The organism is Streptomyces sp. SD15 (assembly GCF_054462255.1).
Map to the genome: position 1 here is coordinate 284,678 of NZ_JBTLMO010000001.1, position 57,671 is coordinate 342,348.

47 protein-coding genes (1 of these 47 cut by a window edge) are annotated in these 57,671 nt (G+C 69.9%); 22 read left to right on the plus strand and 25 right to left on the minus strand.

Annotated features, from left to right (window positions below; all coding sequences use genetic code 11):
* Positions 1–85 precede the first annotated feature (85 nt).
* Together sucD and sucC are read right to left on the minus strand one after the other, a co-directional pair.
* Positions 86–985, minus strand: a complete 900-nt coding sequence (gene sucD / locus ACX28W_RS01255; protein ID WP_458996867.1) for a succinate--CoA ligase subunit alpha — start codon at positions 983–985, stop codon at positions 86–88.
* 11 nt (positions 986–996) lie between these two features.
* Positions 997–2,130 (minus strand): ADP-forming succinate--CoA ligase subunit beta, encoded by a 1,134-nt coding sequence (sucC, locus tag ACX28W_RS01260; protein WP_458996868.1) that lies wholly within the window; start codon positions 2,128–2,130, stop codon positions 997–999.
* A 144-nt stretch (positions 2,131–2,274) separates the two neighbouring features.
* On the opposite strand from sucC, the gene ACX28W_RS01265 reads away from it, so the two are divergent.
* The 5 genes from ACX28W_RS01265 (at position 2,275) to ACX28W_RS01285 (ending at position 10,402) form a co-directional block, all read left to right on the plus strand.
* Positions 2,275–3,975 carry a thiamine pyrophosphate-binding protein gene (locus ACX28W_RS01265; protein WP_458996869.1) on the plus strand — a complete coding sequence of 567 codons (1,701 nt, stop codon included), beginning with the start codon at positions 2,275–2,277 and terminating at the stop codon, positions 3,973–3,975.
* 10 nt (positions 3,976–3,985) lie between these two features.
* Positions 3,986–5,245, plus strand: coding sequence for a formyl-CoA transferase (gene frc / locus ACX28W_RS01270; protein WP_458996870.1), 1,260 nt, complete (start codon positions 3,986–3,988; stop codon positions 5,243–5,245).
* A 3-nt stretch (positions 5,246–5,248) separates the two neighbouring features.
* Positions 5,249–7,450 (plus strand): acetate--CoA ligase family protein, encoded by a 2,202-nt coding sequence (locus ACX28W_RS01275; protein WP_458996871.1) that lies wholly within the window; start codon positions 5,249–5,251, stop codon positions 7,448–7,450.
* 119 nt (positions 7,451–7,569) lie between these two features.
* Positions 7,570–8,958, plus strand: a complete 1,389-nt coding sequence (locus ACX28W_RS01280; protein WP_458996872.1) for an OFA family MFS transporter — start codon at positions 7,570–7,572, stop codon at positions 8,956–8,958.
* 1 nt (position 8,959) lies between these two features.
* Positions 8,960–10,402: an OFA family MFS transporter gene (locus ACX28W_RS01285; RefSeq protein ID WP_458996873.1), complete on the plus strand. Its 1,443-nt coding sequence runs from the start codon at positions 8,960–8,962 to the stop codon at positions 10,400–10,402.
* A gap of 99 nt (positions 10,403–10,501) precedes the next feature.
* Here the strand turns inward: ACX28W_RS01285 and ACX28W_RS01290 are convergent, their stop codons facing one another.
* The 15 genes from ACX28W_RS01290 to ACX28W_RS01360 all read right to left on the minus strand — a co-directional run bounded on the left by ACX28W_RS01290 (position 10,502) and on the right by ACX28W_RS01360 (position 29,680).
* The gene (locus ACX28W_RS01290; protein WP_458996874.1) at positions 10,502–11,662 is read right to left on the minus strand and encodes a sugar phosphate isomerase/epimerase family protein; all 1,161 of its coding nucleotides are present in this window, start codon (positions 11,660–11,662) and stop codon (positions 10,502–10,504) included.
* Positions 11,663–11,842: 180 nt separating this feature from the next.
* Positions 11,843–13,243, minus strand: a complete 1,401-nt coding sequence (locus tag ACX28W_RS01295) for an alkaline phosphatase family protein (protein WP_458996875.1) — start codon at positions 13,241–13,243, stop codon at positions 11,843–11,845.
* On the minus strand, positions 13,240–14,409 hold the full coding sequence (eboE, locus tag ACX28W_RS01300) for a metabolite traffic protein EboE (RefSeq protein WP_458996876.1): 1,170 nt from the start codon (positions 14,407–14,409) through the stop codon (positions 13,240–13,242). The genes ACX28W_RS01295 and eboE overlap by 4 nt, the downstream gene beginning before the upstream one ends.
* 3 nt (positions 14,410–14,412) lie before the next feature.
* A complete protein-coding gene (locus tag ACX28W_RS01305; protein ID WP_458996877.1) occupies positions 14,413–15,276 on the minus strand; it encodes a TatD family hydrolase in 864 nt (287 codons plus the stop codon).
* The gene (locus tag ACX28W_RS01310; protein ID WP_458996878.1) at positions 15,276–15,998 is read right to left on the minus strand and encodes an EboA domain-containing protein; all 723 of its coding nucleotides are present in this window, start codon (positions 15,996–15,998) and stop codon (positions 15,276–15,278) included. The genes ACX28W_RS01305 and ACX28W_RS01310 overlap by 1 nt, the downstream gene beginning before the upstream one ends.
* Entirely contained in the window at positions 15,995–16,918 is a 924-nt protein-coding gene (locus ACX28W_RS01315; protein WP_458996879.1) for a sugar phosphate isomerase/epimerase family protein, read from the minus strand. Before ACX28W_RS01315 ends, ACX28W_RS01310 begins: the two co-directional genes overlap by 4 nt.
* Positions 16,915–17,787 (minus strand): SCO3242 family prenyltransferase, encoded by an 873-nt coding sequence (locus ACX28W_RS01320; protein ID WP_458996880.1) that lies wholly within the window; start codon positions 17,785–17,787, stop codon positions 16,915–16,917. The genes ACX28W_RS01315 and ACX28W_RS01320 overlap by 4 nt, the downstream gene beginning before the upstream one ends.
* A gap of 386 nt (positions 17,788–18,173) precedes the next feature.
* Positions 18,174–19,307, minus strand: coding sequence for an inositol-3-phosphate synthase (locus ACX28W_RS01325; RefSeq protein WP_458996881.1), 1,134 nt, complete (start codon positions 19,305–19,307; stop codon positions 18,174–18,176).
* Positions 19,308–19,486: 179 nt separating this feature from the next.
* Complete coding sequence (locus tag ACX28W_RS01330) at positions 19,487–21,982, minus strand: PQQ-dependent sugar dehydrogenase (protein WP_458996987.1); 2,496 nt, start codon at positions 21,980–21,982, stop codon at positions 19,487–19,489.
* Positions 21,983–22,483: 501 nt separating this feature from the next.
* Positions 22,484–23,488 carry a sugar phosphate isomerase/epimerase family protein gene (locus tag ACX28W_RS01335; RefSeq protein WP_362071118.1) on the minus strand — a complete coding sequence of 335 codons (1,005 nt, stop codon included), beginning with the start codon at positions 23,486–23,488 and terminating at the stop codon, positions 22,484–22,486.
* Position 23,489: 1 nt separating this feature from the next.
* Complete coding sequence (locus tag ACX28W_RS01340) at positions 23,490–24,743, minus strand: Gfo/Idh/MocA family protein (protein ID WP_458996882.1); 1,254 nt, start codon at positions 24,741–24,743, stop codon at positions 23,490–23,492.
* Between the two features lie 53 nt (positions 24,744–24,796).
* Positions 24,797–25,837: a substrate-binding domain-containing protein gene (locus ACX28W_RS01345; protein ID WP_458996883.1), complete on the minus strand. Its 1,041-nt coding sequence runs from the start codon at positions 25,835–25,837 to the stop codon at positions 24,797–24,799.
* A 19-nt stretch (positions 25,838–25,856) separates the two neighbouring features.
* A complete protein-coding gene (locus ACX28W_RS01350; RefSeq protein WP_458996884.1) occupies positions 25,857–26,876 on the minus strand; it encodes an ABC transporter permease in 1,020 nt (339 codons plus the stop codon).
* Positions 26,873–28,390, minus strand: coding sequence for a sugar ABC transporter ATP-binding protein (locus ACX28W_RS01355; protein ID WP_458996885.1), 1,518 nt, complete (start codon positions 28,388–28,390; stop codon positions 26,873–26,875). Before ACX28W_RS01355 ends, ACX28W_RS01350 begins: the two co-directional genes overlap by 4 nt.
* Positions 28,391–28,498: 108 nt before the next feature.
* A complete protein-coding gene (locus ACX28W_RS01360) occupies positions 28,499–29,680 on the minus strand; it encodes an ROK family transcriptional regulator (RefSeq protein WP_458996886.1) in 1,182 nt (393 codons plus the stop codon).
* A gap of 264 nt (positions 29,681–29,944) precedes the next feature.
* Here ACX28W_RS01360 and ACX28W_RS01365 point away from each other — a divergent pair, with 264 nt between their 5' ends.
* The 3 genes from ACX28W_RS01365 to ACX28W_RS01375 are packed head-to-tail and all read left to right on the plus strand — an operon-like array spanning position 29,945 to position 32,056.
* Entirely contained in the window at positions 29,945–30,400 is a 456-nt protein-coding gene (locus ACX28W_RS01365; protein WP_458996887.1) for a DUF4231 domain-containing protein, read from the plus strand.
* 9 nt (positions 30,401–30,409) lie between these two features.
* Positions 30,410–31,756: a toll/interleukin-1 receptor domain-containing protein gene (locus tag ACX28W_RS01370; protein ID WP_458996888.1), complete on the plus strand. Its 1,347-nt coding sequence runs from the start codon at positions 30,410–30,412 to the stop codon at positions 31,754–31,756.
* A gap of 3 nt (positions 31,757–31,759) precedes the next feature.
* The gene (locus ACX28W_RS01375; protein ID WP_458996889.1) at positions 31,760–32,056 is read left to right on the plus strand and encodes a RyR domain-containing protein; all 297 of its coding nucleotides are present in this window, start codon (positions 31,760–31,762) and stop codon (positions 32,054–32,056) included.
* Between the two features lie 56 nt (positions 32,057–32,112).
* Here ACX28W_RS01375 and ACX28W_RS01380 read toward each other — a convergent pair whose 3' ends face one another.
* The 4 genes from ACX28W_RS01380 to ACX28W_RS01395 form a co-directional block, all read right to left on the minus strand.
* Positions 32,113–32,790 carry a GntR family transcriptional regulator gene (locus ACX28W_RS01380; RefSeq protein ID WP_458996890.1) on the minus strand — a complete coding sequence of 226 codons (678 nt, stop codon included), beginning with the start codon at positions 32,788–32,790 and terminating at the stop codon, positions 32,113–32,115.
* 161 nt (positions 32,791–32,951) lie between these two features.
* On the minus strand, positions 32,952–33,890 hold the full coding sequence (locus tag ACX28W_RS01385) for a beta-ketoacyl-ACP synthase III (protein ID WP_458996891.1): 939 nt from the start codon (positions 33,888–33,890) through the stop codon (positions 32,952–32,954).
* A 268-nt stretch (positions 33,891–34,158) separates the two neighbouring features.
* Positions 34,159–34,299, minus strand: a complete 141-nt coding sequence (locus ACX28W_RS01390) for an MFS transporter small subunit (protein WP_362071096.1) — start codon at positions 34,297–34,299, stop codon at positions 34,159–34,161.
* Positions 34,265–35,599, minus strand: coding sequence for an OFA family MFS transporter (locus ACX28W_RS01395; protein ID WP_458996892.1), 1,335 nt, complete (start codon positions 35,597–35,599; stop codon positions 34,265–34,267). Before ACX28W_RS01395 ends, ACX28W_RS01390 begins: the two co-directional genes overlap by 35 nt.
* Before the next feature lie 246 nt (positions 35,600–35,845).
* Here ACX28W_RS01395 and ACX28W_RS01400 point away from each other — a divergent pair, with 246 nt between their 5' ends.
* From ACX28W_RS01400 to fdhD, 5 genes are read left to right on the plus strand one after another with little or no spacing between them, the layout of a single operon-like run.
* Positions 35,846–36,817 carry a 2-dehydropantoate 2-reductase gene (locus tag ACX28W_RS01400; RefSeq protein ID WP_458996893.1) on the plus strand — a complete coding sequence of 324 codons (972 nt, stop codon included), beginning with the start codon at positions 35,846–35,848 and terminating at the stop codon, positions 36,815–36,817.
* The gene (locus ACX28W_RS01405) at positions 36,814–38,733 is read left to right on the plus strand and encodes a molybdopterin oxidoreductase family protein (protein ID WP_458996894.1); all 1,920 of its coding nucleotides are present in this window, start codon (positions 36,814–36,816) and stop codon (positions 38,731–38,733) included. The genes ACX28W_RS01400 and ACX28W_RS01405 overlap by 4 nt, the downstream gene beginning before the upstream one ends.
* 4 nt (positions 38,734–38,737) lie before the next feature.
* Entirely contained in the window at positions 38,738–40,672 is a 1,935-nt protein-coding gene (locus ACX28W_RS01410; protein WP_458996895.1) for an NADH-ubiquinone oxidoreductase-F iron-sulfur binding region domain-containing protein, read from the plus strand.
* A gap of 28 nt (positions 40,673–40,700) precedes the next feature.
* Entirely contained in the window at positions 40,701–41,561 is an 861-nt protein-coding gene (locus ACX28W_RS01415) for a 2Fe-2S iron-sulfur cluster-binding protein (protein ID WP_458996896.1), read from the plus strand.
* Between the two features lie 7 nt (positions 41,562–41,568).
* A complete protein-coding gene (gene fdhD, locus ACX28W_RS01420) occupies positions 41,569–42,417 on the plus strand; it encodes a formate dehydrogenase accessory sulfurtransferase FdhD (protein ID WP_458996897.1) in 849 nt (282 codons plus the stop codon).
* A gap of 216 nt (positions 42,418–42,633) precedes the next feature.
* Here the strand turns inward: fdhD and ACX28W_RS01425 are convergent, their stop codons facing one another.
* Positions 42,634–43,176, minus strand: a complete 543-nt coding sequence (locus ACX28W_RS01425) for an isochorismatase family protein (RefSeq protein ID WP_458996898.1) — start codon at positions 43,174–43,176, stop codon at positions 42,634–42,636.
* A 299-nt stretch (positions 43,177–43,475) separates the two neighbouring features.
* Between ACX28W_RS01425 and ACX28W_RS01430 the strand changes: the two genes are divergently transcribed.
* The 3 genes from ACX28W_RS01430 (at position 43,476) to ACX28W_RS01440 (ending at position 46,032) form a co-directional block, all read left to right on the plus strand.
* Positions 43,476–43,748, plus strand: a complete 273-nt coding sequence (locus tag ACX28W_RS01430) for a hypothetical protein (protein ID WP_362071080.1) — start codon at positions 43,476–43,478, stop codon at positions 43,746–43,748.
* A complete protein-coding gene (locus ACX28W_RS01435) occupies positions 43,745–44,521 on the plus strand; it encodes a collagen-like protein (RefSeq protein WP_458996899.1) in 777 nt (258 codons plus the stop codon). Before ACX28W_RS01430 ends, ACX28W_RS01435 begins: the two co-directional genes overlap by 4 nt.
* Positions 44,522–44,796: 275 nt before the next feature.
* Positions 44,797–46,032 (plus strand): DUF4185 domain-containing protein, encoded by a 1,236-nt coding sequence (locus ACX28W_RS01440; protein ID WP_458996900.1) that lies wholly within the window; start codon positions 44,797–44,799, stop codon positions 46,030–46,032.
* Here ACX28W_RS01440 and ACX28W_RS01445 read toward each other — a convergent pair.
* Entirely contained in the window at positions 45,968–47,005 is a 1,038-nt protein-coding gene (locus tag ACX28W_RS01445) for a bile acid:sodium symporter family protein (RefSeq protein WP_458996901.1), read from the minus strand. The two genes, ACX28W_RS01440 and ACX28W_RS01445, sit on opposite strands and share 65 nt — an antisense overlap.
* A 176-nt stretch (positions 47,006–47,181) precedes the next feature.
* Here ACX28W_RS01445 and ACX28W_RS01450 point away from each other — a divergent pair, with 176 nt between their 5' ends.
* The 6 genes from ACX28W_RS01450 (at position 47,182) to ACX28W_RS01475 (ending at position 56,100) form a co-directional block, all read left to right on the plus strand.
* Positions 47,182–48,075: a LysR substrate-binding domain-containing protein gene (locus ACX28W_RS01450; RefSeq protein ID WP_458996902.1), complete on the plus strand. Its 894-nt coding sequence runs from the start codon at positions 47,182–47,184 to the stop codon at positions 48,073–48,075.
* A 355-nt stretch (positions 48,076–48,430) separates the two neighbouring features.
* Positions 48,431–50,257: an AMP-dependent synthetase/ligase gene (locus ACX28W_RS01455; protein WP_458996903.1), complete on the plus strand. Its 1,827-nt coding sequence runs from the start codon at positions 48,431–48,433 to the stop codon at positions 50,255–50,257.
* 140 nt (positions 50,258–50,397) lie between these two features.
* Positions 50,398–51,654, plus strand: coding sequence for an ABC transporter substrate-binding protein (locus tag ACX28W_RS01460; RefSeq protein WP_458996904.1), 1,257 nt, complete (start codon positions 50,398–50,400; stop codon positions 51,652–51,654).
* 22 nt (positions 51,655–51,676) lie between these two features.
* Entirely contained in the window at positions 51,677–54,373 is a 2,697-nt protein-coding gene (locus ACX28W_RS01465; protein WP_458996905.1) for an ABC transporter permease subunit, read from the plus strand.
* Positions 54,370–55,209 carry an ABC transporter ATP-binding protein gene (locus ACX28W_RS01470; protein ID WP_458996906.1) on the plus strand — a complete coding sequence of 280 codons (840 nt, stop codon included), beginning with the start codon at positions 54,370–54,372 and terminating at the stop codon, positions 55,207–55,209. Before ACX28W_RS01465 ends, ACX28W_RS01470 begins: the two co-directional genes overlap by 4 nt.
* A gap of 99 nt (positions 55,210–55,308) precedes the next feature.
* Positions 55,309–56,100 (plus strand): aldo/keto reductase, encoded by a 792-nt coding sequence (locus ACX28W_RS01475; RefSeq protein ID WP_458996988.1) that lies wholly within the window; start codon positions 55,309–55,311, stop codon positions 56,098–56,100.
* An 82-nt stretch (positions 56,101–56,182) separates the two neighbouring features.
* Here the strand turns inward: ACX28W_RS01475 and ACX28W_RS01480 are convergent, their stop codons facing one another.
* Complete coding sequence (locus ACX28W_RS01480; RefSeq protein WP_458996907.1) at positions 56,183–56,899, minus strand: SDR family oxidoreductase; 717 nt, start codon at positions 56,897–56,899, stop codon at positions 56,183–56,185.
* A gap of 90 nt (positions 56,900–56,989) precedes the next feature.
* Positions 56,990–57,671, minus strand: the 3' portion of a protein-coding gene (locus tag ACX28W_RS01485) for a class I SAM-dependent methyltransferase (protein WP_458996908.1). Its footprint extends 221 nt past the window's final position; the window shows 682 of its 903 coding nt (coding positions 222–903); its start codon lies beyond the right edge, outside the window; the stop codon is at positions 56,990–56,992.

Below are 57,671 nucleotides of genomic sequence, written 5' to 3' on the forward strand. Positions count from 1 at the left end.
CGACGTCGCGTCCCCAGGGGAGAAGGTAGTGAGGTGGCTGTGCAGGTGTCAGTCACCTCACGTCAACTATGAGTGACGTCCTGTCTCACCCACGGCTGATCTCATGCTCCCCTTCCAGCCGGGCCAGCACCAACCGAGCCGTCTCCGTCGGTGTGCCGCCCACCCGCACCCCGGCCGCCTCCAGGGCCTCCTTCTTCGCCTGCGCGGTGCCCGACGAGCCGGAGACGATCGCGCCCGCGTGCCCCATCGTCTTGCCCTCGGGCGCCGTGAACCCGGCGATGTACCCGACGACGGGCTTGGTGACGTGCTCACGGATGTACGCGGCCGCCCGTTCCTCCGCGTCCCCGCCGATCTCCCCGATGAGGACGATGAGCTCGGTGTCGGGGTCGTCCTGGAAGGCGGCCAGGCAGTCGATGTGCGTGGTGCCGACGACGGGGTCGCCGCCGATTCCCACACACGTCGAGAAGCCGATGTCGCGGAGTTCGTACATGAGCTGGTAGGTCAGCGTGCCCGACTTGGACACCAGGCCGATGCGTCCTGGTTTGGTGATGTCGGCGGGGATGATGCCCGCGTTCGACTGGCCCGGGGTGATCAGGCCGGGGCAGTTGGGGCCGATGATGCGGGTGCCCTGGGTGGCGGCGTACGCGTGGAAGGCGATGGAGTCGTGAACGGGGATGCCCTCGGTGATCACCACGGCGAGGCCGATTCCCGCGTCGGCGGCCTCGATCACGGCGGCCTTGGCGAACGCGGGCGGCACGAAGACGACGGACACGTCGGCGCCGGTCGCCTCCATCCCCGCGCGCACCGAGCCGAAGACGGGTACGGCCCGGTCGTCGAAGTCGACGGTCTGCCCCGCCTTGCGCGGGTTGACCCCGCCGACGACGTCCGTGCCGGCCGCGAGCATCCGCCGCGTGTGCTTCATACCCTCGGCACCGGTCATGCCCTGGACGAGGATCTTGCTCTCCTTGCTGAGAAAGATGGCCATGTCCCGCTCCTTCAGCCGACGTTGGCGAGTTCGGCGGCGCGGCGCGCGGCGCCGTCCATGGTGGTGGCCTGCTGGACCAGGGGGTGCGCGCGGCCGTCGAGGATGGCGCGTCCGCGGACGGCGTTGTTGCCGTCGAGGCGGACCACGAGCGGCTTGGTCACCTGGACGGTGTCCAGGGCTTGCACGATGCCGTCGGCGACCGCGTCGCAGGCCGTGATGCCGCCGAAGACGTTCACGAAGACCGATTTCACGGCCGGGTCGGAGAGGATCACCGACAGCCCGTCGGCCATGATCCGGGCGGAGGCTCCACCGCCGATGTCGAGGAAGTTGGCGGGGCGGGCGCCGCAGCCGGCGACCACGTCGAGCGTCGACATGACCAGGCCCGCGCCGTTGCCGATGATGCCGACCTCTCCGTCCAGTTTGACGTAGTTGAGGCCCTTCGCGGCGGCCGCCGCCTCCAGCGGGTGGTCGTCGTGCGGGGAGTCCTGTTCGCCCCATCGGGCCTGCCTGAAGCGGGCGTTGTCGTCGAGGGTGACTTTGCCGTCGAGGGCGAGAATCTGCCCCCGGCCGGTGCGCACGAGTGGGTTCACCTCGACGAGCACCGCGTCCTCGCGGGTCAGCACCTCCCAGAGGCGTACCAGGACGTCGACGGTCTGCGGGGGCAGTCCGGCGGCCTCGGCGATCTTCGTCGCCTTGGCCGAGGTGACGCCCTCGGCGGGGTCTATGGGGATGCGCGCCACGGCTTCCGGCCTGGTCGCGGCCACCTCCTCGATCTCCATGCCCCCTTCGGCGGATGCGATCGCGAGGAAGCGGCCCGCAGCACGGTCGAGGACGTAACCGACGTAGAACTCGCTTTCGATGTCGACCGGTTGGGCCAGCATCACCTTGCGGACCGTGTGGCCCTTGATGTCCATGCCGAGGATCTGGCGTGCCGTGAGTTCGGTGGCGGCGGGGTCGGCGGCGAGCTTCACACCGCCTGCCTTGCCGCGCCCACCGGTCTTCACCTGTGCCTTGACGACGACGCGGCCGCCGAGCCTGCGGGCGATGTCGCGCGCCTCCTTGGGCGAGTCCGTGACCTCTGCCCTCGGCACCAAGATGCCGTATTCCTCGAAGAGTTCCCTTGCCTGGTGCTCGTACAGGTCCATCACTGGCTCCTGACTGAAAGTGCCGCACGCCCCCTGGACACCACCCACCGGATGCGGGATAACAAGCTTCATACAGTATTCGTCGACTGTATGCAATGTACCGCGAGAGCGTTCCAAACCCCTACGAAGGGACAGGACTTCGCCATGCCCGACGACAACAGCCAGGACTTCATCTCCGGTGGGCATCTGGTCGCCAAGGCACTCAAAGCGGAAGGTGTGGAGGTCATCTACACCTTGTGCGGCGGCCACATCATCGATATCTACGACGGCTGCGTCGACGAAGGCATAGAGGTCGTCGACGTCCGTCACGAGCAGGTCGCCGCCCACGCCGCCGACGGCTACGCACGCATCACCGGCAAACCCGGCTGCGCCGTCGTGACGGCGGGTCCCGGTACGACCGACGCCGTGACCGGCGTCGCGAACGCCTTCCGCGCCGAGTCCCCGATGCTGCTCATCGGCGGCCAAGGAGCACACACCCAGCACAAGATGGGGTCCCTCCAGGACCTCCCGCACGTCGACATGATGACGCCGATCACCAAGTTCGCGGCGACCGTGCCGGACACGGCGCGCGCCGCCGACATGGTGTCCATGGCCTTCCGGGAGTGCTACCACGGCGCGCCCGGCCCCTCCTTCCTGGAGATCCCGCGCGATGTCCTGGACGCCAAGGTCCCGGTCGACAAGGCCCGGATCCCGGCCGCCGGCCAGTACCGGGCCTCGACCCGCTCGGCCGGTGACCCCGAGGCGATCGAGAAGCTCGCGGACCTTCTCGTGCATGCCGAGAAGCCCGCGATCCTGCTGGGCAGCCAGGTCTGGACGACCCGGGGCACCGAGTCCGCGATCGATCTCGTACGCACCCTCAACATCCCCGCCTACATGAACGGCGCGGGGCGCGGCACACTGCCGCCCGGGGACCCGCACCACTTCCAGCTCTCCCGCCGGTACGCCTTCTCCCACGCCGACGTCATCGTCATCGTCGGTACGCCCTTCGACTTCCGCATGGGCTACGGCAAGCGGCTCTCGCCGGACGCGACCGTCGTGCAGATCGACCTCGACTACCGGACCGTCGGCAAGAACCGGGACATCGACCTGGGAATCGTCGGCGACGCCGGACTGATCCTCAAGTCGGTGACCGAGGCGGCCTCCGGGCACGCTTTTAATGGATACAGCAATGGAGGCGCGTCGAAGCGCAAGGAGTGGCTCGACGAGCTGCGGGCCGCCGAGCAGACCGCCCTCGAGAAGCGGCTGCCCAGCCTGAAGTCGGACGCCTCGCCGATCCACCCGTACCGCCTGGTGAGCGAGATCAACGACTTCCTCACCGAGGACTCCATCTACATCGGCGACGGCGGCGACATCGTCACCTTCTCCGGGCAGGTCGTGCAGCCCAAGTCACCCGGGCACTGGATGGACCCGGGCCCGCTCGGCACGCTCGGCGTCGGCGTCCCCTTCGTCCTCGCCGCCAAGCAGGCGCGGCCCGACAAGGAGGTCGTCGCCCTCTTCGGAGACGGCGCCTTCTCCCTCACCGGCTGGGACTTCGAGACCCTCGTCCGCTACAACCTCCCCTTCGTCGGCATCGTCGGCAACAACTCCTCCATGAACCAGATCCGTTACGGCCAGGCCCAGAAGTACGGCCTGGAGCGCGAGCGGGTCGGCAACACCCTCGGCGACGTCCACTACGACAAGTTCGCGCAGATGCTGGGCGGTTACGGCGAGGAGGTCCGCGACCCCGCCGACATCGGTCCTGCCCTGCAACGCGCCCGTGAGTCGGGCAAGCCGTCGCTGATCAACGTCTGGGTCGACCCGGACGCGTACGCCCCCGGAACCATGAACCAGACGATGTACAAGTGAGGTGACCCCGATGACAGCGACGACAGCGACGACAGGAACGTCGACCAAGGCTCTCGAAGGCATCCGCGTCCTCGACATGACGCACGTCCAGTCCGGCCCTTCGGCCACCCAACTGCTCGCCTGGCTCGGCGCGGACGTCGTCAAGCTGGAGGCGCCGACCGGTGACATCACGCGGGGGCAGCTGCGCGACCTCCCGGACGTCGACTCCCTCTACTTCACGATGCTCAACTGCAACAAGCGGAGCATCACCCTCAACACGAAGACCGAGCGCGGCAAGGAGATCCTCACCGAGCTGATCCGGCGCTCGGACGTCATGGTCGAGAACTTCGGACCGGGCGCGGTCGACCGCATGGGGTTCACCTGGGACCGCATCCAGGAGATCAATCCACGAATCGTCTATGCCTCCATCAAGGGGTTCGGGGACGGCCCGTACACCAACTTCAAGGCGTACGAGGTCGTCGCTCAGGCCATGGGCGGGTCGATGTCGACCACCGGCTTCGAGGACGGGCCGCCGCTCGCGACGGGCGCGCAGATCGGCGACTCGGGCACGGGCATTCACGCGGTGGCGGCGATCCTCGCCGCCCTGTTCCAGCGGGAGAACACGGGGCGCGGACAGCGCGTGAACGTGGCGATGCAGCACGCGGTGCTGAATCTGTGCCGGGTGAAGCTTCGGGACCAGCAGCGCCTGGAGCATGGGCCGCTGGCTGAATATCCCAACGACGACTTCGGCGACGAAGTTCCCCGCTCCGGCAACGCTTCCGGCGGCGGCCAGCCGGGCTGGGCGGTCAAGTGCGCGCCGGGCGGCCCCAACGACTACGTGTACGTCATCGTGCAGCCCGTCGGCTGGAAGCCGCTCACCGAGCTCATCGGTCGGCCGGAACTCGCGGACGACCCCGACTGGGCCACCCCCGCGGCACGGCTGCCCCAGCTCACCAAGATGTTCCAGCTCATCGAGGAGTGGTCGGCCACCCTCCCCAAGTGGAAGGTGCTGGAGAAGCTCAACGCCCACAACATCCCGTGCGGCCCGATCCTGTCCACCAGGGAGATCATCGAGGACGAGTCGCTGGTCGCCAACGAGATGGTCGTGAAGGTGCCGCACCCCGAACGCGGCGAGTTCGTGACGGTCGGCAGTCCGCTGAAGCTGTCCGACTCCCCCGTGGACGTGACCAGTTCACCGCTGCTCGGCGAGCACAACGAAGAGGTCTACATCGGCGAGCTCGGCCTCGGCGACGAGGAGCTGCGCCTGCTCAAGTCGAACGGAGTGATCTGATTGATGGCCGAAGACCGGGTGCTGAGGGTGCGCACGCTCCTCGACGCCGTGCGGGCCGAGGGACGGACCGCGCTCACCGCGCCCGAGGGCAAGGTGCTCGCCGACGCGTACGCGATAGCCGTCCCCGGCGAGGAGTTGGCGACCGACGTCGACGAGGCGGTGGCGTACGCGGCGCGCTTCGGCGGACCCGTCGTGATGAAGATCGTCTCCCCGGACATCCTGCACAAGACCGACGCCGGCGGCGTGATCGTCGGCGTGGAGGGCGCCTCGGACGTACGGGCCGCTTTCCACAAGATCATCGAGAACGCTCGGGCCTACAACCCGCAGGCCCGCGTCGAGGGCGTTCAGGTACAGGAGCTGCTCCCTCAGGGACAGGAAGTCATCGTCGGCGCGGTGACCGACCCGACCTTCGGGAAGGTCGTCGCCTTCGGGCTCGGCGGCGTGCTGGTCGAGGTCCTCAAGGACGTCACCTTCCGGCTCGCTCCCGTGGACGCCGACGAGGCGCTGTCGATGCTGGACTCGATCCGCGCGGCGGAGATCCTGCGCGGGGTGCGCGGCGCGCGGCCCGTGGACCGGTGGGCGATCGCCGAGCAGATCCGCCGGGTCTCCGAACTCGTCGCGGACTTCCCGGAGATCGCCGAGGTGGACCTCAACCCGGTGATCGCCACTCCGGAGGGCGCGGTCGCGGCGGACATCCGCGTGATCCTCGCCGACAAGGTCGCGAAGCCCCGTCGTACGTACACGCGCGAGGAGATCCTCACCTCCATGCGCCGGCTGATGCAGCCCTCCTCCGTGGCCGTCATCGGCGCCTCCAACGAGCAGGGCAAGATCGGCAATTCGGTGATGCGCAACCTCATCGACGGCGGCTTCTCCGGAGAGATCCATCCGGTGAACCCCAAGGCCGATGACATTCTGGGCCGCAAGGCGTACAAGAGTGTCACCGACGTTCCCGGTGAGGTGGATGTGGCGGTCTTCGCGATTCCCGCCAAGTTCGTGGCCTCGGCCCTGGAGGAGGTGGGACGCAAGGGGATCCCCAACGCCGTACTGATCCCCTCCGGGTTCGCGGAGACCGGCGAACACGAACTCCAGGAGGAGATCGTGGCCATCGCCGAGCGGCACGGCGTGCGGCTCCTGGGCCCGAACATCTACGGGTACTACTCGACGTGGCACGACCTGTGCGCCACGTTCTGCACGCCGTACGACGTGAAGGGCGGCGTCGCGCTCACCTCGCAGTCCGGTGGCATAGGGATGGCCATCCTGGGTTTCGCGCGCACGACGAAGACCGGTGTCTCCGCGATCGTCGGTCTCGGCAACAAGTCGGACCTGGACGAGGACGACCTGCTCACCTGGTTCGGCGAGGACCCACACACCGAGTGCATCGCGATGCACCTGGAGGACCTGAAGGACGGCCGCGCCTTCGTCGCGGCGGCCCGGGCGACGGTCCCGAAGAAACCGGTCGTGGTCCTGAAGGCGGGCCGTACGGCCGCCGGGGCGAAGGCCGCCGGTTCGCACACCGGGGCGCTCGCGGGCGACGACGCCGTGTACGACGACATCCTGAGGCAGGCCGGCGTCATCAGGGCCCCGGGACTGAACGAAATGCTGGAGTACGCGCGCGCGTTGCCGGTGCTTCCCACCCCCAAGGGGGACAACGTCGTCATCATCACGGGCGCGGGCGGCAGCGGCGTGCTGCTGTCCGACGCGGTGACGGACAACGGCCTGTCCCTGATGGAGATCCCGCCGGACCTGGACGCGTCCTTCAGGAAGTTCATTCCGCCCTTCGGGGCCGCCGGCAACCCGGTGGACATCACGGGTGGCGAGCCGCCGTCGACGTACGAGGCGACGATCCGGCTGGGCCTGGAGGACCCCCGCATCCACGCGCTCGTCCTCGGCTACTGGCACACCATCGTGACCCCTCCCATGGTCTTCGCCGAGCTCACCGCGCGCGTGGTGGCCGAATTCCGCGAGCGCGGGATCGAGAAGCCCGTGGTGGCCTCACTCGCGGGCGACGTCGAGGTCGAGGAGGCCTGCCAGTACCTCTACGAGCGTGGGGTCGTGGCATACCCGTACACGACGGAGAAGCCGGTGGCCGTACTAGGCGCGAAGTACCGCTGGGCGCGGGCGGCAGAAAGGCTGGGGGCCGAAGGCCCCTCCGGTAGGGCGGTGGCGGGAGACGGGCGGGATGTTGGGGGGCGGTTCATGAGGTGAGGGAGGGCGGGGGTGGCCGACGGTGCGCGTCGGCCACCCCCAGGACCCGTGCGCACACGAAAGGCATTTGGACAGGGGGCGCTGGCCAGATCTTTCGACGCAAGGGGTGCTGAAGCGACATGACAACCACCGACCTCACGACGTCCGTCCCTTACAGGGAGGTGACGGATCACAATGGCCGCCTGTACCGCATCGGTGAAACCGATCGGAACATCATGGGGCGACCACGCTGGACCATGGTGCTCTTCCCCTGGATGGGGATGCTGGGCATCAGTTCCTCGGAGTACGCATTCACATCCGCCGAGGACACCCTGCACGACGCCCACCTCTGGAACAGTGGGCACATCTTCTGGCTGATGGGCGTCTGGGTGTTCTTCCAGGCCGCCGTCGCCTTCCCCGCCGGACAGCTGCGCGAGAGCGGCAGGCTGCCCGCGCGGTACGCCATGTTCCTCGGCGCGTTCGGCACGATCCTCGGCTATCTGTCGCTCGCGTTCGCGCCGCACGTGATAGTCGCGTACATAGGTTTCGGCATGTTCAGCGGCATCGGAGCCGGCCTCGTCTACGCGACCTGCGTGAACATGGTCGGCAAGTGGTATCCGGAGCGCAAGGGCGGCAAGACCGGGATGGTCAACGGCGGCTTCGCCTACGGATCGGTGCCCTTCGTCTTCCTGTTCACCTCGTACATGGACCTGAGCAACTACAAGGGCGTCCTGGTGATGGTCGGCGTGATCTGCTGCTCCGTCGTCGCGTTCGCCGGCTGGTTCTTCAAGGACCCGCCCAAGGGCTGGTGGCCGGCGCACGTGGACCCGCTCAAGGTGTCCGACGACCCGAAGATCCGGCGGGCCCTGGAGAAGAACCCGCCGGCGGTGAAGCAGTACACCCCGAGGGAGGCCGCCCGTACACCCGTCCTGTGGATGATGTGGTTCTGTCTGCTGTGCACCGCCGGGATCAACATCTTCGGTATCGCCTTCCAGGTGCCGTTCGGCAAGGACATGGGGTTCGCGGGCGGGATCGTGGCCACGGCGATGTCCCTCAAGGCCATCGTCAATGGCACGGGACGCGGTGTCATCGGCTGGATCTCCGACAAGTTCGGGCGCCGCAACACACTGATCATCGTGTGTCTGGTGCTGGGCTCCGCCCAGTTCGGCGTGCTGGTGTCCGGCCAGATGGGCAGCATGCCCTTCTTCCTGTTCTGCTCCATGGTCTCCGGATTCGGCGGCGGCGCGATCTTCCCGCTGTTCGCGGCCATGACGGCGGACTACTTCGGCGAGAACAACAACGCCTCCAACTACGGGATGGTCTACAGCTCGAAGCTGATCTCGGGCCTCGTGGGCTCGGGTATGGGCGCGGTGGTCGTCGGCGCGTGGGACTACGAAGGCGCCTTCGTGATCGCGGGCTCCATCGGCCTGGCCTCCGCGGTGCTCGCGTTGTTCCTGAAGGCGCCCGACCGGCCCAAGACCCGGAGCGTCCTCCCCAACCCACAACCGCTCGGTGAGGAGATGGCGTGAAATGACGGCGGACCCCATCGCCACCCGAGGCGCATCGGCCGACACCGGCGCCTCGAACCGCTCGCACCCCTCAAGTCGCTCGAACCGCTCGTACCGCGAAGTCACCGACGCCCGGGGCCGTGTCTACCGGATCGGCGAGACGGACCGGGACATTCTGGGCCACTCACGCAAGTTCATGGTGTATCTGCCGTGGATCGCCATGATGGCCATCAGCGTCTTCGAGTACGCGTACGGCTCTGCCGAGGACACCCTGTCCCACGCGCACGGCTGGACGCAGAGCAACACCTTCTGGATCCTGAGCGTCTGGGTCTTCTTCCAGGCCGGCGTGGCCTTCCCGGCGGGCCGGCTGCGGGAGAAGGGCATACTCACCGCCCGCAAGGCCATGTACGTCGGCGCCGTCATGTGTGTGCTCGGCTTCCTCGCCCTCTCACACCTGAGCAATGTCCTGCTGGCCATCCTGGGCTTCGGCGTCGTCGGTGGCATCGGCTCGGGCCTGGTGTACGCCACCTGCATCAACATGGTCGGCAAGTGGTTCCCCGAGCGCCGCGGCGCCCGGACGGGGTTCGTCAACGGTGGATTCGCGTACGGCTCCCTGCCGTTCATCTTCATCTTCAACTACGCGTTCGACACCGGTAACTATCACCGCGTTCTGGACCTCATCGGCTGCTACGTGATGATCGTGGTCCTGTCCACCGCGTTCTTCTTCAAGGACCCGCCGAAGAACTGGTGGCCGGCGGACATCGATCCGCCGACGTACGACAGCGACGGCAGCGACGGCAAGACCGCCGCCGGCCTCGCCAGGAACCCTCCCGCGGTGAAGCAGTACACCCCGAAGGAGGCCGTCAGGACGGGCATGCTCCCCTTGATGTGGATCACCCTCGTCATGACCGCGGGCGTGTCGATCTTCGGGATCTCCTTCCAGGTCGACTTCGCCAAGGAGGTGGGCTTCGGGCCTCTGGTGGCCGCGTCGTCGATGGGCATCATGGCCGTCATCAACGGCATCGGCCGGGCGGTCGTGGGCTGGCTGTCCGACACCTGGGGCCGCAAGCTGACCCTGGTGTTCGTCATCGTCGTGCTGGGGCTGGCGCAGTTCGGCGTGATCTGGGCCGGTGACATCAAGAGCGAGTGGCTGTTCCTGTTCTTCGCCTTCCTCTCCGGGTTCGGCGGTGGTGCCTTCTATCCGATGTTCGCGGCCCTGACGCCGGACTACTTCGGCGAGAACTACAACGCCACCAACTACGGCCTGGTGTACAGCGGCAAGCTGGTCAGCGGGCTGTTCGGCGGTGGTCTCGGCTCGATGGTGGTGGCTGCCTGGGGCTACAACGGCGCATACGCGCTGGCGGGCGCCGTCTCGATGGTGGCGGCGGCCATCGCGTTGATGCTGAAGCAGCCGGGGCACGGCGGCACGGCGGGCCGGACTCCCCAGCCACAGCCCGCCGGCTGACGGATTCGCTCCGGATTCACCGGAAACATCGATCAGGCGGCCCTCCCCACGACGTGCCATGTGGGGAGGGCCGCCTGATCCTCTGTGGTACTGGTGTAGCTAGCTGCGCTTCTTGCGCAGGGCCGCCAGGTTGTCGTAACCGATCTTCGCGTGCTTGAGGGACTGCCCGAGGTCGGTGGAGCTCGGGGCGTTGTCCTGCTCGACCATCGGGTTGTGGTAGTTCCGGTCGCCGACGCGCGAGAAGAACGTGGTGTAGTCGATGACGCCGGTGCCGAACGGCACCATGTCGTAGCCCATGCCGTTCGTGGTGTTGACGGTGCCGTCCTTGGCGTGGAACAGCGGGTAGCGCTTGTTGTTGCGGACGACGAGCCCGGCGGGGTCGAAGACCTTCTCCTGTGCCGAGCCGTCGTGGGCCGTGTACGTGTGGAACTTGTACTGGGCCACGTGCGCCCAGAAGATGTCCATCTCCAGCCAGACGGACTTCGGGTCGGTGACCTTCAGGAAGTACTCCAGCTTGCGGATGCCGGAGCTGCGGGTCGGGCGGCCCTGGGCGTCCAGCGGGCCCCCGTCGAGCAGGAAGGCGTAGGCCGCGTCGTGGTTGTGGGTGTACAGCTTGACGCCCTCGCGGCGGGCGATCTCACCGAGGGCGTTCCACTTGTCGGCCGCCACGTCCCAGTCGGCGCGGTAGGCACTGCCGGTTGGGTCGCCGCCGGTGCCCATGTGGGCCAGTCCGAGGATGTTGGCGATCTCCAGGTGCCGCTTGAAGGTGTCCAGGTCGGCGGTCGTGAAGGGCCAGGAGGGCGGTATGAAGCCGTGGTTGCCCTGCGCCCGCAGCCCGTACTCGTCTAGCCAGCAGCGCAGCAGCTTGGCGCCCTGCACGGACTCCAGGCTCGCGCCGCCCGGGGCGTTGGCGTGCTGGCCGTACCCGGCGAACTCCACCTGCCGGTAGCCGAAGCGTGAGAGCTGCTTGAAGACCTCACGGAAGCCGGAGGGCAGATCGGTGGTGAGCGGGTCGCGGCCCACGGCGTCGCGGACGGTGTAGAGGATGATGCCGCGCTTGCTCGCGGGGACGAGGACGTCGCCGCCGTGGTCGTGGCCTCTTCCCCCGCTCTGGGCCAGGGCTGGGGACGCGCCCAGGACGGGCGCGGCGATCGCCGCGGTCGCCGCGGCGGTGCAGGAGCTCAGGAAGCGGCGGCGGTTGACGCCGAGAGTGCGGCGCAGGGCGTCGCCGGTTGCGGATTCGTCGTTGAACGCGGTCACTGTCTCTCGCTTTCGGGTCGGTGTTCAGCTGTGGCGGGTGCCGGACGGTCTGCTGCTCGGACGCAGGTCAGAGGCGTGCGCGAGACACGGACGAGGCGGTGCGGGACACGTGCAAGACGCGTGCGGGACGCGTTGTCAGTGGCGCGTGCTTCACTTTCCGTAGTCGCTCGTCCGGTCTCGTCATCCGAGACCGGCCAGGTCGAGCAGCAGGGATTTCACTTCGGTGGCCGCGACGCGGCCTGTGACGGTGCGGGGGGTGGAGCAGATGATGAGCGGACCTTCGTCGTCGCTCAGGGGAAGGCGGCCGTGGCTGCCTCGAATAGGTGAGGGGTCCAGGGGCACGACCGCCATGCGGTAGCGCAGGCCGAGCTTCTTGCGGGCCAGAGCCGTGGCCGCCTTCACCTTGACGTAGGGGTCGAGCGGATCCATGAAGAGTTCGACCGGGTCGTAGCCGGGTTTGCGGTGGATCTCGACGAGCTGCGCGAAGTCGGGCGCGCAGTCGTCGTCGAGCCAGTAGTAGTACGTGAACCAGGCGTCCGGCTCCGCGACGGCGACGAGTTCGCCGGAGCGCGGATGGTCGAGGTGGTGGGTCTTCTTGCCCTCGTCGTCGAGGAGTTGCTCGATGCCGGGCAGGTCGGCGAGTGCCGCTTTCGTGACCTCCAGGTCCTCGGGGCGTCGCACGTAGACATGGGCGATCTGGTGGTCGGCGACCGCGAAGGCGCGTGAGGCCATCGGGTCGAGGTACTCCATGCCGTTCTGTGTGTGCACTTCGAGGAGTCCGGCGCGGCGCAGGGCGCGGTTGATGTCGACGGGACGGTCGGCGCGGGTGATGCCGTACTCGGAGAGCGCGACGACGGTGCGGCCTTCCGCCTTCGCGTCGTCGAGGAGGGGAGCCATGGCCGCGTCGAGGTCCGCGGCCGCCTGGTGGGAGCGCGGGTCGTCGGGGCCGAAGCGCTGCAAGTCGTAGTCGAGGTGCGGGAGGTAGCAGAGGGTCAGGTCGGGTCGGCGGGTGCGGTTGATGTGGCGGGTCGCGTCGATGATCCAGCGGCTGGAGACGAGGTCGGCACCCGGACCCCAGAAGTGGAAAAGGGGGAACGTGCCGAATTGTTCGGTGAGTTCGTCGTGCAGGGCCGGGGGCCGGGTGTAGCAGTCGGGTTCCTTGCGGCCGTCGGCGTAGTAGACGGGACGGGGAGTGACGGTGATGTCGGTGTCGGCGCCCATGGCGTACCACCAGCAGATATTGGCGACCGTGTAGCCGGGGTGCGCGCGCCGGGCGGCGTCCCACAGCTTGTCTCCGGACACCAGGCCGTTGTGCTGCCGCCACAGGAGTACGTCGCCGAGCTCGCGGAAGTACCAGCCGTTGCCGACGATGCCGTGCTCGGCGGGGTGGGTTCCGGTGAGGAAGGTGGACTGGGCGGCGCAGGTGACGGCGGGCAGGACGGTGCCGAGCGGGGCGCGGGAGCCGGACTGGCCGAGGGCCTTGAGGTGGGGCATGTGGTCGAGGAGACGGGGGGTGAGGCCGACGACGTCCAGGACGAGGAGAGGGGTGGGCCCGGGGTGCTCGTGCGGCGGCTGGGTCACGGCAGCTCCTTGAGACCGAGGTCCGTCAACAGGTCGCGGGCAAGGGTGAGTTCGGCGGCGATGCCGTCAGCGAGCTGGGCGCGGGCGCGGGGGCGCAGCTCGGGCGGGAGGGCCTGCCAGGTGTAGGTCTCGACCTCCAGGTGGTGGGTGAGCGGATGCGGGCCGCCGACGAGGCGGGTCAGCGCGGCCCTCAGAACGGGAAGTGTGGAGGTGAGGGGTGCGGCGGGGGTCGCGTGCAGCGGGACGTGGAAGTGGGCGCGCCACGGGGAGGCGTCGGGCAGGGCGTCACCCGCGAGGGCCTCGGCGAGGTCGTCGGTACCGCGCAGGCCGGCGGCGGTGCGGGTGCGGGTCTGGTGCAGGAAGCGGGGCTCGTCGAAGGCGGCGAGGGCCGCGCGGACTTCGGGGAGATGGGGGTGTTCGGCGTGCAGGGCGGCTGACAGTTGGGACTTGACGACGGGGACGTGGGCTTCGGTGAGCGCGTCCAGGGCGGTGTGCGGGTCTTCGAAGGAGGTGGCGAGGTGGCAGGTGTCGACGCAGATGCCGATGCGGTCGTGGCCGATCGCGGTGAGCGGGGCGATGGCGTCGCGCGTGGTCTCGACCGTGCAGCCCGGTTCCGGTTCGATGCCGATACGGAGAGAGCGGCCGGTGAGTTCGTGGAGGGCGTCGAGGCGTTCGGCGAGCCTGGTCAGCGCGGTGTGGGCGGTTGTCGCCCGCTCGTCGTCGTACGCGGTGCGCCAGGCGAGGGGCAGCGTGGAGATGCTGCCTTCGGTGACGTCGTCGGGGAGAAGCTGGGCAAGGACACGGGCCAGGTCGGTGGTGTGGGCGAGCCGCTCCGGGTCGGCCCAGTCCGGCTGGTAGACGCGGTACTTGACCTCTTCGGCGCCGAAGCCTTCGTACGGGAAGCCGTTGAGGGTGACTACTTCGAGGCCGCGGCGATCAAGTTCGGTGCGCAGGCCGCGCAGCGCGGTCGGGTCGGTGACCAGGGCATGGGCGGCGTCCCTGGCCAGCCACAGACCGATGCCGAGGCGGTCGCGGCCGAGACGCCGGCGGACCGGTTCGCAGTGGTCGCGGAGCTGGGCGAGGACACCGTCGAGGGTCTCGGCCGGGTGGACATTGGTGCAGTAGGCGAGGTGCACGGTGGAGCCGTCGGGGTGGCGGAAACGCATCGCTCACTCCCCGCCGCGCAGGATGGAGTTTCCTTCGTGGGTCGCGGCGTTGCCGGTCACATCGTTGCCGGTCACATCGAGAGACAGGCGTCCGCTGATTCCGTAGAAGGCAACGGGATTGCGCCACAGCACCCGGTCGACCTCGTCCTCGGTGAACCCGGCCTCGAGCAGCGCGTCGCCGACTCCGCGGGTCTTGAGGGGATCGCTTCTGCCCCAGTCCGCGGCCGAGTTGACGAGCATCTTCTCCGGCCCGTACGTACGCAGGATCGCGACCATCCGCGCCTCGTCCATCTTGGTGTCGGGATAGACGGAGAAGCCCAGCCAGCAGCCGCTGTCCTTGGCCTCCTTGACGGTGGTCTCGTTGAGGTGGTCGACCAGGACCCGGTCCGGGGGCAGCGCCGACTCCCGGACCACCGAGAGAGTGCGGCGCAGCCCGGTCTGCTTGTCGCGGTGCGGGGTGTGGACAAGCGCCGGGAGCTCATGGTCGGCGGCGAGTTCCAGTTGGGCGGCGAGGGCGGTGTCCTCGGCGGGAGTCATCGAGTCGTAGCCGATCTCGCCCACGGCCACGACCTGGTCCTTGACGAGATACCGGGGCAGTTCGTCGAGGACGGGGACGCAGCGGGGGTCGTTCGCCTCCTTGGGGTTGAGGGCGAGCGCGCAGTGGTGGGCGATGCCGTACTGGGCGGCGCGGAAGGGTTCCCAGCCGAGGAGCGAGTCGAAGTAGTCGAAGAAGGAGGCGGGTGAGGTGCGGGGCTGGCCGAGCCAGAAGGAGGGCTCGACGACGGCGCGGACGCCCGCGGCGCGCATGGCCTCGTAGTCGTCGGTGGTCCGTGACGTCATATGGATGTGGGGGTCGAAAATGCGCATCAGGACTCCTTGCCGGAGGTGCCGTACCTGCCGGCGGGGGTGGCGGCGGGCTCGGCTGCGGGCTCGGTCAGGGCCAGGACGCGCTGGAGGTCCTCGGGCACGGGACGGCCCGCTGCGGTGCGCTCCTGCGCGTAGTCGGCGAGCATCCTGGCGAGTTCGGCGTCCGCGTGGGCGCGCTGCGCCAGGTCGGCCACGGCGTCGACGGGTACGCCGGTGAACAGGCACTTGAGGACGGCGTGCCGCCAGGTGTGGTCGTCCAGGTGCCGGGCGGCGTAGGGGCCGAGGGCGGCGGCGACCAGGCGGGTGTCGTTGGCGCGCAGGGCGTCCTCGACGAGGGGCAGGGCGTCGGGGCCGGGCACGAGGTGGGGCAGGGCGTGCAGAACGGCTCGGCGTTCGGCGGCGGTGCCCTGCCGGTAGACGCGGGCGAGTGCGTCCGTGTCGGCGTGGGCTGCGTGCAGGAGGAGGACACGTGCGGCGTCGGCGTACTCGGGCCCGCAGCGGCGGCCGGCCTCGGCGATCCGCAACTCCCAGGCGGAGATGGGCCCGTGGGTGCCGGGGTGGGCGGCGGCTTCCTCGAGGGCCTGGTCGAGCCAGGCGCGGGCTGCCGCGTCGAGGGAGGTGTTCAAGCGGGCGTGCAGGGCGGCGAGGGCGGGGTGGGCAGTGGGGCTCGTGGCGGTGGGGCTCGTGGCGGTGGCGTGGGGTGCGTGTGGGTGGTGGTTCACGGGGTGCTCCCTTCGGCGCCGTCAGGGATCGCCCGGGCCGCGCGGCGGAGGAACGGGAGGGACTGCTCGGCGAAGTGGGGGCCCGCGTGGGAGTGGCGGGGCAGTTCGACGACGGTCAGTGCCTGGTAGCCGGTGGCGGCCAGGGCTTCGAGTACGGGCGGGAAGTCGATCTCCCCGTCCCCGAACGGGAGGTGTTCGTGGATGCCGCGGCGCATGTCCTCGATCTGGACGTGTCGCAGCCAGGGGGCGGCGGCGCGTACGCAGTCGGCGGGCGGCAGGGGCTCCAGGCACTGGCAGTGGCCGATGTCGAGGGTGAGCCCGAGCGCGGGCGGGTCGCCGAGGCTGTGACGGAGGTGGTGGAAGTCGGCGAGGGTGGCGAGCAGGTGGCCGGGTTCGGGTTCGACGGCGAGGGGGATGCCGGCGTCGGTGGCCGCGTCCAGCACGGGGGTGAGTGCCTCGGCGAGGCGCTTCCAGGCGGTGTCCTCGTCCGTTCCGGCCGGGGGTACACCGCTGAAGCAGTGCACGGCGTGGGCGCCGAGTTCGGCGGCGGCCTGTATGGCACGGATCAGCAGGTCGACGCGGCGCGCCCGGTCGGCCGGGTCCGGGTCGAGGAGCGACGGGCCGTGCTTGCGGCGCGGGTCGAGGACATAGCGGGCGCCGGTCTCCACGGTGACGCCGAGGCCGAGGGCGTCCAGCCTGCGGGCCACCCTGCGGGTGTGGGCGGCGAAATCCGGGGCCAGCGGGTCGAGGTGCATGTGGTCGAGGGTCAGGCCGACGCCGTCGTAGCCGAGGTCCGCGAGGAGGGCGAGGGCGTCGTCCAGGCGGAGGTCGGCGAGGCCGTTCGTGCCATAGCCGAAGCGGAGGGGGTGGGGTTGGGGTTGGAGGCTCGTCTGCGCGGTCGGGCGGGGTGTCGGGGTCATGTGACGCTCACCTTCCGAGCGAACCTGCGGGCCGCCGGGGCGAGTGCGGCTGTGAGGAGGGCGGTGGTGAAGGCACCGGAGCGCGCTGCGAGGGCGGCCTGAAGAGGGATCATGGCGCGGATTCCGCCGCCCACGGCTCGCTGGGTGAGCTGGGGTGAGGGGTTGAGGGTGGCGTGGAGGAGGGGGCGGGCGGAGGTGGCGGCGTAGAGGGTGGCGTAGAGGGTGGTGAGGGCCCCGCGCCGGGCGTCTGCGGTGGGGTTCCGCGAGGAGGCGGAGACGGAGGAGACCGCGGAGGAGGCGGGCGCTGGGCCTTTCGTCAGTCCCCAGGTCAGTGAGGCTGTCGTGGCGAGTGCGGCCAGCGGTGCGAGCGGCGATCCGCCCTGGGTCTCGCCGCGGGACACCGTGGTCACCGCGAGGGTGTGGGTGGCCAGGGTCAGCGCGGAGGGCAGGGCGGGGCGGATGCTGCCGCCGGTGGCCGCCGCGCCGAGGAGCAGGTCCAGGCCTCGGGCGGTGGCCATCGCCGCCGGTCCTGCGGGAGTTCGTTTGAGCGTGAGGTCGTAGGCCCACACCGTGGCGGCGAGGGGTGCCGCGACCGCGAGAGCCGGACGTCCGGCGCGGGCTGCCAGAGCCAGGCCCGCCGCCGTCAGGGCACCCGCCGCCGCGAGTGCCGCGGCCGGTCGTACGCGCCCGGACGGCAGCGGGCGGTGCGGGCGTTCCACCGCGTCCTCGGCCTGGTCGGCCCAGTCGTTGAGGGCCATGCCCGCCTCGTACAGACAGAGGGAGGAACCGATGGCCAGCAGGGTGCGCGGCGTCGGGCGTGCACCGACGGCGGCGGCTCCCGCGAGCGCGTCCCCGGGGACGGTGAACATGGCAGGCAGGCGCAACAGTTCGGCCCAGGCATTGGCGGCCTTGGGGCGCGGGATCGGGAGCGGGGTGGAAAGCGGTTTGGGGCTGGGACTCGGGGTCGGACTCGGGCTCCCGCTCGGACTCGGGCTCCCGCTCCCGCTCGGACTCGGGAGCGGTTTGGGGCTCGGACTCAAGGTCGGGCTCGGACTTGGACTCCCGCTCGGACTCGGACTCGCGCTCGGACTCGGGCCGGTCAATCGCTCCAACCGGATCAATCCGCCCAACCGACCTGCCAAGCCCAGCCAAGCCAACCAACCCGACCGATCCGACCGGGCCGACCCGCCCGACCCGCCCTCCCGGCCCGACCGAGCCGACGTGACCTCCCCCGCCGGCTGGTCGGCCTGCGCCCTCATCGTGGGTTCCCAGGGCGTACGCGCAGTTGCTGCGCGAATCCTGTCAGGGCCGCGTACTGCTCGCCCAGCGCCGAGGGGCCGTCACCCACCGGGTCCTTGAAGTAGAAGCCGAGTTCGCCCAGCGGGCCCGAGAGGCCCTTCTCGTGTGCGCGGGCGACGAGGCGCGCGAGGTCGAGAACCAGCGGTGCCGCCAGTGCGGAGTCGCAGCCCTGCCATATGGTCTGGAGGATCATCCGGGTGCCGAGGAAGCCGTCGAAGGCGATGTGGTCCCAAGCGGTCTTCCAGTCGCCGAGGGCCGGGACGTCGTCGATGTGGACCTCGCCTTCAGGCGCGGCGCCCAGGGTGTCCGCGAGCACCCGCTCCTTGCCGGCGTTCTTGGCCGCGGCGGCGCCCGGGTCGGCGAGGGACGCGCCGTCCCCGCCGCCCAGGAGGTTGGTGCCCGACCAGGCACGGACCGCCAGCGCCCGCTGGGCGAACATCGGCCCGAGTACCGACCGCAGCAGGGTCTGGCCTGTTTTGCCGTCCCGCCCGGCGTACGGCAGGCCACTGGACGCCGCCGCAGAAGACAGCGCCGGGTGGTGCAGACCCGTCGACGGGGTGAAGTTCACGTACGGGCAGCCGGCCTGCACAGCGGCCGCCGCGTACAAGGAGCTCGGGGGAAGTTCGGTGCCGGTGGGCGTGGGCTCGGTGGAGGCCACGTTCACCACGATCGCCCGGGCCAGCCCCCGTCGCCGTACGAAATCCCGTAGATCCGCCGCGAAGCCGTCCACGAGTTGGGCCGCGGTCCGTGTGTCGCCGGGGGCGGGGCCGCCCGGGCGGATCTCCTGGTCGGTGGCGGTGAGTTCGGCCGCCACCGCCGAAGGAAGGCCGTGCGGGAGGACTCCCTCGGCGGCCAGGGCCTCCGCGCGCTTGGGCAGCGGGCAGTCCACGGTGTCGTGGCCGCCGAAGACGAGGGAGGACAACGCGGGCAGGCCACACCCGGCGAAGGGGGCGGTCTCGGTGACCATGCCGGTCGGAGGGTGCAGGCCGGCGGTGACGGCCGCGCAGCCGGCTATCACGGTGGTGGCGACGGAGCCGCGCGCTCCTATCAGCCACACGCCCACCCGGGGTTCGGAAAGGGACGCGGACATGGGCAGCCTCCTTGTCGTACGTCGTCGTACGTCAGCCACACGGATGAGAAACGGAAGAGAAGAGGAGTACGGAAGAGAAGAGGAGTGAGGATGAGACGGCGGGCGGGAGTACGGCGTCTCCCGCCCGCCGCCGCTCAGTTGCCCTTCAGGGGCGGTTTCTTGATCCGGGCGTTACGGAGTCAGCCCGTTGTGAAGGTGAAGTCGTCCACCTCGTAGAGCGCGCCGGTTCCGCTTCCCTTGAAGACGAGGTAGAGCTCGGTGGTGCCGCTCGGCACTCGCGAGAGGTTGGCGCTGACGTCCTGGAAGGTGTCCCAGCCGCCGGTCACCGGCACGGTCGCGGTGCCCAGCACCCGGCCGGTCGGGGAGCCCGCGCGGACTTGGAGGGTGCCCCCCGCGCCGGCGGAGGCGACGCGTGCCGTGATCTTCGCGGCGTTGCCCAGGGCGTACGGCGCGAAGGAGATCCAGTCGCCGTTGCCGATGTCGCCCACGGTCTTTCCGCCGTGCGCGGTTGCCTGCGACGTGACGGTGATCCCGGAGGCGTCGTCGTAGTGCTCGGCCTGGCGGTGCTTGGGCTGGAGGACGCTCTGGTCGTGGGTGGTCAGCGGGGCCTGGCCGCCGCCTCCGCCGTCGGTGTACTCGGCGTCGAGGACCCCGAAGATGTTGGCGTCGTCGTCGTGGCCACCGTCGGCGCTGGTCTGGAGGGTGCCGGTGCAGCCGGTCGCCGAGGTGAGCGGGTGGCCGTGACTGTCATGGCCGAGGATGAAGTTGACCGTCACCTTGGTGCAGTCGATCGCGCGGCCGTCCTCCGGGTCGGTGACCTTCACCTTGAACGGCACGGCGTCACCGAAGCTGAACAGCTGGCCGTCGCGTGGCAGTTCGACCACCACCTTGGGTGCGGTGTTGCCGACCACGATCTGCACGCTGGCGCTGCCCGTACGACCCGAAGCGTCCTTGGCCGTCACCGTCGCCGTGTACGTCCCGTTCTTCTTGTACTTGTGCGCCGGGTTCGCCGACGTGGACGTGCCTCCGTCGCCGAAGTCCCAGCTGTAGGTGAGGGCGTCACCGTCGGCGTCGGTCGAACCGGCGGAGGAGAAGCGCACCAAGAGCGATGCTTGTCCCGAGGTGCGGTCGGCGGCGGCCTGTGCGACGGGCGAGTGTCCGTCGGTGGCGTTCTCGATGCGGTAGAGACCCGAGTGTTCGTCGCCGCCGAACCATGCGGTGCCGTAGTCGAGGACATAGAGGGCGCCATCGGGCCCGAACGCCATGTCCATCACCTGCGTGCCCGTCCACGGGACGGAGTTGATGGACTGCACGGCGCCGTTTCCGTCCGACACGATCCGCTTGATCCAGCGGCGGCCGAACTCCCCGGCGAAGAAGTTCCCGTCGTACGCCTGCGGGAACTTCACCGGCGAGTCCAGCGAGGCGTCGTAGTGGTAGACCGGGCCGCCCATCGGGGACTCGGAGCCGTCACCGAGCTCCGGGACCGACGCGCCGTCGTACGGGATCCAGGCGGGCTGCGCCGGAGGCAGGTCGGTGAGGCCGGTGTTGTTGGGGGAGGTGTTCTTCGGCGCGGCGCAGTCGAAGGCAGCGCCGGAGGTCTTGGTGGCGAAGTCGTAGTCCACGTAGGCGTCGTTGTCGCCCGTGCAGTAAGGCCAGCCGAAGTTGCCGGGGCCTGTCACCCGCGCGAACTCGACCTGGCCGGCGGGGCCGCGAGCCGGGTCGGCCGCGCCCGCGTCAGGGCCGTAGTCACCCACGTAGAGGATGCCGGTCGCCTTGTCGACGCTGAAGCGGAACGGGTTGCGGAAGCCCATCGCGTAGATCTCGGGGCGCGTCTTGTCCGTGCCGGGTGCGAAGAGGTTGCCGTCGGGGATGGAGTACGAGCCGTCGGCGTTCACCTTGATGCGCAGGATCTTGCCGCGCAGGTCGTTGGTGTTGCCGGACGAACGCTGGGCGTCGAAGACCGGGTTGCGGTCGGCGCGCTCGTCGAGGGGCGAGAAGCCGTCCGACTGGAAGGGGTTGGAGTCGTCCCCGGTGGAGAGGTAGAGGTTCCCGGCCGCGTCGAAGTCGATGTCACCGCCGACGTGGCAGCAGATGCCGCGGGTCGCCTTGACGTCGAGGATCTGCTTCTCGCTGGCCGCGTCCAGCGTGCCGTCGGTCTTCAGGACGAACCGCGAGAGGCGGTTGACACCCTCGAAGGGGGCGAAATCGGCCGCGGTGCCGGTCTCCGGGGCGTCGCCCGCCGGGGTGTTCAGGGGCGGCGCGTAGTAGAGGTAGATGAAGCGGTTGTCGGTGAAGTCCGGGTCGACGCCTACGCCTTGCAGGCCTTCCTCGTCGTGCGAGTAGACGTCGAGCTTGCCCGCGATCCTGGTGTTGCCGGCCGCGTCGGTCAGGCGGAGCTCGCCGTCGCGGGAGGTGTGCAGGACCGAGCGGTCCGGGAGGACGGCGAGCGACATCGGCTCGCCGACCTCGGGCTCGCCCTTGGCGAGGGTGACCTGCTGGAAGTCCTCGGCCGCCGCCGCGGCTCCCGGGTCGGCGACGGCTGCGCCGGCCGCGGGTGCCGTGAGGGTGAGGGACGCGGCGGCGAGCAGGGCGCCGCTCAGCAGGGCGAGTGCCCCGCGGAGTCTCGGGCGCCTGGTGCGGCCCTTGGGTCGGCTGGGTCTGTCGGGGTTGCTGATACTTCCGTTCGGGTGCACGAAATGCCTCCATGAAGGGGCTGGTCGTACGGGCGGGTGCAATACGCCGGGGTGCGCCGTCACCCCGGAAGTCCGTGAACGTGCGGACTCGGCCTAGGGCCTGTCCGGCGGATCATGCCGCTGGTCGCGGGGTCTGGCACGCCATCTGCGGCGTTGTCGTCGGTTGCCGACTCCCCCAAGTTCTCGGCTTCGCTCGAACAGGGGGGACCCCCATCGCGTCGACGCCCTCCTCCGCCTTGCAGCTGCACGCACCAGACCCCGCTTGCCCGCGCTGATCAGTTGCCGTTGCCTGGAGCCGGCCTGATCCGCCGGCAGGCCCTAGGGGGCTTCTGATGGATCTCCGCGGCGTCGCGACGCCCGGCACGCCCTCTCGCCGCACCGGACAAAAGCCCTAGTAGCTCCGCTACGAGGGCTTCCGCCCGGCACGCCGAGAGCACGCACCGAACGCCGCTCCTTCTCCCACGGAGATCCATCAGAAGTCCCCTAGTCGTTGCCGCCGAACGCCGCGTCGAAGGATGCCGACGGCGGCTCGAAGTCGTATGCCTTGAGGCGGGTCAGGGCCTCGGGTGCGCCCTGGAGCCGGTCCATGCCGGCGTCCTCCCACTCGACCGAGATGGGGCCCGCGTAGTCGATGGAGCGCAGCATGCGGAAGACGTCCTCCCAGGGGACGTCACCGTGGCCCGCGGAGACGAAGTCCCAGCCGCGGCGCGGATCGCCCCAGGGCAGATGCGAGCCGAGGCGGCCGTTGCGGCCGTCGAGCCGCTTGCGGGCTTCTTTGCAGTCGACGTGGTAGATGCGGTCGCGGAAGTCGTAGAGGAAGCCGACCGGGTCGAGGTCCTGCCACACGAAGTGCGACGGGTCGAAGTTCAGACCGAAGGCAGGACGGTGGTCGACTGCCGCCAGTGCCTTGTGGGTTGTCCAGTAGTCGTACGCGATCTCGCTCGGGTGGACCTCGTGCGCGAACCGCACGCCCTGTGCGTCGAAGACGTCCAGGATCGGGTTCCAGCGCGTCGCGAAGTCCTCGTAGCCGCGCTCGATCATCGACTCGGGTGCGGGCGGGAACATCGCGACCAGGTGCCAGATCGCCGAGCCGGTGAAGCCGATGACGGTGTCGACGCCGAAGGCCGCCGCCGCGCGGGCGGTGTCGGCGATCTCGGCGGCCGCTCGCTGCCGTACGCCCTCGGGTTCGCCGTCGCCCCAGATGCGCGCGGGCAGGATGGCCTGGTGGCGCTCGTCGATGATGGCGTCGCACACGGCCTGGCCGACGAGATGGTTGGAGATCGCCCAGCACTTGAGGCCGTACTTGTCGAGGAGCGCGTGCCTGGAGTCGATGTACGCCGGGTCGGCGAGCGCCTTGTCGACCTCGAAGTGGTCGCCCCAGCAGGCGAGTTCGAGTCCGTCGTAGCCGAAGTCGCGGGCGAGCCGGCAGACCTCTTCGAGCGGCAGGTCGGCCCACTGGCCGGTGAAGAGTGTGAAGGTGCGCGGCATGCTAAAGGCCTCCTCGAAGCAGTGCGGGGGAGCTCGCTATGGGGGTGAGGACGGAGTTCTTCGCGGCGCTCTCCTCCACCGCCGCGAGCACGCGCTGCACCTGCAGCCCGTCGGCGAAGGACGGCTCGGGCCGCTGTCCCTCCGCGATCGCCCGCACCAGGTCACGGGCCTGGTGCACGAAGGTGTGCTCGTAGCCGAGCCCGTGGCCCGGCGGCCACCAGGCCTCCAGGTAGGGGTGGTCGGGCTCGGTGACCAGGATGCGGCGGAAGCCCGCGTGGGTGCCGGGCTCGGTGTGGTCGTGGTACTCGAGTTCGTTGAGGCGTTCCAGGTCGAAGGCCAACGAACCGCGCTCGCCGTTGAGTTCGATGCGCAGGGAGTTCTTGCGGCCGGTGGCGAACCGGGATGCCTCGAAGGAGGCGAGCGCGCCGGAGGCGAAGCGGCCGGTGAAGAGGGCGGCGTCGTCCACGGTGACCGTGCCGAGCCCTCCCGTCTGCGATACGGCGGACAGGCCGCTCGACGCGGCGCCGGGCAGCGGTCGTTCCCGTACGAACGTCTCGGTGAGCGCGGAGACGCCGACGACCGGTTCGCCGGCCAGATACTGCGCGAGGTCGACGATGTGGGCCCCCAGGTCGCCGAGCGCGCCGGACCCCGCATGCTCCTTGCGCAGCCGCCAGGTGAGGGGGAACTCCGGGTCCACCAGCCAGTCCTGGAGATAGGTCACCCGCACGTGCCGCAGCACGCCCAGGCGGCCTTCCGCGACCATGTTCCGGGCCAGCGATGTCGCGGGCAATCGACGGTAGTTGAAGCCGACCATGGACATCTGGCCGCGGTCGAAGGCGGCTTCGGCTGCCTCGGTCATCAGCTCCGCCTCCTCGACCGTGTTCGCGAGGGGCTTCTCGCACAGCACGTGCTTGCCCGCGGCCAGGGCGGCGACGGCGATCTCGGCGTGGCTGTCGCCAGGGGTGCAGATGTCGACGATGTCGACGTCGTCCCGGGCGATCAGCGCGCGCCAGTCGGTCTCGGCCGCCGCCCAGCCGTGCCGGTCGGCCATGGCGCGGACGGCCCCCGCGTCACGGCCGCAGACGGCCGCGAGGACCGGGCGACGCGGCAGGTCGAAGACGCGGCCCACGGTGCGCCAGCCCTGTGAGTGGGCGGCACCCATGAACGCGTAACCGACCATGCCCACGCCGAGCGGCTGCCTGTCCTCCTCGGTCCCGGCTGCCTCGGCTGCCCCGCCCTGGTGCGGCTGTCCCATACGGATGTCCTCCTCATCGTCCTGGCGCTGTGGGGGGTGTGAGCGCGGTGCATCTACTTGAAGCCGGTGGCCATGTACTGACTGACGTTGTCCTTGTCGACGACGGCCGAGTAGAGCGTGAGCGATGCCGGGATCTCGTACTCGGCGAGTCCGCTCACTCCCTTGCCCTGGCCGAGTGCGCGGGCGAGGTCGATCGCGGACGCGGCCATGGTCGGCGGGTAGAGCACGGTCGCCTTCAGGACGCTGTTGTCCGCCTCGATGGCCTGGAAGGCGGACAGCGCGCCGGCCCCGCCGACCATCAGGAAGTCGTCGCGCCCGGCCTGTTCAATGGCCCGCAGCGCGCCCACGCCCTGGTCGTCGTCGTGGTTCCACAGCGCGTCGAACTTCGACTGTGCCTGGAGGAGTTGGGCCATCTTCGCCTGCCCCGACTCGACGGTGAACTCGGCGGCCTGGCGGGCGACCTTCTTGATGTTCGGGTAGTTTTTCAGGGCCGCGTCGAATCCCTGTGTGCGCTGCTGGGTGAGCTCCAGGTTGTCGATCCCGGCGAGCTCGATGACCCGGGCGTTCTGCTTGTCCTTCAGCTTCTCGCCGATGTAGTGACCGGCGCTGAGGCCCATGCCGTAGTTGTCGCCACCGATCCAACAGCGGTACGCCTGCGGGGAGTTGAAGATCCGGTCGAGGTTGACGACCGGGATCCCGGCGCGCATCGCCTGGAGCCCGACCTGGGTGAGCGCCTTGCCGTCGGCGGGCAGCACGACCAGGACGTCGACCTTCTTGTTGATCAGTGTCTCGATCTGGCCGATCTGCGCGGCCGTGTCGTTGGAGCCCTCGGTGATCTCCAGTGTCACGTCCGAGTACTTCTTGGCTCGGCTCTTGGCGTTGTCGTTGATGGCGTTGAGCCAGCCGTGGTCGGCCTGCGGCCCCGCGAAGCCGATGGTGACCTGCTTGCCCGGCTTGTCGTCGGCGGCGGGCTGACTGTTGCCGGCCGGCTCGTCGTCCTTGGTGTCGTTGCTGGTGCAGCCGACGAGGAGGGCGCCGGCCGAGACGGCGGCGGTCCCGAAGAGCAGTCCTCTGCGGCTTGTGAGCTCTGGCATGGTGGTGGGCCTTCCCGTGTCAGGTCGTGCTTGCGGTACGCCGTTGGACCAGGACCGCGGCGACGATGATCGCGCCCTTGGCGATCTGCTGGACGTCGCTCTGCAGGTTGTTCAGCGCGAAGATGTTGGTGATCGTGGTGAAGATCAGTACGCCGAGCACCGAGCCGGTGATGGTGCCGCGGCCCCCGCTGAGCAGCGTGCCGCCGATGATCGCGGCCGCGATGGCGTCGAGTTCGTACAGGTTGCCGTTGGTGTTCTGGCCCGAGCCGGACAGAATGATCAGCAGGAAGGCGGCGATGCCGCAGCACAGTCCGGAGAGGAGATAGAGGTACAGCCGCTGCCGCCGTACGTCGATGCCCGCGAGCCGTGCGGCCTCGGCGTTGCCGCCTACGGCGACGGTGCGCCGGCCGAAGGTGGTGCGGTTGAGAATCAGCCAGCCGACGATCGTGACGGCCGCGAAGACGAGCACCAGCGGAGGAATCCCCAGCACGTACGAGTCGCGCTCGCCGAGCTTCAATATTCCGTCCACACTGACGACTTGAGTCTGGCCGTCGGTGATCTGGAGGGCAAGGCCCCGGGCCGAGGCGAGCATGGCGAGCGTCGCGATGAACGGGACCATCGCGCCGTACGCGATGAGCAGGCCGTTGACCAGGCCGCAGCCCACGCCGACGAGCACCGCGGTGAAGAGGATGCCCGCGAAGCCGTACTCCTGGGTGGCCACCGTCGTCGCCCACACCGAGGAGAGCGCGACGATCGCGCCGACCGACAGATCGATGCCGCCGGAGGTGATGACGAAGGTCATGCCCACGGTGACGACGCCGATCACCGAGGCCTGGGTGAGGACGAGTTGGAGGTTGCGGGTGTCGAGGAACTCGTCGGGCTTGGTGATGCCGCCGATGACGATCAGGGCGGCGAGCACACCGAGGAGCGAGAGGGTGCGGACGTCGGCGCGGGCCACGAGCGTGCGCCATGCGGGGAGTTCGGTCATCGGCGGCACCTTGTCGGTGCTGCCCCGCGGCGGGGATACGGGCTGCGTCATGACGCCGGGCTTCCTTCCATCACGAGGTCGAGTACGCGGTGTTCGTCGAGCTCCCGGGCGGGCGCCGTGTGGACGACGCGGCCCTCCCGGAGCACCAGCACGCGGTCGGCGAGGCCCAGCACTTCGGGGACTTCGCTGGAGACCAGCAGAACGGCGAGGCCCTCGTCGGCGAGGCGCCGGATGACCGCGTACAGCTCGGCGCGGGCGCCGACGTCGACCCCGCGGGTCGGTTCGTCGAGCAGCAGCACACGGCAGCCGCGCAGCAGCCAGCGCGCCAGGACGGCCTTTTGCTGATTTCCGCCGGACAGGGTCCGGATCGGGACGGACGGGTTGTCGGGGCGCAGCGACAGCTCGCGGGTGGCCGTCCGTGCGGCCCCCTGCTCGGCACTCCGGTCGATCCAACCCCCGCGTGAGAAGCGGGACATGGAGGACACCGACACATTGCGCGTGACGGACTCCAGCATCAGCAGGGCCTGGGCCTTGCGCTCCTCGGGGGCGAGCCCGAGTCCGGCACGGACGGCGGCGCCGACGCTGCCGGGATGCAACGGGCGTCCGTCGACCAGGACTTGACCTGCCGTCGGCTTCCGCGCCCCGTAGATCGTCTCCAGGATCTCGGAGCGTCCGGAGCCGACGAGCCCGGCCAGGCCGACGATCTCGCCGGGGCGCAGGTCGAGGTCGAGCGGTGCGAACTCGCCCTCGCGGGCGAGGCCTTGAACCTTCAGTACGGGTTCGGACGACGGCGTGCGGGTGGGCCGGTCCGGGAAGACGTACTCCACATTGCGTCCCGTCATCAGCGCCACGATGTCGCGCGTCGGCGTGGACTTCGCGGGCAGTCCGCCCGCCACCGCCCGGCCGTCCTTCAGCACGGTCACGCGGTCGCCGATACGGCGGATCTCCTCCAGCCGGTGCGAGATGTAGACGACGGCGACTCCGTCCGCGGTGAGGTCGCCGACGATGCGGAAGAGGTTGTCGACCTCGTCGGGGTCGAGGGCCGCGGACGGCTCGTCCATGACGATGAGGCGTACGTCGTGCGAGAGCGCCCGTGCCATCGAGACGATCTGCTGCTGGGCGGCCGACAGCTCACCGACGAGTCGCGCCGGGTCGATCTCGGAGTGCCCAAGTCGCTTCAGCAGAGCGGCAGTTGAGACTCGGGCCGCTTTTCCCCGTACGACGAAGCCGGCGGCCGTGGGTTCATGCCCGAGGTGGACGTTCTCGGCCACCGACAGACCCTCCACCAGGTCGAGTTCCTGGTAGATGGTGGCGATGCCGAGGCGCATGGCGGCGATCGGAGAGCGGAGTGCGACGGGTGCGCCGCGCCAGCCGATGGTGCCGTCGTCGGGCTGGTGGGCGCCGGCCAGGACCTTGATGAGAGTGGATTTTCCGGCCCCGTTCTGGCCGAGCAGACAGTGGACTTCGCCGGCCAGGACGTCGAGGTCGACACCGTCGAGGGCCCGGACTCCGGGGAACGACTTGGTGATGCCGGACATGGTGAGCAGCGGTGGTTCTGGTGCCATGACGGTTCCCCTTGGCGGGCGTGCGGGCCGGTTTCAGGGCAGGGCAGAGCAGGGAGCTGTGCCGGTGAGGTGACGAAGAGAGATAGGGCGCGGTGGCTCTTGCGAGCGCTACGCGGGAGAGAACAGATGGTCGCTGATGAGCCGAGCCGCGCCGATGACTCCGGCCGTCGGCCCCAACTCCCCCAGCACGATGGGTAGATTGCCGGTCGCCAGCGGCAGCGACTGGCGGTAGACCTGGGTGCGGATCGCGGCGAGCAGGGTATGGCCGAGACCCGTCACCCCGCCGCCGATCACCACCAGGCCCGGATTGAAGAAACTGACCAGCCCGGCGATGACCTGGCCGGTGCGGTTGCCGCCCTCGCGGATCAGGCCGAGCGCGGTGGCGTCTCCCGCGGCGGCCGCGGCGGCGACGTCGACGGCGCTCAGACTGCCCGCCGCCTCCAGCCGGGAGGCCAACTCCTGCGAATGTCCCTGCTGGGCGGCCTCTGTGGCGTCGCGGGCGAGCGCGGCCCCACTGAAATGAGCCTCCAGGCAACCCCGGTTGCCGCAGGCGCACGGACGCCCGTCGGGCACGGCCTGGATGTGCCCGATGTCTCCGGCGCTGCCCGTCGTACCGCGGTAGACCTCACCGCCGACGACGATGCCGCAACCGATACCCGTTCCGATCTTGACGCAGAGGAAGTCGCCCACGGAGCGTGCGACGCCCGCGTGCTGCTCCCCCATGGCCATGAGGTTCACGTCGTTGTCGACCATGACGGGACAGCCGAGGTCCTGACTGAGCGCCTCGCGAACCGGGAAGCCGTCCCAGCCGGGCATGATCGGCGGGGCGACAGGAACACCCTCGGGGAAACGGACCGGCCCCGGCACGCCGATTCCGGCGCCGTCGAACCCTTCCGCGAGCCCTGATGCCTTCAACTTGGCGGCCATGGACAGGACTTGCTCGAAGACCGCGACCGGTCCTTCGCGGACGTCCATGGGCTGGTTGATGTGGCCCAGGACCTCCAGTTCTGGATTGGTGACGGCCACGTCGATCGAGGTCGCCCCGATGTCGACGCCGAGGAAACGCAGCCCCGGTGCGAGCCGGATGTTGTGGGAGCGGCGGCCGCCGCGGGATGCGGCGAGTCCGTCGGCTGCCACGAGCCCGGTCTCCAGGAGCCGTTCCACCTCGACGGCCAGCTTCGACCGCGAGAGGTCGACCTGATCGCCCAGCTGGGCCCGGGAGTTGGGGCCGCCGTCTCGCAACAGGCGTAGCAGCCGGGCCTGGTGCGCATTCGCGGGTCGAGCTGTCATACGTCTCACGAGCCCCTCCCCGCCTCGATCGGCCTGCGCCAGTTGGGTTCCGGCCACTTCTGTATGGCTTGCTTTCGAGTGGAACGTAGCAGCGGTTGCCGGGGCTGGGAAGAAGTTGCGCAGAGATCGCCCACAACTTTCTCCACTCAGAGGACAAAGAACGGTTGCGCGGCGGTCCGGCTCCACGGTCATGGGCAACCGAGTGACGTCGCGGCTACCCTGTGTCTGCGGGCAGAAGTGGTCGTCAAGTGCTGGGGGGAGCGCATGGTGCCGGAGACGTCGCGCGAGGAGTTCCCGGACCCCGGCTATGCCCTGGGCATAGCCAACGGGTCCTACGAGTGGTACCGAGCCGCGGCCATCAAGGCCCGCAGGTACTTCCGGCTGTCCGATGTCCTGCAGTTGATCCTCTCCGCGGCCATTCCGGTTTCGGCGGTCATCGTGCCCGGGAACGCGCGCATACCCGCGGTCCTGGGCGGCCTGGTCGTCGTCATCACCGGGCTGCGCTCCACCTTCCACTGGCAGGACGACTATCTCCGGTTCAGCCAGGCACGCGAGGCCGTCGAGACGGAGCGCCGGCTGTATCTGACCGCCTCCAGGCCGTACGACGACGAGAGCACCCGGGACAAGAACCTCGCCGCCAGTGTGTCGCGGATCGAACAGCGGGAAATGGGCACCTGGGTTCAACTCTCGAGCCCGCGCAACGAGTCCACGGGGAAGTGAACAGCGGTCATGGTCGCGGCACGCCGGATTCCCACGTACTTCAGCCACAGCTATCGGCGGGAAGACCGCGATATCAACGAGTTCTTCTGGCGCGCCTTCGACGCTCAGGGATTCGGATTCACGGTCGACCCGCAATCCGCCGGCGCGCTGTCCACCTGTCATCTGGAGATGACCATGCGACGCAGTGCCTGCTTCGTCGGCGTGGTGACCCTGCGCCGGGATCAGTCCGCCTACAAGTGTTCGCCGTTCATCGTCTACGAGTACGGGCTGGCGGCACGGGCCGTCAAACCCCTGCTGGTCTTTGTCGAGAAGGGTGTCCCCGGGTACCACTTTCCCAATGTCCAGGAGCGGTTCGTCTTCGACCGGGACGAGCTGGACACCTATGGCGGCTTCGAGCAGCCGATCCGGCAGCTCGCCCTCAAGGCACAGGGTTACTCCTCAGCGGGAGACCAGCTGGTCGGCGAAGTGGGGCTCGCGGTACCCGACACTCCCGCGTACCGGGCGGCGAAGCCCCTGATCACCCAGACCCTGGCGAAGTTCGGGTACGCGGTGAAGGAGGTGGACGTCGCCTTCAAGGATCAGGCGAAGATTCCCCTCCAGCTCGACCCGCTCGACTTCGTCGTCATCGACATCGGCGGTCAGGAGCCTCTTGACCGGCTCTTCCATCTGCTTCTCGGCCGGTCCATCCCGACCCTGAACGTCATTCACCACGACCCCGCGGGCGGTCCGCGGCCGGGCGTCCCGGACCTGGTCGTGGGCGAAACCCTGCGCGACGCCACCTTCGAGCAGGATTCCGTGCTGTGGTGGAACAGCCCCGGTGAATTCGCCGCTCGGCTGGAGCAGCAGTTGGAGCGGTTCGACCTTCCTCGGCAGCAGTTCCGCAATCTCGACGAGGGGATCGGATACATCCGCAGCACCGGCCGCACCGACGGCAAGATCTTCCTCAGCACTGCGGGACCGGACGACGCGCTGTCGCGCGAGGTCGGACGTGCCCTCAAGCTCCAGAACTTCACGTTCTTCCACTACGTGTACAACAACACGATCCCGCGCGGCTCGAAATGGCAGGACCGGCTGGAGCAGCAACTCGCGGCGAGCCAGGTGTTCGCCCCACTGGTGAGCCAGGCCTATTGGCGCAGTGAATGGTGCAGACGGGAATTGGCGACCGCCCGTCGGCTCAGCGACCAGGGGCGGCTGACCATCATTCCCTATTTCCTCGACGGCAGTTCCGAGGAACTGATCCCCGAACAGGGCGCGGACATCTCCGACCTCACCGAGGCCGAGCGGGTCGCGCTGATCGTCCAGGACATGGACGGCTTCTTCACCGGTCAGATCACCCCCGACTACTCCGGAACATGAGACATGGCAGAGAACGGCTGGACGCCGACTCCCCTTGACACCAGCGGAATCGAACTCGACGCGGGCCTGCTGGCGCTCGTCGAGGAACTCGCCGAGAACGCGCATGCCCGCTGGGCTCGGCGCCGCTTGGCGGAGGGCTGGCGTCCCGGTGCGGAGCGGAGCGACTCCGCGCTGACGCATCCCCTGCTCGTCCCCTACCCGGAGCTGCCGGAGCGGGAGAAGGAGTACGACAGGGAGCTTGCCGTGGAGACCATCAAGGTCGTCCTCAGCCTCGGGTACCGCATCGTGCCGCCGACTTAGGGCCTGTCCGGCGGATCATGCCGGAGACGCGGGGTCCGGCACGCCGAAACCGGTGGTCAGGACTTTTCGCGCTCGTGGTACGTCTTGCGCGTGTGCTCGGTGTGCGCGCGCATGACCTGGGTGGCGCGTGGCTCGTCGCGGTCGGCGATCGCGGCGATGAGGTCGCGGTGCTCGATCCAGGACTGCCGGCCGCGCTGCCGGGCGACCGGCGTGTAGTACCAGCGGACCCGTCGGTCGACCTGCGCGGCCAGTTCGGCGAGGACCGTGTTGCCGGCCAGTTCCATGACCTTCGTGTGGAAGCGGGCGTTCATCGCGACCGCGCCGTCCACGTCGTCGGCGGCGACCGCGCGCTCGCCCTCGGCGCACAGCTCCTCGAGCGCGGCGATGCCGGCGGTGCCCGCGTTGGCGGCGGCGAGCCGGGCCGCCTCGGCCTCCAGCAGCGTGCGCACCGTGAGAAGCTGGTCCGCCTCCTCCTCCGTCGGCTCGTGCACGAACGCGCCCTGGGCGGGCCGCAGATCGACCCACCCCTCCGTGTTCAGCCGCTGCAGCGCCTCGCGCACGGGCTGCCGGGAGACCCCGAGATGCCCGGCGAGTTCGCTCTCGACCAGGTGCTGGCCCGGCTGGAGGGCACGGGTCGTGATGAGTTCGAGCAGCGCTTCGTAGACACGGTCGCGCAGCGGGCCGGGCCGTTCGAGCCTGGGCACCGCCCCCTGCGGCAGTCCTGTCGACAACATCGCGGTCCCCCTCTTGCCAAAGCCACCGAATGCCAAAGCCATAGCCGTCGAAGAGCAGTATCAGAAAAGCCAGTATCGATTGTCTTTCGTCTACAGTCTACGGCGCACAATGGCCAGGGTCGGGGGAGGTCGAGCTCGTCACACCCTGCCGTCCGTGCACGTCACGGGCAGTGGACGACCTGTCCCGCGTACGACAGGTTGCCGCCGAACCCGAAGAGCAGCACAGGGTCGCCGGTGCTGATCTCGCCGCGTTCGACGAGTTTCGAGAAGGCGAGCGGGATGCTGGCGGCGGAGGTGTTGCCGGAGTCGACGACATCGCGTGCGACCACGGCGTTCACGGCACCGATCTTCGCGGCGAGGGGCTCGATGATGCGCAGGTTCGCCTGGTGCAGGACGACCCCGGCGAGTTCCTCGGGCGCGAGCCCGGCCCGCTCGCAGGCCTGCCGGGCGATCGCGGGAAGCCGCGTCGTGGCCCAGCGGTAGACGCTCTGCCCCTCCTGGGCGAACCGCGGGGGCGTGCCCTCGATGCGCACGGCGTGTCCCATCTCGGGCACCGAACCCCACAGCACCGGCCCGATACCGGGGTCCTGCGAGGCCTCGACCACCGCGGCCCCCGCCCCGTCCCCCACCAGGACACTGGTCGTACGGTCGCTCCAGTCCGTCACCTCGGACATCTTGTCCGCGCCGATGACCAGCGCCCTCGTCGCCGCCCCCGCGCGCACGGCATGGTCGGCAGTGGCGAGCGCGTGCGTGAAGCCCGCGCAGACCACGTTGACGTCCATCGCGGCCGGGGACGGGATGCCGAGGCGGGCGGCGACCCGGGCGGCCATGTTCGGGGAGCGGTCGACGGCCGTGGAGGTGGCGACGAGGACCAGGTCGATATCGCCGGGGGTCAGCCCCGCCGCCGCGAGCGCCTTGGCCGCGGCGTACGCGGCCAGTTCGTCGACGGGCTCGTCGGGCCCGGCGATGTGGCGTGTGCGGATGCCCACCCGGGTCCTGATCCACTCGTCACTGGTGTCGACCAGGCCCGCCAGGTCCTCGTTGGTGAGTACCTTGGCGGGCTGGTAGTGGCCGACGGCCGCGATGCGTGAGCCGTTCATTGGGGGGTCCCCTCGTTGCCTTGGGTAGCGGGATCCTCCAGTCTGATCAGTGACTCACGAGTACGACGGCAGCTGTTGCCACAGGAAAGGGGCGTCAGGCTTGTCGGCTTCTGTCAGGCACTCGGACGCCCGAAACAACGTCCGCATACCGTCACGTCGGGTCCGCATATCGTGCGTCCGCGTACCGTCCGACCGCACGCACGCCGTCCGACCGCACGCACGCCGTCCGTCCGTCCGTCCGCACACCGTCCGCAAGCATGCCGGGGCCTCACCCCGTGAACAGCTGCTTGGCCTTCAGTACGAGCTCGTACAGGCCGTAACAGAACGGCGCCCCCACCCACAGCCAGGTGAAGGCGATGAGCCCACGGCGGTCTTCAGGCGGACTGCTGGGGCTGGACGGAGTCGTCATCGGCGGCCTCCCTCGGTGCGGGGATGTGGTGGCGAGTGTGGACGGGTCGCACCAGCTCGTTGGCGACGAAGCCGACGGCCAGCAGCCCGATCATGATCAGGAACGAGGTCTCGTAGAGCGCCGAGCCGTGCTTGCCCGCCTCTTTCTGCCGGTCCGCGATCCAGTTGACGATCAGCGGGCCGAGGACGCCCGCCGTGGACCAGGCGGTGAGCAGCCGGCCGTGGATCGCGCCGACCTGGTAGGTGCCGAAGAGGTCCTTCAGATACGCGGGAATGGTTGCGAAGCCGCCGCCGTAGAAGGAGAGGATCACCAGCGCGCAGACGATGAACAGGGGCTTGGACGAGTCCCCGAACTGTGAGATCAGCAGATACATCAACGCGCCCACACCGAGATAGACGCGGTAGATGTTCTTGCGGCCGATCAGGTCGGACGTGGACGACCAGCCGATCCGGCCCGCCATGTTCGCCGCCGAGAGCAGCGCCACGAAGCCCGCGGCGGCGGAGACCGACACCGGTGTGGAGGTGTCCGCGAAGAAGTCCGTGATCATCGGGGCGGCCTTCTCGAGGATGCCGATGCCCGCGGTCACGTTCATGCACAGGATGACCCACAGGCACCAGAACTGCGGGGTGCGCACGGCGTTGTTCGCGGACACCTGCACCCCGTCGAGCGGCCCAGGGCCCGCTTTGACCGGCTTGTCGTCGCGCGGCACCCGCACCAGCAGCACGCCGAGCAGCATGAAGACGGAGTACGACAGCCCGTGCACGAGGAACGCGAGGGCGATGCCGGAGGAGTCGGAGCCGAAGGACTTCAGCATCTGCGCGGACCATGGCGAGGCGATCAGCGCGCCGCCGCCGAAGCCCATGATCGCGATGCCGGTGGCCATGCCGGGCCGGTCCGGGAACCATTTGATCAGGGTCGAGACGGGCGAGATGTAGCCGATGCCGAGGCCGATCCCGCCGACGAAGCCGTAGCCGAACACGATCAGCCAGTACTGCTCGGTGGCGGCGCCGAGCGAGGCGATCAGAAAGCCGGTGGAGAAGCAGACCAGGGCGACCGTCATCGCCCAGCGCGGCCCGTTGCGCTCCACGAGCGTGCCGCCGAACGCGGCGGACAGACCGAGCATGACGATGCCGAGCTGGAAGGGCAGCGCGCTCTGGGTGCCGCTGAGGCCGAGGGCGGATTCGAGCGGCGGCTTGAAGACGCTCCAGGCGTAGGCCTGGCCGATGGAGAGGTGGACCGACAGGGCGGCGGGCGGGACGAGCCAGCGGCTCCACCCAGGCGGTGCGACAGGGGGGCTCATGATCCCGAACGATAGGAAGCGGCCGCCCGGTTGGGAAGTTGTTCGGCACCAACTCGTCGACCGTATGCGGTGAGCGGTATCCACGGCGCGACGAACGGTCGGGCCCGATGACCCATCTCCGTCTCCACGGTCACCGGCCCAGGTGCTGCGCGAAGTCTTGCTGGTCCAAGTTCCATACTGTAGACAATATTTCGTCGACACAGTTTGCCAGTTCCTCGGTACCCTCGACCGAACGGAGCGCCCCCAGTGAAAGTCGCCGTTCTCGGCGCCGGTGCGATCGGCGCCTACGTCGGCGCCGCGCTGCACCGCGCAGGCGCCGATGTGCACCTCATCGCCCGTGGACCGCATCTGGCGGCCATGAGGCAGCACGGAGTCCATGTACTCAGCCCGCGCGGTGACTTCACCGCGCGCACCCATGCCACCGACGACCCGGCCGAGGTCGGCCCGGTCGACTTCGTCCTGCTGGGCCTGAAGGCCAACTCGTACGCGGCGTGCGGGCCGCTGATCGAGCCCCTGTTGCACGACACGACGGCGGTGATCGCCGCCCAGAACGGCATCCCCTGGTGGTACTTCCACCGGCACGGCGGCCCGCACGACGGCCACCGTGTCGAGAGCGTGGACCCCGACGGCGCGGTCAGTGCGGTGCTCGCGCCCGAACGGGCCATCGGGTGTGTCGTCTACGCCGCGACCGAGCTCGAAGGACCGGGAGTCGTACGACACCTCGAAGGCACCCGGTTCTCCATCGGCGAACCCGACCGCTCGCTCTCCCCGCGCTGTCGGGCGTTCAGCGACGCCATGCAGGCGGGCGGGCTCAAGTGTCCTGTCGAGCAGGACCTGCGCAACGACATCTGGCTCAAGCTGCTCGGCAACATCTCCTTCAACCCCATCAGCGCGCTGGCCCGCGCGACGATGCGGCAGATGTGCCTGCACGGCGGCACCCGCAGGGTCATCGAGATCATGATGACCGAGACGCTCGCGGTCGCCCAGGCCCTCGGCTGCGAGGTGGGCGTCTCCATCGAACGGCGGCTGGCCGGCGCCGAACGCGTCGGCGACCACCGCACCTCCACTCTCCAGGACCTGGAGCGCGGCAAGCCGCTCGAACTCGACGTGCTGCTGGCGGCCGTCGTGGAGCTGGCGGAGATCACCGAAGTCCCGGTGCCGACGCTCCGTACCGTCCACGCCATCTCGGACCTGCTCGCGTTGAGGAGCGCCGCATGAGGAAACGCGACCCGAAGATCTATGCCCGACTCACTCATCCGCTCGTCAGGGACTCGCGCGACCAGCCCTTCCGGCAGGCCACCTGGGACGAGGCACTGACCCGCGCTGCCGCGGGACTGAGTGCCGCACGCGGCGCCTTCGGCCTGTTCTCCTGCGCCCGTGCGACCAACGAAATGAACTACGTGGCCCAGAAGTTCGCCCGGGTCGTGATGGGCACGAACAACGTCGACTCCTGCAACCGCACCTGCCACGCGCCGAGCGTCGCCGGCCTGTCGGCGGCCTTCGGCTCAGGCGGCGGCACCTCCTCGTACGCCGAGGCCGAGCACACCGACCTCATCGTGATGTGGGGCTCCAACGCCCGCTTCGCGCACCCCATCTTCTTCCAGCACGTACTGAAGGGGATCAGGAACGGCGCCCGGATGTACGCGGTCGACCCACGCCGCACCTCCACGGCCGAGTGGGCGGAGAGCTGGCTCGGCCTGAACGTCGGCACCGACATCCCGATGGCGCACGCGATCGGCCGCGAGATCATCCACGCGGGCCTCGCCAACCACGCCTTCATCGAGCGGGCGACCAGCGGCTTCGAGCAGTACAAACAGCTGGTCGAGCCGTGGACGCTGTCGCTCGCCCAGAAGGTGACAGGCGTACCGGCCGCGGCGATACGGGAGTTGGCGCACGCGTACGCCCGCGCCGAGCGCGCCCAGCTGTGCTGGACACTCGGCATCACCGAGCACCACAACGGCACGGACAACGTCCGCGCTCTGATCAATCTGTCGCTGCTGACCGGGCACGTGGGCCGCTACGGCTCCGGGCTCCAGCCACTGCGCGGCCAGAACAACGTGCAGGGCGGCGGCGACATGGGCGCCATCCCCAACCGGCTCCCCGGCTTCCAGGACATCCTCGATCCCGACGCGCGGCTGAAGTTCGAGTCCGCCTGGGAGACCGTCATCCAGCCGCACTACGGGCTGAATCTGACGGAGATGTTCGAGGCCATGGAGGAGGGCACGCTCAAGGCCGTCTACTGCATCGGGGAGAACCCCGCGCAGTCCGAGGCCGACAGCGAACAGGCGGTGCGGCGGCTGAGCGCCCTGGACTTCCTCGTCGTACAGGACATCTTCCTCACGAAGACGGCCGAGCTGGCGGATGTCGTGCTGCCCGCGACCGCCGGGTGGGCGGAGACGGAGGGGACAACCACCAACAGCGAGCGGCGAGTTCAGCGGGTCCGCGCCGCCGTCATCCCGCCCGGCGAGGCCCGTGAGGACATCGACATCCTCTGCGACCTCGCCACGCGCCTCGGCCACGAGTGGAAGTACGCCGACGCCGAGACCGTGTGGAACGAGCTGCGGTCGGTGTCGCCGGACCACTACGGGATGACGTACGAGCGGCTGGAGGAGCACCAGGGCATCCAGTGGCCCTGCCCGGACCCCACGCGGCTCGAACCGACGTATCTGCACGGCCGGTTGTGGGCCGCGGACCCCGCCGAGCGGGGCCGTCTCGCGCCCTTCGGGCTCGTCCAGCACGACCCGCCGGTGGACCTGACGGACGAGGAGTACCCGATCCGGCTCACCACCGGGCGGCGGCTCGACTCGTACAACACCGGTGTGCAGAGCGGCGGTTTCGCGTCGCCGCTGCGGCGGGGCGAGTACGTCGAGCTGTGCCCGGAGGACGCGGAGCGCTACGGGGTCGTGGTGGGCGAGGACGTACGGGTGTCCTCGCGGCGCGGATCCGTCGTGGCACCCGTGTGGATCGACACCGCCCTGCGCCCCGGGCTCGCGTTCATGACCATGCACTTTCCCGACGAGGTGGACACCAACCAGCTGACGATCGAGGCGAATTGCCCGATCGCGGGGACGGCGGAGTTCAAGGCGTCGGCCATCCGGATCGAGAAGCTGCCGGCCCCGATTCAAGTGAGGTGATGTGGTGGACCTGCACTTCGGTGACAGCAAACCGACGGACGAGGAGCGGGCGGCCGTCGACGCGCTGCTCGGCCCTCCGGAGTCCTCGTGGGAGGGCGCCGACCGCTCCGACGCCGACCTCAGGTGGGCGCGCGGTGGCCGCGAGGCACGCGAACGCCGTGACCTGCTGTTGCCGGGGCTGCACGCGATCAACGATCGCGTGGGGTGGATCAGCGAGGGCGCCCTCGGCTACCTGTGCCGCCGTCTCACGGTGCCGCCCGCGGAGGCGTACGGGGTCGCGACCTTCTACTCGATGTTCTCGGTGAAGCCGCGCCCGGCGACCGTGCTCCATGCGTGCACGGATCTCGCGTGTGCGGCGGCGGGGGCGGCCGATCTGTGCGCGGGGATCGAGGCCCGACTGGGGCTCGGGAGTGGGGTTGCGGTCGAGCGGAGTCCTTGCCTGGGCCTGTGCGAGCGGGCGCCGGCGGCGCTGGTGATGCGGGCGGGGGCACCTGAGGGCGTTCTCGCCCCCGCCGCCCCTACCCTTCCCGTCCCCGGGGGCTCCGCCCCCGGACCCCCGGATCGGCCTGAACGGCCTCGTCCTCAAACGCCGGACGGGCTGACAAGGGCCACCGCCGTCATCGCACCCGCCACCGTCACCACCGCCGTCGTCGCCGCTACCACCCCCGGGGCCGCCCCCGACGAACCACCCGCCTCCGCCGCCGTCCCGCAGGCCGGCCAGGACGGACTGATCCTGCTGCGCCGCGTCGGTGTGGTGGACCCCACCGATCTGGACGACTACCGGGCGCACGGCGGGTACACCGCGCTGCGCCGGGCGTTCGCGATCGGTCCCGCCGCGGTGATCCGCGAGGTGACCGACGCGGGCCTGGTCGGGCGTGGCGGCGCCGCCTTCCCCACCGGCCGCAAGTGGCAGGCCACGGCGTCCCAGCCCGACCATCCGCACTATCTGGTGTGCAACGCGGACGAATCCGAGCCGGGCACCTTCAAGGACCGGCTGGTCATGGAGGGCGACCCGTACGCGCTCGTCGAGGCGATGACGGTCGCGGCGTACGCGGTCGGCGCGCACCACGGGTATCTGTATCTGCGCGGCGAGTACCCGCGCGCGCTGCACCGCATGGAGCACGCCATCGGGCAGGCACGCGCGCGTGGCCTGCTCGGCGACGACGTCCTGGGCCAGGGATACGCCTTCGACATCGAGATCCGGCGTGGTGCGGGCGCGTACATCTGCGGCGAGGAGACCGCCCTCTTCAACTCGATCGAGGGCTACAGAGGAGAGCCCCGTTCGAAACCGCCCTTCCCCGTAGAGAAGGGTTTGTTCGGCAAACCCACTGCCGAGAACAACGTCGAGACCCTGATCAACGTGCTGCCGATCCTCACCATGGGGGCGCAGCCGTACGCCGCCATCGGCACCCCCGGCTCCACGGGCCCGAAGTTGTACTGCGTGTCGGGGAGCGTGGACCGGCCCGGTATCTACGAGCTGCCGTTCGGGGCGACGCTGGGTGAGCTGTTGGAGTCGGCGGGGGTGCGTGAACGTTTGCGCGCGGTCCTTCTCGGCGGCGCGGCCGGCGGCTTCGTACGACCCGACGAGCTGGACATACCGCTCACCTTCGAAGGCACCCGTCAGGCGGGCACGACGCTCGGCTCGGGCGTGGTGATGGCCTTCGACGACACGGTTGAGCTGCCGCGGCTGCTGCTGCGGATCGCCGAGTTCTTCCGCGACGAGTCGTGCGGCCAGTGCGTGCCGTGCCGGGTGGGGACCGTGCGCCAGGAGGAGGCGCTGCACCGGATCGTGGAGCGCGCGGGCGCCGAGGCCGCGGGGGACATCGCGCTGCTGCGCGAGGTGGGCCGTGCCATGCGGGACGCCTCGATCTGCGGTCTCGGACAGACCGCGTGGAACGCCGTGGAATCCGCCATCGACCGCTTGGGGGCGTACGAATGACCGCGATCGACCGGACGGAGGCTGCCGAATGACCGTGACACCGCTGGGAATCCCCCGCCGTCTGCTGGAATTCACGCTCGACGGTGAGCAGGTGCGGGCTCCCGAGGGCTCGACGATCCTCGACGCCTGCCGGGCCGCCGGCAAGGACGTGCCCACCCTCTGCCAGGGAGACACGCTCACCCCGAAGAACGCCTGCCGCGTCTGCGTCGTCGAGGTCGAGGGCTCGCGCACCCTCGCCCCGGCCTGCTCGCGCAAGGCGGAGGCGGGCATGCAGGTGCGCACGGACACCGAGCGCGCCCGGCACAGCCGCAAGATCGTCCTGGAGCTCCTGGCCTCCTCGGTCGATGTGTCGACCACACCGAAGGTGGCCGAATGGATCAAGGAGTACGAGGCGAAGCCGGACCGCTTCGGCCCGGACGCCGCCCGCGTGGACGAGGAGCCGAGGATCGACAACGACCTCTACGTCCGCGACTACGACAAGTGCATCCTCTGCTACAAGTGCGTCGACGCCTGCGGGGAGCAGTGGCAGAACACCTTCGCGATCTCGGTCACCGGGCGCGGTTTCGACGCCCGGATCGCCGTCGAGCACGACGCCCCGCTGACGGACTCGGCATGCGTCTACTGCGGCAACTGCATCGAGGTCTGCCCGACGGGAGCACTGTCCTTCAAGTCGGAGTTCGACATGCGTGCGGCGGGTACGTGGGACGAGTCCGCGCAGACCGAGACGACCACGGTGTGCGCGTACTGCGGCGTGGGCTGCAACCTCACTCTGCACGTGCAGGACAATGACATCGTGAAGGTCACCTCTCCGCACGACAACCCGGTGACCCACGGCAATCTCTGCATCAAGGGCCGCTTCGGCTACCAGCACGTACAGAACCGGGACTGAACAGGACATGGGACGAGTCACGGAACGACGCAAGGTGATACGCATCCGGGACGGGGCCGTGAGCACCCGCCCCGACACGCTCGTCGCCGAGGAACCCCTGGAGATCCGCCTCAACGGCAAGCCGCTCGCGATCACCATGCGCACGCCGGGCGACGACTTCGCACTCGCGGCGGGCTTCCTGGTGAGCGAGGGGGTCCTCGCCGAACAGCAGGACCTCCAGAGCATCGTGTACTGCGCGGGCGCCACGGTGGACGGTTCGAACACATACAACGTGGTGGATGTGCGGACGGCGCAGGGTGTCGTCATCCCGGACATCACGCTCGAACGGAACGTCTATACGACCTCGTCCTGCGGCCTGTGCGGCAAGGCGAGCCTGGACGCGGTCCGTACGACGGCCCGCTGGCCCATCGCCGACACTCCCCCGGTCCGGGTGGAACCCGAACTGCTCGCGAGCCTCCCCGACCGGCTGCGCGCGGCCCAGCGGGTGTTCGACCGGACCGGGGGCCTGCACGCGGCGGCGCTGTTCACCGAGGACGGTGAGCTGGTCGACATCCGTGAGGACGTGGGCCGGCACAACGCGGTCGACAAACTGGTGGGCCGGGCACTGCAGAACGGCACGCTGCCGCTGTCCCGCACGATCCTGCTGGTCTCGGGCCGGGCCTCCTTCGAACTGGCGCAGAAGGCGGTGATGGCCGGGATTCCGGTCCTGGCGGCGGTCTCGGCTCCGTCGTCGCTGGCCGTGGACCTGGCCGCCGAGACAGGCCTGACCCTGGTCGGCTTCCTGCGCGGGGCCTCCATGAACGTGTACGCGGGCGAGCACCGCATCGCCCTGCGGGCCGCGGCCGCCCAGGGCTGACCGGCTCCCCGCGACACGGCGGCGGGGCCCCGAACGGCGGGGAGCGCCCCCTGCGCCGAAGGGGCCCCGTCCCCCCTTTTTTAGGGCTCGGTTCGCCTCCGGGGCGCCACAGCCTGTGTCGAGAGCGCGACCGTGCTCGACCCCTCCTTCGTCGGGGCCTCCGCGCGCTCACGCTCTCGACACAGGCGCGCCCCTTCGGCTCACTCGCCAGCCAGATCAGCCCGCGGTGAAGTGGACCTGGGCGGCGGTCACGACCGTGCCGAGGCGGGGGAAGTCGAGGCGGACGGAAGCCTCGTGCTCGGGGGCGGTGAGGGCGGCCATGGCGTCCTCGGCGAAGACCAGGTCGTAGCCGAGGTCTCCGGCGGCGCGGGCGGTGGACTCGACACCGAGGTTGGTGGCGATCCCGCCGAACACCAGGGTGGAGACGCCGTGTTCCCGCAGCCGCTCGTCGAGACCGGTGCCCTGGAACCCACCGATGGTCCGCTTCACGATCTCGATGTCGCCGTCCGCCGCGAGCCCGGCGACGAGCCCACTTCCGGGCGGCTGCTCGGGGACCCCGGTCCGCTCGACCCGGATAAGTACGACGAGCGCGCCCGCCTTGCGGAAGGCGGCCGCCAGCTCCTCCGCCGCCGCGAGGACTTCGGTGCCCTTTCGGGGCTCCAGGGGCAGTGCGACGATGCGGTCCATCAGGTCGACGAGCACGAGGGCGGTGCGCGCGGGGTCGAGGGCGAGTCGGGGCTCGGCTTCGGGTGCGGTCATGACGGAACGTTAGCCTTTACTGGCCGTCCGTACCGGAAATCCGGATCAACAAGCTCATGAACTGCTCCCCGGCTTCCAGGTGGCGCGTTCTCCCGGGGGGAGCGGCAGGTGGTACGCGTTCCACCCGTAGCGTGTCGGCCGATACTCCGCCACCACTCGTCCGGTGTACCCGTCGCCACTCGTCCGGTGTACCCGTCGCCCCGCGCGCATCCCCGCGCGCCCGAGCTCGTTGTTCATGGGGAGTTCTCTCGGGTCACGCCTGCGTCGCGGGGCCCGTCGTCCGGGTAGGAGGCAGTTACTTGGATGCCGGCACCACCCTGCTCGGCTCATTGTTGGCCTGCGCAGGCGTGCTGGGCGCGGCCATCGTGGCCTATCTGGGGAAGCGGGGCGAGAACGCCCTGAACGGTTTCTCCAGTCTCACCGACAAGCTGCAGTACGAGCGCGACCGCCTCGAGCGCCAAGTCGTCGAACGCGACTCGCGCATCGAAGAGCTGTCCACGCTGCACGCTGCGGACCAGTCGGAGATCGCCCGGTTGCGTCTCGACATCCACCGCCTTGGAGGTGCGCCGTGAACGGGTTCCAGCGGCTGCTCGCCCTGCGCTGGCGCAGCATCTTCCTCGTCTGCGTCCTGATAGCGCTCTGCGGTGTGGCGGTGATCCTGTGGGCACGCATCGACGCCGGGGACCGCCGGGCCGAGGAGCTTCGCTCGGAGGCGGAACGGCGCGGCAAGGCCCTGTCCACGCTCGCGCAGGACGTGCGCGACCTGCGCGCCCAGGTGGAGGCCGGCGGCGGCACCCCTGCGGCTCCGGACCCCTCGGATGCCGTGGACCATCTGATGGACCGGGTGCGGGTGCCCGCCGGGGCGCCCGGGGCCCCCGGTGCCAAGGGCGAGCGGGGTACGGGCGGGAAGACCGGCGCCACCGGCGAACGCGGTCCGCGCGGCGAACAGGGCGCGGCGGGGCCGTCCGGCGCGCCCGGCCCCTCAGGAGCGCCCGGCAGGGACGGCACGGACGGCACGGACGGCTCCCCCGGCCCGGCAGGACCTCCCGGACCCCAGGGCGAGCAGGGCTACCAGGGCCAGCCGGGTTCGACCGGGCTGTCGGGCGCGAAAGGCGACACGGGTGCCACGGGTGACAAGGGAGACAAGGGAGATCCCGGGCCGCCCGGCCCCAAGGGAGACGCCGGTCCCGCCTGCCCGGACGGCTACACCCTCCAGGTACCCGCGAACGATCCGGACGCCCTGGTCTGCCGCACATCGGGAGCGGCGGCCCCGGGACCAGCTCCGGAGTCCGCGGCGGTACTTCCCGTACTGCCACCCCCGCGGCGCCGACGAGATGTGGCGTGACCGGCGTGATCACGACCCGCGCACGCTCCTTGTGTCCAAAATATCCAGATCACCCAGCCATATGAAGGGCAGGTCACACCATGCCGTCAATACTTCGCGCCCCGCCAACGGATGGACAGCCGGGCACACTTTGGCGGCCCGATCGACGAAGTCCGCGTCTACGAGGGCGTTGAGCGATGACGAACCGTCCGCCGCCCCCTCCCGGACCGTGACCCCGGACACTGTCCTGTATCTCCCCATGGACCACGTGCGCGGCGGCCACTAACGTCCCGTCCGTGCCCGACGACGCGCGAGCACGACGACGGATCGCAGCCGGCCTCGGCGTTCTACTCGCCCTGGTCTGCGCGGCCGTGCTACTCACCGCCCTCCCCGACCACGACCGGGAGGGCGGCGGGACGTGCGCCGCTCGTACGCTCAAGTCCTGGAGCGCCGACGCCGGACTCACGGGCGAGTTCGCGCGGTACGGCGACGACGCGACCCGCGCCGACGACTGGACCGGCGGCGACGGCACGCACTCGGTGCGGCTGCCGGACGGGCGGGTGCTGTGGCTGTTCTCCGACACCTATCTCGGCCAGGTGCACGGGCCGCCGAACCCGGTCGGCGAGTCGCACGCCTGGCGTGACGCGAGCGCGCCCCTCGTACGCAACTCGGCGGTCGTGATGAGTACGCAGGGCCGGCTGCTGAGCACGCTCCCCGCGCCCGTTTTCCCGGACCCCGCCCCACAGCAGTGGCGCTGGCCCGTCGCCGCCCGTGTCGAGCCCCGCTCCCCGGGCTCCTTGGATCAGGTGCTCCGCGTCCTGCTGTGGACCCGTACGACGGGCCAGGCCCCCTGGATCTACGGCGTGCCCACGGCCACCGAGGTCGCCACACTCTCGCTGCCCGACCTGCGGCTCGAGGGCATCACCACGATCCTGGACCAGAGTGCCGTCGCGGACCCCTCCCGGCGGGTGCTGTTCGGCACCTCGACGGTCGACGCGGGCGACTGGACGTATGTCTTCGGCGGCGACGACGGCCAGGCCGCCTCGCGCCCCGCCTCGCAGGCGTACGTGGCGCGGGTGCCGCGCGGCCGGCTCGGGGAACCGGCCGCCTGGGAGTACTGGGACGGGGCGCAGTGGGCGGTGCGGGGCCGGCCGGCGCCGGTGCTCGGGGACGGGCGGCGCACGGGCGTGGGCAGCGCGTTCACGGTGGTGCGCGACGGCGGCACCTACGTCCTGTTCACGATGGCCGCCGGCACCGCGGGCCTGACGACGATCACGTCGTACTGGGCGTGCGCGCCGACCGGCCCCTGGCAGGGGCCCACCCGGAGCTTCAGCCCGTCCCTGCCGCAGGGGCAGGTGGCCGCGTACAACCCGCAGGCGCACCCGGCGCTGAGCGACGGCGACCGGCTCGTCCTCAGCTACGACGTCAACTGGCTGGACGCGACGGGCGCCACGGCGCAGGCGAACCTCAATCGGAACGTGTCGCTGTACCGACCGCGATTCGTGACTCTGCGACTGGTATCCGCTCCGTAGCCGCCTCGGGGTCGCGGGCCCGGCGCTTGGCGATCACCGCGCACACCATGAGCTGCATCTGGTGGAAGAGCATCAGCGGCAGCACGGCGAGCGAGGCATGCGCGCCGAACAGCACACTGGCCATGGGAAGTCCGGAGGCGAGGGACTTCTTCGACCCCGCGAACTGGATCGCGATGCGGTCCTCGCGGTTGAAGCGCAGCGCCTTCGCGCCGTACCAGGTGAGCGCCAGCATCACCGCGAGCAGCACGGCCTCGACGACGAGCAGCCCGGCCAGCCGGCCGACGCTGACCTGGTGCCAGATGCCCTGCACCATGCCCTCGCTGAACGCGGTGTAGACGACGAGCAGGATCGAGCCACGGTCGACGTATCCGAGAACCTTCTTGTGGCGCGTGAGGAAACCGCCGATCCAGCGGCGCAACACCTGTCCGGCCAGGAACGGCACGAGCAGTTGCAGCACGATCTTGAGCAGCGAGTCCGCGGAGAAACCGCCGCCGCTGTTGCCGAGCAGCGCCGCCGCGAGCAGCGGGGTGATGACGATGCCCGCGAGCGAGGAGAAGGAGCCCGCGCAGATCGCGGCGGGCACGTTGCCCCGCGCGATGGAGGTGAACGCGATCGACGACTGGATGGTCGACGGGACGAGGGTGAGGAAGAGGAGGCCGGTGTAGAGGTTGTGCGTCAGGAGAACCGGCTCGAGCCCACGGGCGGCCAGGCCGAGCAGCGGGAAGGCGACGAAGGTGCAGGCCAGGACCGTGACGTGGAGCCGCCAGTGCTTGAATCCGTCCATCGCCTCACGGGTGGACAGGCGCGCCCCGTAGAGGAAGAAGAGGAAGGCGATCGCGGCCGTGGACGCGCCGGAGGCTACATCGGCGCCCGTACCTCGCGCCGGGAGCAGGGCCGCGACGCCCACGGTCCCGAGCAACAGCAGGATGTAGGGGTCTATCGGCATCCAACTCGGCCACTGCAGGCGTTTCACGGTGCTCCACTGCTCGGTTCTCGTACGTCTTCGTGGGTCTTCGTAGGGCTTGACGGGTCTTCGTGGGCGGTCGTCCCGGGTCAGGTCGTGCCCTCTCCATCGTCCTCTTCCGGCAGGCGATCGGGAATCCGGTATACCGCTCTGACTGCCATCATGTTTCGCGATAACGTGAGCGGATGTACGACCCTTCGCAGCTGCGTACGTTCCTGGCGGTGGCCCAGACCTTGAGCTTCACGCAGGCCGCGCGACGGCTCGGCCTGCGCCAGTCCACGGTCAGCCAGCATGTACGCCGTCTCGAGGACGCCGCCGGACGGCAGCTGTTCACCCGCGACACGCACTCCGTCGAGCTCACGGAGGACGGCGAGGCGATGCTCGGCTTCGCGCGCCGCATCCTGGAGGTGCACGAGCAGGCGACGGCGTTCTTCACGGGTACGCGGCTGCGCGGCCGGCTCCGCTTCGGCGCGTCCGAGGACTTCGTGCTGACCCGGCTGCCGGAGATCCTGGAGAGCTTCCGGTACGACCATCCCGAGGTGGACCTCGAGCTGACGGTCGAGCTGTCCGGCACCCTGCACGAGCAGCTTGCGGCGGGAAAACTCGACCTGGTGCTGGCGAAGCGACGCCCCGAGGACCCGCGCGGCGAACTGGTCTGGCACGACCGCCTGGTGTGGATCGGCGCGGAACGCCTGCGCCTCGACCCCGACCGCCCGGTCCCTCTGATCGTCTACCCGCCGCCGGGCATCACCCGTGCCCTCGCCCTCGAAGCCCTGGAACGCCAGGGCCGCCCCTGGCGCATCGCCTGCACCAGCGGCAGCCTGAACGGACTCGTCGCGGCGGCCCGCGCGGGCCTGGGCGTGATGGCCCACTCCCGGGGGCTCGTCCCGCCGGGTCTGGTCCGCGTCCCGGAGCGGGCGGGACTGCCGGAGCTGGGCGAGGTCGACTTCGTCCTGGTGCACGGGCGACGGCAGGCGTCGGCACAGGGCGCGGCGGACGCGCTGGCGGCGGCGATCCTGGGGGGCGGGGACCGGCTGCACCGGGGCGGCGGAGCCGGCGCGGCGGCTTCGCGTACGTGAGTTGCTTGCTCAGGTAGGCGTAGAGGCCGGCCGTGTCGCGCGTGACGTCGGTGGGGTTGGTTCCGGTGTCTCCGGGACCGGTCCCATCGAGATCCGCAGGGTGCGGAATCAAAACCTCCACATCTGGCATCCGGGCCGCCGTGCACCGTCACCACGTCGTACAGATTCCGTGGAGATTACGGGATCGAAACCTACGGAGCCGTAAGGGATTCTGTCCGGCCCTTCCCCATGTGCGGGCATTTACTCGGCTGACCTGTGCATATACCGCGCCTTCACGCTTTACGGCACCCCTCCCACCCTGCGGCCCCGTGGGGTAGCTTTCACGGCGCTGTGCGGAGCACCACGAGGAGCGGGATTGCGCGAGTTCACCAACCCTCCGTTGGCGTCGACGCCGCCGGTGGGCGGCCTGGCCGACGTCGTGTTCGAACATGCCCAGGAAGACCCCCTGCACATCGCCCTCGGCCGCAAGGACGAGGAGGGACAGTGGCGTGACGTGACATCCGCCGAGTTCCGCGACGAGGTCCTCGCCCTCGCCAAGGGGCTGCTCGCCCAGGGGATCCGGTTCGGGGACCGGGTCGCGATCATGTGCCGCACGCGCTACGAGTGGACGCTCTTCGACTTTGCGCTGTGGACGATCGGCGCCCAGGTCGTGCCCATCTACTCGACCTCCTCCGCCGAGCAGGTCTTCTGGATGCTGTACGACGCAGAGGTGTCGGCGGTCATGGTGGAGCACGAGGACCACGCGATGACGATCGCCACGGTCGTGGACCGGCTGCCGCAGTTGCACAAGCTGTGGCAGCTCGACGTGGGCGCGGTGCAGGAGCTGTACGAGGCGGGCATGCACCTCGACGACGAGGTGGTGCACCGGCACCGGCGCGCGGTCACCCCGGACTCGATCGCGACGATCATCTACACCTCGGGCACCACCGGGCGCCCCAAGGGCTGCGTCATCTCGCACGCCAACTTCATGTTCGAGGCGGACACGGTCATCGAGCGCTGGGAGCCCGTCTTCCACTCCCGGCGCGGTGACGAGGCGGCCACCCTGCTGTTCCTGCCGCTCGCGCATGTCTTCGGGCGGATGGTGCAGGTCGCGGCGATCCGCGGCAAGGTCAAGTTCGGCCATCAGCCGCAGCTCAACGCCGCCGCCCTGCTGCCGGACCTGGCCGCGTTCCGGCCGACGTTCTTCCTCGCGGTGCCGTACATCTTCGAGAAGGTCTTCAACGCCGCCCGCCGCAAGGCCGAGAAGGAGGGCAAGGCGGGCCCGTTCGAGAAGGCCGTCGAGGTCGCCGTGCGCTACGCGGACGCGATCGAGGAGAAGGCCTGGGGCATCGGGCCCGGCCCCTCGGCGGGACTGCGCATGCAGCACCAGCTCTTCGACAAGCTCGTCTACTCCAAGGTCCGGGCCGCGATGGGCGGCCGGGTCAAGCACGCGATGTCGGGCGGCTCCGCGATGGACCGGCGGCTCGGGCTGTTCTTCGCGGGCGCGGGCGTCTTCATCTACGAGGGGTACGGGCTCACCGAGTCCACGGCGGCGGCGACCGCCAACCCGCCCGAGCGCACCCGGTTCGGCACCGTCGGCCAGGCGATCCCGGGCACCACCGTGCACATCGCGGACGACGGCGAGATCTGGCTGAGCGGCGAGAACGTCTTCCAGGGGTACCTCAACGACCCCAAGGCCACCGACGCCACCCTGCACGACGGCTGGCTCGCCACCGGCGACCTGGGCTCGCTCGACGAGGACGGCTATCTCACCATCACCGGGCGCAAGAAGGAGATCCTGGTGACCTCCGGCGGCAAGAGCGTCTCGCCGGGGATCCTGGAGGAGCGCGTCCGCGACCATCCGCTGGTCGCCCAGTGCATCGTCGTCGGCAACGACCGGCCCTACATCGCGGCGCTCGTCACGCTCGACTCCGAGGCCGTCGAACACTGGCTCCAGATGCGCAACAAGCCGCTGCTCCCCCCGGCCGACCTGGTGCGCGACACCGACCTGGAGACCGAGGTACGGCGCGCGGTGGTCGCCGCGAACACGCTGGTGTCGCAGGCCGAATCGATCCGTACGTTCCGGATACTGGCCCACCAGTTCACCGAGGAGCACGGGTTGCTGACTCCTTCACTGAAGCTGAAGCGGAAGGCGATCGAGAAGGCGTACGCGTCGGAGGTCGAGGCGCTGTACCGGGCGTAGGCCCCTCTCCGCAGACAGCGCACTCCTCCGCCGCATCAGGTCGCCATATCTGACACATCATCACTTACCGATGCGTCAGATATTGACGCTCCGTCAGATCCCACGGACACTTTCGGTCACCCAACGGAGGGGGACCCGACGTGTCGCGACCGATCCGCACCATCACCGCCGCCGTGGCCGCGCTGCTGCTCGCTACCGCCTGCAACTCCGCCTCCACCAGCGAGAGTTCGGACAAGGCAGCCGGAAGCTCCACCCGCGGAGTGACCGACAGCTCGATCAAGGTCGGTGGCATCGTGTCGATGACGACGGCCACGGGGTACTCGAAGAAGGACACCGACCTCGGCGCGAAGGCCCGCTTCGACCGCGCGAACGCGGAGGGCGGGGTCAACGGCCGGAAGATCGACTACCTGGGCGCCGAGGACGACGGCCAGGACCCGGCCAGGAACCTCGCGGCGGCACGCGAACTCGTCCAGCGGGACAAGGTCTTCGCGATCTCCCCGATGAGTTCGACGACCTTCTCGGGCGCCGACTTCCTCCAGCAGGAGAAGGTCCCCACCTTCGGCTGGGGCACCCTCCCGTCGTTCTGCGGGCCCAGCTACATCTACGGCTTCGGTGGCTGCATGGTGCCCATGCCGGGCGGCACCATCTCGCAGACCTGGCCGGAAGGGCTCAAGCGGGTCATGGGCGACGCGCCGGGCAAGTCCGTGGCGATCCTGGCCAACGACAGCGACGCCGGCACGTTCGCCATCCGCACCTACAAGCAGAGCTTCGCCTCGGCCGGCTACCGGGTGACGTACGCGAAGCCGTCCGTGCCCGCCGGCTCCGTGCCGAGCGACTGGTCGGCGTACACCAAGGAAATCCTGCGCAGCGACGGCGGCAAGGCCCCGGACGCGGTCGTCTCCGTGATGCAGACCCCGTACAACATCGGCCTGTTCACCGCGCTCAAGCGCACCGGATACGACGGCGTCCTCACCGACCCCACCGACTACGACCCGTCACTGCTCGCCAAGAGCGCGACGAAGCAAGCGCTCGACGGGGTGCACGTCCTGCTGTCGTTCCAGCCGTTCGAGCAGGACAGCGCCGATATGCGGCAGTTCAAGCAGGACATCGCCAAGGCTGCGGGGAAGGACGTGCCGCTCAACATGCACATGATGACCGGGTACATGTCCGCCGACCTGTTCCTCGCCATCGCCGAGAAGGCGGGCAGGAACCTGACGGTGGCGTCCTTCCAGAAGGCGGCGGGCGGGTTCTCCGACACCGGCACGCTGGTCGGCGACCGCGCCGAACCCAGGGGACAGAAGGAGTCGTTCGGCTGCGGGGCGCTCGTCGAGCTCAAGGACGGGAAGTACGTCGTGTCGGCGCCCTTCACCTGCTACTCACCCATCCCCTTCAAGTAGCCCGGCCACGAGGGGACTTGGCATGTCGGACCTGCTGGGATTCGTACTGAGCGGACTGGTCTCGGGCGCGCTGTACGCGCTGCTCGCGACCGGACTCGTACTGTCCTACTCGGCCTCCGGTCTGTTCAACTTCGCGCATGGCGCCACCGCTTACCTGTGCGCGCTCACCTTCTACGAACTGCATTCGGGCCTGGGCCTGCCCGCCGTGCCGACGGCCGTCCTGCTGGTGTGCGTCGTCGCGCCCGCGCTGGGCTGGGGCCTGGACCGGCTGATGTTCCGCAAGCTGGCACGAGTCGGCGAGGCCGCCCAAATCGTGGCCACCATCGGACTGTTGGTGGCGCTGCCCGCCCTCGGACTGTGGATCGTGGAGCTCCTCGAGGACGCCGGGGTGTCCGTCAAGCCCGCCGAGAACCAGTTCGGCCTCCCCGGCGTCGGACCGAGCCCCGCGAAGTCCTGGCAGCTGATGGACGGTGTCGGCGTCGACTCCGACCAGTTGATCACCTGGGTGGCCACGGCCGTGGTCGCCGTCGGCCTGTGGATCCTGATGCGGCACACGGCACTGGGGCTGAAACTCCGCGCGGCGGTGGACAACCGCGCGCTCGTGGAGTTGCGCGCGACGAGCGCGGACCGGCTGTCCTCGATCGCATGGATGCTGTCGTCCGCGCTCGCCGGACTGGCCGGTGTGCTGGCCACCCCTCTCCTCGGCCTGTCCGCGCACGACTTCACCCTCTTCCTCTTCGTCTCGGCGACAGCCGCGGTCCTCGGCCGCTTCGCGTCGGTCCCGCTCGCCTTCGCGGGCGGCCTGGCGCTCGGGGTGCTGCAGAACCTGGTCGCGGGGTACGCCGGCTTCGCCGAGCGGATCACGGGTTTCCGTACGGCCGTTCCGTTCCTCATCCTCTTCGCCGGGCTGCTGGTGCTGACGCGACGGCAGCGGACGGCGGGCACGGCGGCCGTGGACGCGCCGCCGGTGGACTACGCGGCGGGCCGCTCGTGGCTACGGCGCTGGGGACCGTGGACGGCGGCCGCGCTCCTGCTCGGCCTCGCCTTCTACACCGTCACGACCCCCTTCTGGAGCGGCATCCTCGCCCAAGGGCTCGCCCTTTCCCTGGTGTTCGTCTCGTTCACGGTGGTGACGGGGCTCGGCGCGATGGTGTCGCTGGCGCAGGCGACGTTCGTGACCGGCGCGGCGCTGGTGGCCGGGCTGCTGCTGAGCCACGGCTGGCCGTTCGTGGCCGCCGCGGCGGTGGGCACCTGCGTGGCGGCGCTGCTGGGCGCGCTCGTGGCGCTGCCCGCCCTTCGCCTCGGCGGGCGGTCGCTCGCCCTGGCCACCCTCGCGCTGGCCTTCCTCGCGGACCAAGTCCTTTTCCAGATGGGATGGTTGCGCAACGGCGACACGGGCTGGTCGATCCCGCGCCCGGTGTTCGGACCGGTGGACCTGAGCGACGACCGTGCGATGGGCGTGGCGATGATCGTGCTCGTGGTACCGATCGTGGCGGCCCTCAGCGCGCTGCGCGACTCGCCGTCGGGGCGCGCGATGCTCGCCGTCCGCTCGGCGCCGGCCGCGGCCATGGCCTCGGGGGTGTCGGTGGTCCGCACCAAGCTGACGCTGTTCACGCTGTCGGCCGGACTCGCGGGCTTCGGCGGCGTGATGTACGCGTCGTACAGCACCCGCGTCACCGCCACCGACTTCACGGCGATGACCGGGCTGATCTGGCTCGCGGTGGTCGTGGCGGCGGGCGTACGCCGTCCGCAGTTCGCCGTGGTGGCGGGGCTCGTCTACACCGTCGTACCGCATCTGCTGTCCGACTACGTCACCCGCTCCGTCCACCTGCCGGTGATCCTCTTCGGCCTGGCCGGGCTGGCGCTGGCCAACGACCCGGACGGATACGCGGCGGCAGTCTCCACCCGCCTGCACCGCAGGCGCACGACGACCACCCCCCGTACCGCCACGGCGCCCACCGCCCCGTCCCCCGACGCGGCCCTCGAACTCCGCTCCGTCCACGCCGGATACGACGGCGCCCGCGTCCTGCACGGCGTCGACCTCGCCGTGCGCCCCGGCGAGATCCTCGCCCTCCTCGGCCCCAACGGCGCCGGAAAGTCCACCACGTGCCGCGTCGCCGCCGGGCTGCTGGCCCCACTCGCCGGTCAGGTGTACGTCGCCGGGCGCGACGCCACCCGCGAACGGGCCCTCGGCCGATCCCGGGCGGGGGTGCTGCTCGCGCCCGAGGGACGCGGGATCTTCCCCTCGCTCACCATCGAGGAGAACCTCACCCTGCACCTGCGGGCGAAGGACGAACGCGACGCCGTGTACGAACGCTTCCTCGGCCTCGCGGGACGCCGCGGCGTCCTCGCCGGTTCGCTCTCCGGCGGCGAGCAGCAACTGCTGGCGCTGGCACCGCTGCTCCAGCGCCCGCCGAAGGTGCTGATCGCGGACGAGCCGTCGCTCGGCCTCGCCCCGCGCGTGGCCGGCGAGGTGTTCGGGCTGCTGACCGAGCTGAAGTCGGCGGGGACGGCCATGCTGCTGGTCGAGGAGAAGGCGGCCGAGGTGCTCGAGGTCGCGGACACGGTCGCCTATCTGGCGCAGGGACAGGTGACATGGTGCGGTCCGCGGGGCGCGGTGGAGGCGGATCGGCTGACGGACGCGTACCTGGGGAGCGCGGCGAGCGCCGCACGCCCCAAGGAACAGGGCCCTCGGCCCGGAGGGATGGTACGGCCATGAGCGACGAGCCCGCACTCGCGCCGCCCGTGCTCGAGGCCCTCGGCATCGGTGTGCGCTTCGGCGGTGTCCGCGCCCTCGACGGCGTGGACCTCGCCCTGCGCCCCGGCGAGGTGTGCGGGCTCATCGGCCCCAACGGCGCCGGAAAGACCACCCTCTTCGACGTGCTGTCGGGCATCCGCCGCCCCGACGACGGCCGCGTCCTGCTCGACGGCACCGATGTCACCCGCCGCTCCCCCGTCTGGCGTGCCCGTCACGGTATGCGCCGCACCTTCCAGCGGCAGCAGCTCTTCGGCCGGCTCACGGCGGCCGACAATCTGATGGTGGCCCAGGAGTGGCGCGGTGGCGGGGGCGGACTCGCGGCCGACCTGCTGGCGGCACGGCGCCGCTACGAGAAGGAACGCCGGGAGCGCGCGGCGGCCGTCCTGCGCACCTGCGGTCTGGACGACATCGAAACCGTGTACGCCGGAGCGCTTCCTGTGGGACAAGCCCGGATGGTCGAGCTGGCGCGTGCGATCGCGGACCCGCCCAGGGTGCTGCTGCTCGACGAGCCGGCAGCCGGGATGACAGCTGACGAAATTGGTCATCTGTCATCTGTTATCCGTTATCTGTCAGACGATGAAGGTCGCGCCGTCCTGCTCGTCGAGCACAACATCGCCTTCGTCATGGAACTCTGCACCCGTGTCGTCGTCCTCGACCTGGGCCGGATCCTCGCCGAGGGAACGCCCGCCGAAGTACGCGCCGACCCGGCGGTCCAAGAGGCATACCTCGGCCATTTCCGGCCATTCTCAGGCTCACACCATCAATCCACGGAGAATCCACCGGTCAGGAATGCATGACCCCCGATGATCGTTGACGATGGGAGTACCACCCGACGACTGAAGGATCGAGAGCTCGTGAGCAAGGTCCCCCCGATCATCCTGAACAACGGCATCGAGATGCCGCAGCTGGGCTTCGGAGTCTGGCAGGTCCCGGACGACGAGGCGGAGCAGGCCGTCGCCACGGCGCTGGAGACCGGATACCGCAGCATCGACACGGCGGCGATCTACGGCAACGAGGAAGGCACCGGCAAGGCCATCGCCGCCTCCGGCATCGCCCGCAACGACCTCTTCGTCACCACCAAGCTCTGGAACAGCGACCAGGGGTACGACGCGACGCTGCGCGCGTTCGACACCTCCCTGGAGAAGCTCGGCCTGGAGTACGTGGATCTTTACCTGATCCACTGGCCGCTGCCGTCCCGGGGCAAGTACATCGACACGTACAAGGCCTTCGAGAAGATCCACGCGGACGGCCGCGCCAAGGCCATCGGGGTCTCCAACTTCCTTCCGGAGCACCTGGAGAAGCTGATCGACGCGACGTCCGTCATCCCGGCCGTCAACCAGATCGAGCTGCACCCGCATCTCCAGCAGCGCGCGGCCCGGGAGTATCACGCGGAGCAGGGCATCGCCACCGAGGCCTGGTCCCCGCTCGGCTCGGGCAAGGGCCTCCTGGAGGTCCCGGCGATCGTCGCCATCGCCCAGAAGCACGGCCGTACTCCGGCGCAGATCGTGCTCCGCTGGCACCTCCAGCTGGGCAACGTCGTGATCCCCAAGTCCGTGACCCCGTCCCGGATCAAGGAGAACATCGACGTCTTCGACTTCTCCCTGGACGCCGAGGACATCGCGGCGATCAGCGCCCTGAACGAGGACCGCCGCCTGGGCCCCGACCCGGCAGCGTTCGACATGGGCTGAGCCGCCCCGGTACACCCGTCGGCCCGGACGCGCGGTATGCGTCCGGGCCGACGGCGTCACAGGGCGAACAGAGCGACGAGCGTCAGTTGGGCTGCCCCATCGGCCGCACCACCACGGTGTTCACATCGACACCGTCCGGCTGCTCGATCGCCCAGACGATCGACCCGGCGAGCTGTTCCGCGGTCAGTAGATGGCCGGGCGGCAGACTGCCGTAGCTGTCCCAGAACGGGGTCTCCACGCGTCCCGGCGAGATCAGGGTCACGCCCACGCCGAACTCGGTGACCTGACGCCTGGTGTTCTCGGCGAGCCCGGTCACGGCCCACTTGGTCGCCCCGTAGATGTTGCCGGGGGTGTGGATGTGGCCCGCGACGCTCCCGATCAGCACGATCCGGCCGCGGGTCTCCTTCAAGGCGTCGATGGACGCCCTGATCAGCAGCGCGGGCCCCAGCACATTGGTCAGCACCATCTCGGACCAGCCGGCCGGGTCGCCCTCGGCGACGGAGTCGTGCGTGGCGAAGCCCGCGTTGGCCACGACGGTGTCCAGCCGCCCGAACTGCTTGAGCGTCGCGTCGACCGCCGCCTGCACCTGGTCGTACTCGGCCGCGTTCCCCACGACCGTCAACAGCTCCTCAGGACGCCCGAGTTCCTCGGCGAAGGCGCGCAGCCGCTCCTCACCCCGCCCGGTGACCGCGACCCGATGACCGGAGTCGAGAAGCTGCCGCGCCACCGCGGCACCGATACCGCTTCCACCACCCGTGATGAGCGCGACAGGCGATGGCGCGACAGGCGAGTCAGTCATGGTTACCCCCATACGTCTACGGTGAACGCCGGGATTCCATCACTTCGAGCGCTCTCGAAGTCAAGGACCGGGGCTGCCCGCGGGACGGAACTAGCCGGCCTTCACGCCGACGTACACCGTGTGTGCCGTCAGCACGAACACGTCCGGTCGGTGGTACACGCTCGCCTTGTCGTCCGGGTCGAGGAGCCGGTCGAGGGTGGCGACGTCGTCCGGGTCGAGATCATCGGCGAGGCCGTCGCGGCGGCGGGTGAGCACGGTGACGACGAAGGCGCGAGCCTCCTCCGACAGCGGGGCGGGCAGGTCGAGGAGGAAGGTGCGGGTCGCGGTGTGGCGCAGGCCGACGGCGGTCAGCAGGGCGGGCCAGTCCTCCGCCTCGGACACCGCTCCGGGCAGTTCGGCCCGCATGCGGGTGAACCACTCGTCCTGGACGGCGTCGAGCCGGGAGAACAGACCGGGGCGGCCGATGCCGATGTCGCGCGGCAGGAACCGCGTGGGGAGCCCGCCCTCCAGCAGGGCGAGGGTGGCGCCGGGCGCGAGGCCGCGTGCGAATCCGGCGAGCGCGGCGCGCTGGTCGCCGACGTGGTGCAGCGACCGGCTGGCCCACAGCAGGTCACCCGGGTACTCCAAGTCGCCCAGCCCATCGGCGAGTTCGGCCCGCAGCGTGCTGAAACGGTCGCCGATGCCGAGTCGCTCCGCACGAGCGCGGGCCCGCTCCAGCAGAGGTTCCACGCCGTCCACGGCGACAACCCGCGCCTCGGGGAAGGTGTTCGCG

Coding starts and splice junctions, on each gene's coding strand:
- sucD (WP_458996867.1), bottom strand. CDS start 985: ATGGCCATCTTTCTCAGCAAGGAGAGCAAGATCCTCGTCCAGGGCATG.
- sucC (WP_458996868.1), bottom strand. CDS start 2,130: ATGGACCTGTACGAGCACCAGGCAAGGGAACTCTTCGAGGAATACGGC.
- ACX28W_RS01265 (WP_458996869.1), top strand. CDS start 2,275: ATGCCCGACGACAACAGCCAGGACTTCATCTCCGGTGGGCATCTGGTC.
- frc (WP_458996870.1), top strand. CDS start 3,986: ATGACAGCGACGACAGCGACGACAGGAACGTCGACCAAGGCTCTCGAA.
- ACX28W_RS01275 (WP_458996871.1), top strand. CDS start 5,249: ATGGCCGAAGACCGGGTGCTGAGGGTGCGCACGCTCCTCGACGCCGTG.
- ACX28W_RS01280 (WP_458996872.1), top strand. CDS start 7,570: ATGACAACCACCGACCTCACGACGTCCGTCCCTTACAGGGAGGTGACG.
- ACX28W_RS01285 (WP_458996873.1), top strand. CDS start 8,960: ATGACGGCGGACCCCATCGCCACCCGAGGCGCATCGGCCGACACCGGC.
- eboE (WP_458996876.1), bottom strand. CDS start 14,409: ATGCGTTTCCGCCACCCCGACGGCTCCACCGTGCACCTCGCCTACTGC.
- ACX28W_RS01305 (WP_458996877.1), bottom strand. CDS start 15,276: ATGCGCATTTTCGACCCCCACATCCATATGACGTCACGGACCACCGAC.
- ACX28W_RS01315 (WP_458996879.1), bottom strand. CDS start 16,918: ATGACCCCGACACCCCGCCCGACCGCGCAGACGAGCCTCCAACCCCAA.
- ACX28W_RS01320 (WP_458996880.1), bottom strand. CDS start 17,787: ATGTTCACCGTCCCCGGGGACGCGCTCGCGGGAGCCGCCGCCGTCGGT.
- ACX28W_RS01325 (WP_458996881.1), bottom strand. CDS start 19,307: ATGTCCGCGTCCCTTTCCGAACCCCGGGTGGGCGTGTGGCTGATAGGA.
- ACX28W_RS01335 (WP_362071118.1), bottom strand. CDS start 23,488: ATGCCGCGCACCTTCACACTCTTCACCGGCCAGTGGGCCGACCTGCCG.
- ACX28W_RS01340 (WP_458996882.1), bottom strand. CDS start 24,743: ATGGGACAGCCGCACCAGGGCGGGGCAGCCGAGGCAGCCGGGACCGAG.
- ACX28W_RS01345 (WP_458996883.1), bottom strand. CDS start 25,837: ATGCCAGAGCTCACAAGCCGCAGAGGACTGCTCTTCGGGACCGCCGCC.
- ACX28W_RS01350 (WP_458996884.1), bottom strand. CDS start 26,876: ATGACGCAGCCCGTATCCCCGCCGCGGGGCAGCACCGACAAGGTGCCG.
- ACX28W_RS01355 (WP_458996885.1), bottom strand. CDS start 28,390: ATGGCACCAGAACCACCGCTGCTCACCATGTCCGGCATCACCAAGTCG.
- ACX28W_RS01360 (WP_458996886.1), bottom strand. CDS start 29,680: ATGACAGCTCGACCCGCGAATGCGCACCAGGCCCGGCTGCTACGCCTG.
- ACX28W_RS01365 (WP_458996887.1), top strand. CDS start 29,945: ATGGTGCCGGAGACGTCGCGCGAGGAGTTCCCGGACCCCGGCTATGCC.
- ACX28W_RS01370 (WP_458996888.1), top strand. CDS start 30,410: ATGGTCGCGGCACGCCGGATTCCCACGTACTTCAGCCACAGCTATCGG.
- ACX28W_RS01375 (WP_458996889.1), top strand. CDS start 31,760: ATGGCAGAGAACGGCTGGACGCCGACTCCCCTTGACACCAGCGGAATC.
- ACX28W_RS01380 (WP_458996890.1), bottom strand. CDS start 32,790: ATGTTGTCGACAGGACTGCCGCAGGGGGCGGTGCCCAGGCTCGAACGG.
- ACX28W_RS01385 (WP_458996891.1), bottom strand. CDS start 33,890: ATGAACGGCTCACGCATCGCGGCCGTCGGCCACTACCAGCCCGCCAAG.
- ACX28W_RS01390 (WP_362071096.1), bottom strand. CDS start 34,299: ATGACGACTCCGTCCAGCCCCAGCAGTCCGCCTGAAGACCGCCGTGGG.
- ACX28W_RS01395 (WP_458996892.1), bottom strand. CDS start 35,599: ATGAGCCCCCCTGTCGCACCGCCTGGGTGGAGCCGCTGGCTCGTCCCG.
- ACX28W_RS01405 (WP_458996894.1), top strand. CDS start 36,814: ATGAGGAAACGCGACCCGAAGATCTATGCCCGACTCACTCATCCGCTC.
- ACX28W_RS01415 (WP_458996896.1), top strand. CDS start 40,701: ATGACCGTGACACCGCTGGGAATCCCCCGCCGTCTGCTGGAATTCACG.
- fdhD (WP_458996897.1), top strand. CDS start 41,569: ATGGGACGAGTCACGGAACGACGCAAGGTGATACGCATCCGGGACGGG.
- ACX28W_RS01425 (WP_458996898.1), bottom strand. CDS start 43,176: ATGACCGCACCCGAAGCCGAGCCCCGACTCGCCCTCGACCCCGCGCGC.
- ACX28W_RS01450 (WP_458996902.1), top strand. CDS start 47,182: ATGTACGACCCTTCGCAGCTGCGTACGTTCCTGGCGGTGGCCCAGACC.
- ACX28W_RS01465 (WP_458996905.1), top strand. CDS start 51,677: ATGTCGGACCTGCTGGGATTCGTACTGAGCGGACTGGTCTCGGGCGCG.
- ACX28W_RS01470 (WP_458996906.1), top strand. CDS start 54,370: ATGAGCGACGAGCCCGCACTCGCGCCGCCCGTGCTCGAGGCCCTCGGC.
- ACX28W_RS01475 (WP_458996988.1), top strand. CDS start 55,309: ATGCCGCAGCTGGGCTTCGGAGTCTGGCAGGTCCCGGACGACGAGGCG.
- ACX28W_RS01480 (WP_458996907.1), bottom strand. CDS start 56,899: ATGACTGACTCGCCTGTCGCGCCATCGCCTGTCGCGCTCATCACGGGT.